The 54,984-nt window shown below is 59.1% G+C and carries 60 protein-coding genes and 1 tRNA gene (2 of these 61 only partly in view); 26 read left to right on the top strand and 35 right to left on the bottom strand.

Annotated features, from left to right (window positions below; genetic code table 11):
* On the top strand, window positions 1–374 hold the 3' end of the coding sequence (trpE, locus tag ABD815_RS12090) for an anthranilate synthase component I (RefSeq protein WP_344847429.1). Its footprint begins 1,141 nt before the window's first position; 374 of the gene's 1,515 nt are visible here — the last part of the coding sequence; its start codon lies off the left edge, out of view; it ends in the stop codon at window positions 372–374.
* Between the two features lie 9 nt (window positions 375–383).
* Here trpE and ABD815_RS12085 read toward each other — a convergent pair whose 3' ends face one another.
* Complete coding sequence (locus tag ABD815_RS12085) at window positions 384–797, bottom strand: SufE family protein (protein ID WP_344848634.1); 414 nt, start codon at window positions 795–797, stop codon at window positions 384–386.
* Window positions 798–919: 122 nt separating this feature from the next.
* Here ABD815_RS12085 and ABD815_RS12080 point away from each other — a divergent pair, with 122 nt between their 5' ends.
* From ABD815_RS12080 to ABD815_RS12060, 5 genes are all read left to right on the top strand, one after another.
* A complete protein-coding gene (locus ABD815_RS12080) occupies window positions 920–1,426 on the top strand; it encodes a hypothetical protein (RefSeq protein WP_344847428.1) in 507 nt (168 codons plus the stop codon).
* Complete coding sequence (locus ABD815_RS12075; RefSeq protein WP_344847427.1) at window positions 1,423–2,367, top strand: nucleoside hydrolase; 945 nt, start codon at window positions 1,423–1,425, stop codon at window positions 2,365–2,367. The genes ABD815_RS12080 and ABD815_RS12075 overlap by 4 nt, the downstream gene beginning before the upstream one ends.
* A gap of 55 nt (window positions 2,368–2,422) precedes the next feature.
* Window positions 2,423–3,832, top strand: coding sequence for a protein adenylyltransferase SelO (locus ABD815_RS12070; RefSeq protein ID WP_344847426.1), 1,410 nt, complete (start codon window positions 2,423–2,425; stop codon window positions 3,830–3,832).
* Between the two features lie 84 nt (window positions 3,833–3,916).
* On the top strand, window positions 3,917–5,188 hold the full coding sequence (locus ABD815_RS12065; protein WP_344847424.1) for a cation:proton antiporter: 1,272 nt from the start codon (window positions 3,917–3,919) through the stop codon (window positions 5,186–5,188).
* Between the two features lie 141 nt (window positions 5,189–5,329).
* Window positions 5,330–5,740 (top strand): Fur family transcriptional regulator, encoded by a 411-nt coding sequence (locus ABD815_RS12060; RefSeq protein ID WP_344847423.1) that lies wholly within the window; start codon window positions 5,330–5,332, stop codon window positions 5,738–5,740.
* Window positions 5,741–5,747: 7 nt separating this feature from the next.
* Here the strand turns inward: ABD815_RS12060 and ABD815_RS12055 are convergent, their stop codons facing one another.
* The gene (locus ABD815_RS12055) at window positions 5,748–6,794 is read right to left on the bottom strand and encodes a Hint domain-containing protein (RefSeq protein WP_344847422.1); all 1,047 of its coding nucleotides are present in this window, start codon (window positions 6,792–6,794) and stop codon (window positions 5,748–5,750) included.
* Window positions 6,795–7,139: 345 nt separating this feature from the next.
* On the opposite strand from ABD815_RS12055, the gene eno reads away from it, so the two are divergent.
* Both eno and ABD815_RS12045 read left to right on the top strand, forming a co-directional pair.
* Window positions 7,140–8,417 (top strand): phosphopyruvate hydratase, encoded by a 1,278-nt coding sequence (gene eno / locus ABD815_RS12050; protein WP_344847421.1) that lies wholly within the window; start codon window positions 7,140–7,142, stop codon window positions 8,415–8,417.
* Between the two features lie 685 nt (window positions 8,418–9,102).
* Window positions 9,103–9,528 (top strand): cupin domain-containing protein, encoded by a 426-nt coding sequence (locus ABD815_RS12045; protein WP_344847420.1) that lies wholly within the window; start codon window positions 9,103–9,105, stop codon window positions 9,526–9,528.
* A 22-nt stretch (window positions 9,529–9,550) separates the two neighbouring features.
* Here the strand turns inward: ABD815_RS12045 and ABD815_RS12040 are convergent, their stop codons facing one another.
* Window positions 9,551–10,633, bottom strand: a complete 1,083-nt coding sequence (locus ABD815_RS12040; protein WP_344847419.1) for an anhydro-N-acetylmuramic acid kinase — start codon at window positions 10,631–10,633, stop codon at window positions 9,551–9,553.
* 71 nt (window positions 10,634–10,704) lie between these two features.
* Between ABD815_RS12040 and tyrS the strand changes: the two genes are divergently transcribed.
* A complete protein-coding gene (gene tyrS / locus ABD815_RS12035) occupies window positions 10,705–11,958 on the top strand; it encodes a tyrosine--tRNA ligase (protein WP_344847418.1) in 1,254 nt (417 codons plus the stop codon).
* An 8-nt stretch (window positions 11,959–11,966) separates the two neighbouring features.
* Here tyrS and ABD815_RS12030 read toward each other — a convergent pair whose 3' ends face one another.
* From ABD815_RS12030 to ABD815_RS12020, 3 genes are all read right to left on the bottom strand, one after another.
* Window positions 11,967–12,800: a universal stress protein gene (locus ABD815_RS12030; protein WP_344847417.1), complete on the bottom strand. Its 834-nt coding sequence runs from the start codon at window positions 12,798–12,800 to the stop codon at window positions 11,967–11,969.
* Between the two features lie 61 nt (window positions 12,801–12,861).
* Window positions 12,862–13,419 (bottom strand): peptidylprolyl isomerase, encoded by a 558-nt coding sequence (locus ABD815_RS12025; RefSeq protein WP_344847416.1) that lies wholly within the window; start codon window positions 13,417–13,419, stop codon window positions 12,862–12,864.
* Window positions 13,412–13,918 (bottom strand): peptidylprolyl isomerase, encoded by a 507-nt coding sequence (locus ABD815_RS12020; protein ID WP_344847415.1) that lies wholly within the window; start codon window positions 13,916–13,918, stop codon window positions 13,412–13,414. Before ABD815_RS12020 ends, ABD815_RS12025 begins: the two co-directional genes overlap by 8 nt.
* A gap of 145 nt (window positions 13,919–14,063) precedes the next feature.
* Here ABD815_RS12020 and ABD815_RS12015 point away from each other — a divergent pair, with 145 nt between their 5' ends.
* A complete protein-coding gene (locus ABD815_RS12015) occupies window positions 14,064–15,251 on the top strand; it encodes a phosphoglycerate kinase (protein ID WP_344847414.1) in 1,188 nt (395 codons plus the stop codon).
* 56 nt (window positions 15,252–15,307) lie between these two features.
* On the opposite strand, the gene ABD815_RS12010 is transcribed toward ABD815_RS12015, so the two are convergent.
* Complete coding sequence (locus tag ABD815_RS12010; RefSeq protein WP_344847413.1) at window positions 15,308–16,048, bottom strand: SDR family oxidoreductase; 741 nt, start codon at window positions 16,046–16,048, stop codon at window positions 15,308–15,310.
* 95 nt (window positions 16,049–16,143) lie between these two features.
* Between ABD815_RS12010 and ABD815_RS12005 the strand changes: the two genes are divergently transcribed.
* The 3 genes from ABD815_RS12005 to ABD815_RS11995 all read left to right on the top strand — a co-directional run bounded on the left by ABD815_RS12005 (window position 16,144) and on the right by ABD815_RS11995 (window position 18,710).
* Window positions 16,144–17,037: a LysR family transcriptional regulator gene (locus tag ABD815_RS12005; RefSeq protein ID WP_344847412.1), complete on the top strand. Its 894-nt coding sequence runs from the start codon at window positions 16,144–16,146 to the stop codon at window positions 17,035–17,037.
* A 271-nt stretch (window positions 17,038–17,308) separates the two neighbouring features.
* The gene (locus ABD815_RS12000; protein WP_344847411.1) at window positions 17,309–18,202 is read left to right on the top strand and encodes a fructose bisphosphate aldolase; all 894 of its coding nucleotides are present in this window, start codon (window positions 17,309–17,311) and stop codon (window positions 18,200–18,202) included.
* 205 nt (window positions 18,203–18,407) lie between these two features.
* Window positions 18,408–18,710, top strand: a complete 303-nt coding sequence (locus tag ABD815_RS11995; RefSeq protein ID WP_344847410.1) for an FtsB family cell division protein — start codon at window positions 18,408–18,410, stop codon at window positions 18,708–18,710.
* 51 nt (window positions 18,711–18,761) lie between these two features.
* Here the strand turns inward: ABD815_RS11995 and ABD815_RS11990 are convergent, their stop codons facing one another.
* Window positions 18,762–19,253, bottom strand: a complete 492-nt coding sequence (locus ABD815_RS11990; protein WP_344847409.1) for an SRPBCC family protein — start codon at window positions 19,251–19,253, stop codon at window positions 18,762–18,764.
* Entirely contained in the window at window positions 19,246–19,626 is a 381-nt protein-coding gene (locus ABD815_RS11985; RefSeq protein ID WP_344847408.1) for an ArsR/SmtB family transcription factor, read from the bottom strand. Before ABD815_RS11985 ends, ABD815_RS11990 begins: the two co-directional genes overlap by 8 nt.
* A 175-nt stretch (window positions 19,627–19,801) precedes the next feature.
* Here ABD815_RS11985 and pdhA point away from each other — a divergent pair, with 175 nt between their 5' ends.
* The 4 genes from pdhA to ABD815_RS11965 are packed head-to-tail and all read left to right on the top strand — an operon-like array spanning window position 19,802 to window position 24,342.
* Window positions 19,802–20,803, top strand: a complete 1,002-nt coding sequence (gene pdhA / locus ABD815_RS11980) for a pyruvate dehydrogenase (acetyl-transferring) E1 component subunit alpha (RefSeq protein ID WP_344847407.1) — start codon at window positions 19,802–19,804, stop codon at window positions 20,801–20,803.
* A gap of 22 nt (window positions 20,804–20,825) precedes the next feature.
* Window positions 20,826–22,193, top strand: a complete 1,368-nt coding sequence (locus tag ABD815_RS11975; protein WP_344847406.1) for a pyruvate dehydrogenase complex E1 component subunit beta — start codon at window positions 20,826–20,828, stop codon at window positions 22,191–22,193.
* Window positions 22,194–22,205: 12 nt separating this feature from the next.
* Window positions 22,206–23,051, top strand: coding sequence for a sulfotransferase family 2 domain-containing protein (locus ABD815_RS11970; RefSeq protein ID WP_344847405.1), 846 nt, complete (start codon window positions 22,206–22,208; stop codon window positions 23,049–23,051).
* Window positions 23,041–24,342: a pyruvate dehydrogenase complex dihydrolipoamide acetyltransferase gene (locus ABD815_RS11965; protein WP_344847404.1), complete on the top strand. Its 1,302-nt coding sequence runs from the start codon at window positions 23,041–23,043 to the stop codon at window positions 24,340–24,342. The genes ABD815_RS11970 and ABD815_RS11965 overlap by 11 nt, the downstream gene beginning before the upstream one ends.
* 96 nt (window positions 24,343–24,438) lie before the next feature.
* On the opposite strand, the gene cysE is transcribed toward ABD815_RS11965, so the two are convergent.
* The 18 genes from cysE to ABD815_RS11875 all read right to left on the bottom strand — a co-directional run bounded on the left by cysE (window position 24,439) and on the right by ABD815_RS11875 (window position 40,164).
* Window positions 24,439–25,263, bottom strand: a complete 825-nt coding sequence (gene cysE / locus ABD815_RS11960; protein WP_344847403.1) for a serine O-acetyltransferase — start codon at window positions 25,261–25,263, stop codon at window positions 24,439–24,441.
* A gap of 189 nt (window positions 25,264–25,452) precedes the next feature.
* Complete coding sequence (locus tag ABD815_RS11955; RefSeq protein WP_344847402.1) at window positions 25,453–26,163, bottom strand: DUF2793 domain-containing protein; 711 nt, start codon at window positions 26,161–26,163, stop codon at window positions 25,453–25,455.
* Complete coding sequence (locus ABD815_RS11950; protein ID WP_344847401.1) at window positions 26,156–30,055, bottom strand: baseplate multidomain protein megatron; 3,900 nt, start codon at window positions 30,053–30,055, stop codon at window positions 26,156–26,158. Before ABD815_RS11950 ends, ABD815_RS11955 begins: the two co-directional genes overlap by 8 nt.
* A 1-nt stretch (window position 30,056) precedes the next feature.
* Window positions 30,057–30,497: a C40 family peptidase gene (locus ABD815_RS11945; RefSeq protein ID WP_344847400.1), complete on the bottom strand. Its 441-nt coding sequence runs from the start codon at window positions 30,495–30,497 to the stop codon at window positions 30,057–30,059.
* Window positions 30,494–31,402, bottom strand: coding sequence for a DUF2163 domain-containing protein (locus ABD815_RS11940; protein WP_425549858.1), 909 nt, complete (start codon window positions 31,400–31,402; stop codon window positions 30,494–30,496). The genes ABD815_RS11945 and ABD815_RS11940 overlap by 4 nt, the downstream gene beginning before the upstream one ends.
* Window positions 31,402–32,034: a phage distal tail protein, Rcc01695 family gene (locus tag ABD815_RS11935; protein ID WP_344847399.1), complete on the bottom strand. Its 633-nt coding sequence runs from the start codon at window positions 32,032–32,034 to the stop codon at window positions 31,402–31,404. The genes ABD815_RS11940 and ABD815_RS11935 overlap by 1 nt, the downstream gene beginning before the upstream one ends.
* 22 nt (window positions 32,035–32,056) lie before the next feature.
* A complete protein-coding gene (locus ABD815_RS11930; protein ID WP_344847398.1) occupies window positions 32,057–32,734 on the bottom strand; it encodes a phage tail tape measure protein in 678 nt (225 codons plus the stop codon).
* Window positions 32,721–32,954, bottom strand: coding sequence for a rcc01693 family protein (locus ABD815_RS11925; RefSeq protein WP_344847397.1), 234 nt, complete (start codon window positions 32,952–32,954; stop codon window positions 32,721–32,723). Before ABD815_RS11925 ends, ABD815_RS11930 begins: the two co-directional genes overlap by 14 nt.
* A 10-nt stretch (window positions 32,955–32,964) precedes the next feature.
* Window positions 32,965–33,279, bottom strand: coding sequence for a gene transfer agent family protein (locus tag ABD815_RS11920; protein WP_344847396.1), 315 nt, complete (start codon window positions 33,277–33,279; stop codon window positions 32,965–32,967).
* Window positions 33,280–33,289: 10 nt separating this feature from the next.
* Window positions 33,290–33,703, bottom strand: coding sequence for a phage major tail protein, TP901-1 family (locus tag ABD815_RS11915; protein ID WP_344847395.1), 414 nt, complete (start codon window positions 33,701–33,703; stop codon window positions 33,290–33,292).
* Between the two features lie 22 nt (window positions 33,704–33,725).
* Window positions 33,726–34,136 (bottom strand): DUF3168 domain-containing protein, encoded by a 411-nt coding sequence (locus ABD815_RS11910; RefSeq protein WP_344847394.1) that lies wholly within the window; start codon window positions 34,134–34,136, stop codon window positions 33,726–33,728.
* A complete protein-coding gene (locus ABD815_RS11905; protein WP_344847393.1) occupies window positions 34,133–34,471 on the bottom strand; it encodes a head-tail adaptor protein in 339 nt (112 codons plus the stop codon). Before ABD815_RS11905 ends, ABD815_RS11910 begins: the two co-directional genes overlap by 4 nt.
* A complete protein-coding gene (locus ABD815_RS11900; protein WP_344847392.1) occupies window positions 34,468–35,067 on the bottom strand; it encodes a head-tail connector protein in 600 nt (199 codons plus the stop codon). Before ABD815_RS11900 ends, ABD815_RS11905 begins: the two co-directional genes overlap by 4 nt.
* Before the next feature lie 159 nt (window positions 35,068–35,226).
* Window positions 35,227–36,432 (bottom strand): phage major capsid protein, encoded by a 1,206-nt coding sequence (locus tag ABD815_RS11895; protein WP_344847391.1) that lies wholly within the window; start codon window positions 36,430–36,432, stop codon window positions 35,227–35,229.
* Window positions 36,433–36,474: 42 nt separating this feature from the next.
* The gene (locus ABD815_RS11890) at window positions 36,475–37,050 is read right to left on the bottom strand and encodes an HK97 family phage prohead protease (RefSeq protein ID WP_344847390.1); all 576 of its coding nucleotides are present in this window, start codon (window positions 37,048–37,050) and stop codon (window positions 36,475–36,477) included.
* Entirely contained in the window at window positions 37,043–38,254 is a 1,212-nt protein-coding gene (locus tag ABD815_RS11885; protein WP_344847389.1) for a phage portal protein, read from the bottom strand. The genes ABD815_RS11890 and ABD815_RS11885 overlap by 8 nt, the downstream gene beginning before the upstream one ends.
* Window positions 38,255–38,543: 289 nt before the next feature.
* Window positions 38,544–39,905, bottom strand: coding sequence for a DNA-packaging protein (locus tag ABD815_RS11880; protein ID WP_486303640.1), 1,362 nt, complete (start codon window positions 39,903–39,905; stop codon window positions 38,544–38,546).
* Entirely contained in the window at window positions 39,829–40,164 is a 336-nt protein-coding gene (locus ABD815_RS11875) for a hypothetical protein (protein WP_344847387.1), read from the bottom strand. Before ABD815_RS11875 ends, ABD815_RS11880 begins: the two co-directional genes overlap by 77 nt.
* A gap of 331 nt (window positions 40,165–40,495) precedes the next feature.
* Between ABD815_RS11875 and ABD815_RS11870 the strand changes: the two genes are divergently transcribed.
* Window positions 40,496–41,269 carry an ion transporter gene (locus ABD815_RS11870; RefSeq protein WP_344847386.1) on the top strand — a complete coding sequence of 258 codons (774 nt, stop codon included), beginning with the start codon at window positions 40,496–40,498 and terminating at the stop codon, window positions 41,267–41,269.
* Between the two features lie 47 nt (window positions 41,270–41,316).
* Here ABD815_RS11870 and mltG read toward each other — a convergent pair whose 3' ends face one another.
* Together mltG and fabF are read right to left on the bottom strand one after the other, a co-directional pair.
* Window positions 41,317–42,483 (bottom strand): endolytic transglycosylase MltG, encoded by a 1,167-nt coding sequence (gene mltG, locus ABD815_RS11865; RefSeq protein WP_344847385.1) that lies wholly within the window; start codon window positions 42,481–42,483, stop codon window positions 41,317–41,319.
* Window positions 42,483–43,745, bottom strand: coding sequence for a beta-ketoacyl-ACP synthase II (gene fabF / locus ABD815_RS11860; protein ID WP_344847384.1), 1,263 nt, complete (start codon window positions 43,743–43,745; stop codon window positions 42,483–42,485). The genes mltG and fabF overlap by 1 nt, the downstream gene beginning before the upstream one ends.
* Window positions 43,746–43,895: 150 nt before the next feature.
* Here fabF and ABD815_RS11855 point away from each other — a divergent pair, with 150 nt between their 5' ends.
* The gene (locus ABD815_RS11855) at window positions 43,896–44,891 is read left to right on the top strand and encodes a PilZ domain-containing protein (protein WP_344847383.1); all 996 of its coding nucleotides are present in this window, start codon (window positions 43,896–43,898) and stop codon (window positions 44,889–44,891) included.
* Between the two features lie 112 nt (window positions 44,892–45,003).
* Here ABD815_RS11855 and ABD815_RS11850 read toward each other — a convergent pair whose 3' ends face one another.
* From ABD815_RS11850 to fabD, 3 genes are all read right to left on the bottom strand, one after another.
* The gene (locus ABD815_RS11850; protein ID WP_344847382.1) at window positions 45,004–45,237 is read right to left on the bottom strand and encodes an acyl carrier protein; all 234 of its coding nucleotides are present in this window, start codon (window positions 45,235–45,237) and stop codon (window positions 45,004–45,006) included.
* Between the two features lie 204 nt (window positions 45,238–45,441).
* Window positions 45,442–46,179: a 3-oxoacyl-ACP reductase FabG gene (gene fabG, locus ABD815_RS11845; RefSeq protein WP_344847381.1), complete on the bottom strand. Its 738-nt coding sequence runs from the start codon at window positions 46,177–46,179 to the stop codon at window positions 45,442–45,444.
* 64 nt (window positions 46,180–46,243) lie between these two features.
* Window positions 46,244–47,173, bottom strand: a complete 930-nt coding sequence (fabD, locus tag ABD815_RS11840) for an ACP S-malonyltransferase (protein ID WP_344847380.1) — start codon at window positions 47,171–47,173, stop codon at window positions 46,244–46,246.
* Between the two features lie 249 nt (window positions 47,174–47,422).
* On the opposite strand from fabD, the gene rpsF reads away from it, so the two are divergent.
* From rpsF to ABD815_RS11820, 4 genes are all read left to right on the top strand, one after another.
* The gene (rpsF, locus tag ABD815_RS11835; protein WP_344847379.1) at window positions 47,423–47,779 is read left to right on the top strand and encodes a 30S ribosomal protein S6; all 357 of its coding nucleotides are present in this window, start codon (window positions 47,423–47,425) and stop codon (window positions 47,777–47,779) included.
* Window positions 47,780–47,802: 23 nt separating this feature from the next.
* Complete coding sequence (gene rpsR / locus ABD815_RS11830) at window positions 47,803–48,030, top strand: 30S ribosomal protein S18 (protein WP_025061827.1); 228 nt, start codon at window positions 47,803–47,805, stop codon at window positions 48,028–48,030.
* An 11-nt stretch (window positions 48,031–48,041) separates the two neighbouring features.
* Window positions 48,042–48,665: a 50S ribosomal protein L9 gene (gene rplI / locus ABD815_RS11825; protein ID WP_344847373.1), complete on the top strand. Its 624-nt coding sequence runs from the start codon at window positions 48,042–48,044 to the stop codon at window positions 48,663–48,665.
* A 172-nt stretch (window positions 48,666–48,837) separates the two neighbouring features.
* Window positions 48,838–49,311, top strand: coding sequence for a transglycosylase SLT domain-containing protein (locus ABD815_RS11820; RefSeq protein WP_344847371.1), 474 nt, complete (start codon window positions 48,838–48,840; stop codon window positions 49,309–49,311).
* A 75-nt stretch (window positions 49,312–49,386) separates the two neighbouring features.
* Here ABD815_RS11820 and tig read toward each other — a convergent pair whose 3' ends face one another.
* Window positions 49,387–50,715 carry a trigger factor gene (gene tig, locus ABD815_RS11815; RefSeq protein WP_344847370.1) on the bottom strand — a complete coding sequence of 443 codons (1,329 nt, stop codon included), beginning with the start codon at window positions 50,713–50,715 and terminating at the stop codon, window positions 49,387–49,389.
* Between the two features lie 432 nt (window positions 50,716–51,147).
* Here tig and ABD815_RS11810 point away from each other — a divergent pair, with 432 nt between their 5' ends.
* Both ABD815_RS11810 and ABD815_RS11805 read left to right on the top strand, forming a co-directional pair.
* Window positions 51,148–51,741, top strand: coding sequence for a hypothetical protein (locus ABD815_RS11810; protein WP_344847368.1), 594 nt, complete (start codon window positions 51,148–51,150; stop codon window positions 51,739–51,741).
* An 89-nt stretch (window positions 51,742–51,830) separates the two neighbouring features.
* The gene (locus tag ABD815_RS11805) at window positions 51,831–52,976 is read left to right on the top strand and encodes a surface lipoprotein assembly modifier (protein WP_344847366.1); all 1,146 of its coding nucleotides are present in this window, start codon (window positions 51,831–51,833) and stop codon (window positions 52,974–52,976) included.
* Between the two features lie 29 nt (window positions 52,977–53,005).
* Here the strand turns inward: ABD815_RS11805 and ABD815_RS11800 are convergent.
* Window positions 53,006–53,089 (bottom strand) — tRNA-Leu (locus ABD815_RS11800).
* A 153-nt stretch (window positions 53,090–53,242) separates the two neighbouring features.
* On the opposite strand from ABD815_RS11800, the gene ABD815_RS11795 reads away from it, so the two are divergent.
* Complete coding sequence (locus ABD815_RS11795; RefSeq protein ID WP_344847364.1) at window positions 53,243–53,545, top strand: Hint domain-containing protein; 303 nt, start codon at window positions 53,243–53,245, stop codon at window positions 53,543–53,545.
* A gap of 109 nt (window positions 53,546–53,654) precedes the next feature.
* Here the strand turns inward: ABD815_RS11795 and ABD815_RS11790 are convergent, their stop codons facing one another.
* Window positions 53,655–54,984, bottom strand: partial view of an NAD(P)H-hydrate dehydratase gene (locus tag ABD815_RS11790; RefSeq protein WP_344847363.1) — the 3' portion only. It continues 221 nt past the right edge of the window; the window shows 1,330 of its 1,551 coding nt (coding positions 222–1,551); its start codon lies beyond the right edge, outside the window; its stop codon occupies window positions 53,655–53,657.

Here is a 54,984-nt window from a genome sequence, read left to right as displayed (position 1 = left end):
TCGTGTCCAACGTGGTGGGTGAGTTGTCAGACAACGAAGACGCGCTCTCTGCCCTGCTCGCAGGCCTGCCTGCGGGAACCGTGTCGGGCGCGCCGAAAGTGCGGGCGATGGAAATCATCGACGAGTTGGAGCCCGAAAAACGCGGGGTCTATGGCGGTGGTGTCGGGTATTTTTCGGCAAATGGCGACATGGATATGTGCATCGCATTGCGCACCGGTGTGATCAAGGACGAGAAACTCTACATTCAGGCCGGTGGCGGCGTGGTTTATGACAGCGATCCTGAATTCGAATTTCAGGAAACCGTCAACAAAGCCAGCGCCCTGCGCGCCGCAGCGCGCGAAGCGGGTCGTTTCACCAAATCCGGCAATAGCTAAGGGGACGGCCTAACCGGCCGCTCTCTCTGCCGTGTCGCGGATCCGCGCGACCATAGCGCGCAACCCGTTGGATCGTTGGGATGACAGGTGCTCATCCAGACCCAGACGGGCCAGTTGCGCAGGCGCATCAACCGCGCGCACTTGCGATATTTCGAGGCCTGCGTAGAGCGCGTGCAAAATTGCGATCAGCCCTTGCACGATCATTGCATCCGAGGCGCCGGCGAATTCGAATTTGCCATCCTCGATGGTCGGCACGAGCCAGACCTGCGAGGCGCAGCCCTCTACCTTGGTCGCGGGAACCTTGAACGCGTCATCAAGTGGCGGAAAGGCTTTGCCCAACTCGATCACATGACGATAGCGATCTTCCCAGTCGTCCAGAAACTCGAAGGTTTCGGCGATATCTTCAAAGGCTTGTGTGGCCATATCGAACCCCATTTTTCTCTCCTCCCACATAATCGCGCCGCGCACAAAGGTCCAGCGGGCGGGTCTTTTCAAGGGGTCGGAATTGCGGTAGCCCTTTGAGCAAGCAAAACAAGGGGCGGTCGATGCGGCAGCAAATAGTGGTTTCCGGTCTCATTCTCACGCTCCTGTCGGGCTGTGGCGGTGATTTTCGCAACAGCAAAGTCAATCCGCTCAACTGGTTTGGCCAACGTGAGCAGACACAGACATTGGACGCAGAGGGGCGCGTTGTTCGGGTGCTGCCAACATTGGCCCCGCGCAAAGGCTATCCCGCCTTTGTGGATACGCGCGCATTTGCCCCGTCGATCACCGCCTTGGATTTTTTGCGCACCGCGACGGGTTCAGTCCTTAGCGTGACGACGGTGGTCCCCACGCTTGGCTATGCGGATGCGGCCCTCGTGCCGGTAGAACACGACGATGGTTCCATTCTGATCCTTGAGTTCCGCCTGCGCGCGCCAAAAGACGTGCCGGGCATTGGCAGCGTCAGCCAGCGTGAGATCACCGTGGCCCGCGCGATTTCCAACCAAGAACTCGCACAACTCACCCAGATCCAGATCCGCAGCGCCAGCGGTGTGCGGACATTGCGACCATGAGTGCCCCGCGCAAGATCATCATCGACACAGACCCCGGTCAGGACGACGCGGTCGCTATCCTTCTCGCACTTGGCTCGCCCGATGAAATCGACCTGCTCGGGATCACAGCCGTGGCAGGAAATGTGCCGGTCACGCGCACGAGTGAGAATGCACGCAAGGTATGCGAAGTGGCGGGACGCCCCGATGTCAAAGTCTTCGCCGGCTGCGACCGCCCCTTGGCGCATGACCTCGTCACGGCAGAGCATGTGCACGGCAAAACGGGGCTCGACGGGATCGAATTGCCCGCCCCGCGCATGCCACTGCAGGTTCAGCACGGGGTCGATTTCATCATCGACACGCTGCGCGGCGAACCGGCTGGTACGGTCACGCTGTGCCCCATGGGGCCGCTGACGAACATTGCCACCGCGTTTCAAAAAGCCCCCGACATTATCGAGCGGGTTCAGGAAATTGTGCTGATGGGCGGGGCCTATTTCGAGGTGGGCAACATCACACCCGCGGCGGAGTTCAACATTTACGTCGACCCCGAAGCCGCTGAAATCGTTTTTAAATCCGGCGCTCAAATTACGGTCATGCCGCTCGATGTGACGCATAAGGTTCTGGTGACCAAACCGCGCCTCGAAGCCTTCGCAGCGTTCGGCACCCACCTCGGGGACGTTGTTGCAGGCTGGCTCGACTTCTTTGAACGCTTTGACATCGAAAAATACGGATCCGCCGGTGGACCGCTGCACGACCCCACGGTGATCGCCTATCTGATTCAGCCCGATCTCTTTTCGGGCCGCTACATCAACGTGGAGATCGAGACGCAGTCAGAGCTGACCCGCGGCATGACCGTGGCTGACTGGTGGGGCGTGTCGGGACGAAAACCCAATGCGCTCTTTATCGGGGACGCGGATGCGGAGGGTTTTTTCGCCCTATTGACGGAGCGGCTGCGCGCGCTTTGAAGGCCCACAGGCTTCGACCGGTATCATTTTTGACAAAAGGCCCTATATCGCCGGTATGACCCGTTTTGATAATTCATACGCACGCCTGCCCGATCGGCTGTTCACGCGGCTCACACCAGAGCCCGTGCGCGACCCGCAATTGATCCTTAAAAACGACGCCCTTGCACAAACGCTTGGCGTGGCGGATTGGGACGCGGCACATTTTTCGGGGAATGTGATCCCGGAAGGCGCCGCCCCCCTCGCCCAGGCCTATGCAGGCCATCAATTTGCCGGCTGGGTGCCCCGACTGGGGGACGGGCGCGCCGTTTTGTTGGGCGAGGTGGTCACCGATGCGGGGCGTTTCGACATCCAGCTAAAAGGCGCGGGCCGCACCCCCTACTCGCGCAATGGCGACGGGCGTGCATGGCTCGGGCCTGTGCTACGCGAATATCTGATCTCGGAATTCATGGCCGCCTGCGGCGTGCCCACCACGCGCGCCTTGGCCGCGGTCACGACGGGCGAACGGGTGCAACGCGGGCTCGCCTATCCCGGTGCCATTCTGACGCGCGTCGCAGCGAGCCATATTCGTGTCGGCACTTTTCAATACCTGTTCGCACGCGGTGATCACGAGGGGCTGCGTGCGTTGGCCGACCACACGCGGGCACGCCACTATCCGCAGTCTAAATCGACCCTCGACATGTTCGCGGCCATGGTGCGCCGTCAGGCGGAGTTGATCGCCCGCTGGATGGGCCTAGGCTTTGTCCACGGGGTGATGAACACCGATAACATGGCGGTGAGCGGTGAAACAATCGACTACGGCCCCTGCGCGTTCATCGACCGGTTTTCACGCGGCGCGGTCTATTCGTCAATCGACCGCTACGGCCGCTATGCCTATGACCAACAGGCCTCGATTGCGGCATGGAACCTTTCGGTTCTCGCGCAGAGCCTCTGGCCGCTGATCGAAGAGGAAAGCGAGGATCCCAATGCGGCGCTCGAGCGCCTTAAGGCGCAGATTGAAGGTTTCGACGATATCTACGCGCCCCTCGCGCTGCGTGAAATGCTGCGCAAGATCGGGGTTTCGGACATCGGCGACGCGCAGGGCGATCAGAAGCTCGTCGATGGGCTCCTCGATATGATGGAGGCCCAGGAGGTGGATTTCACCAATGCCTTCTGCGCGCTTATGGATGGCACCGGTAGTGATCTTTTCTCGGGCGCGGCATGGGCCGACTGGGAGGCGCAATGGCAGCTCCGCCTGAGGGGTGAAGACGGTGTCAAAGCCCGCATGGCCGGCGCGAACCCGCGCGTCATCCCGCGCACCCATCAGATCGAGAAAGCCATCGAGGCGGCGGTAACTGGCGACTACGGCCCTGCCCGGCGCCTCGCGCGGGTCCTTGTAACGCCGTTCGATCTGGCAGAGGCGGATCGCGATCTCGCCGCCCCGCCCGCCGCGGGAGAAGAGGTCTTGCAGACTTTCTGCGGCACCTGAGGCGAATTGGCGCGAAACAGACGGTGCTGAGCGGCGCAATTCGCGCTACAGAGGGGTAGCAACTTTCACAAAGCGCCGGGTCCCATGACACTTTTGCAAATCGCCTCCCTCCTCATTGTCCTCGCTGGTGCTTTCGGCGCGATCAACTATCTCTTTTTGAAACTGCCCAGCGCGATCGGCATTCTCGTCGTGTCTTTGGCGGCCTCGTTGATGATCATCGGGCTGGATGCGATTTGGCCTGCGATGAGCGTTGAGGAAACGATCCGCGCGCAGGTGACATCAATCGATTTCTCGGACGCTCTTCTGGAAGGGATGTTGGGGTTGTTGCTCTTTGCAGGCGCGCTGCATGTGAAGATTTCGGACCTGCGTGCCCAGTGGCGGGTCGTGTTCCTGATGGCGACCATGGGCGTGGCTTTGTCCACGACCATCGTGGGTGTCGGCTTTTCATGGCTCACGGGGATGCCGTTCCTGATCGCCCTCACCTTTGGCGCGTTGATTTCCCCCACTGATCCGGTAGCGGTCTTGGGCGTTCTGCGGCAGGCGAACCTGCAAAAATCGCTCGAAACCAAAATCGCAGGCGAAAGCCTGTTCAACGATGGTGTTGGCTATGTCGTCTTTCTCGTTCTCACGGGGCTCGCATTCGGGGCGACGGGGCATGGCGCGGACGGCGGGGCCGATCACGGGACACAGAGCGCGCTTGCCGGTGCGGTCGTTCTTTTCCTCCAGGAAGCTGTGGGCGGGGCCGTTCTCGGGCTGGTGCTGGGCTGGCTCACGTTCCGGGTGATGCGCCGGATTGACGATTATGCGCTGGAGGTGTTGCTCACGCTCGGGTTGGCATTCGGGGGTTACGAACTGGCAGTCGCGCTACATGTGTCCGCCCCCATCATGGCGGTCTGCGCGGGTCTTCTGATCGGTGATGTTGGCGCCAAATTCGGCATGTCCGAGGAAACCCGCGAGTATGTCGACTCGTTTTGGAAAATGATCGACGAAATTCTAAACGCCGTCCTGTTTCTGATGATCGGGTTCGAAGTCTTTGCCGTCGCCTTTGACGGTGCCTCGATCAAGGCCGGTCTGGCCGCTATCGTTCTCGCCCTGTTTGCGCGTTTTGTAGCCGTTGCTGTGCCGGTCGCCCTGCTCAGACCGTTCCGAGGCTTTGCGCGGGGCACCGTGCCCATCATGACATGGGGTGGGCTAAAGGGCGGGATATCTGTCGCGCTGGCACTGTCGCTGCCTGAAGGGGAATGGAAACCCATCATCCTGACGGCGACCTACATTGTGGTGATCTTCTCCATCATCGTTCAGGGGCTCACCGTGACCCGCCTCGCAGAAAAGGTTGGGCGCGAACCCGAACTCTAGGGCGTTTGGTCGCCCTTGCAGGTTTCCCAACTCTCACGACCCCGCGCCCATGGTAGCAAATGCATTTCGGGCCGGGGCAAATCCGGCTGGACCTTCGTCGCGCCTATTCGATACACTCGCGCCATATCGACCGGAGCGAGCATGACCGACACAATACTGTCCCGTTGCGAAGAAAAGGGCCTACGCCTGACCGAACAGCGGCGCGTTATTGCCAGTGTTCTGGAGCAATCGCGCGATCATCCCGATGTCGACGAATTGCACGCCCGCGCCATGGCGCGTGATCCCAAGATTTCATTGGCCACTGTTTACCGCACGGTGAAGCTGTTTGAAGAAGAGGGTATTCTGGAGCGCCATGACTTTGGCTATGGGCGCGCGCGCTACGAAGACGCGGACCGCGCCCATCACGACCACCTGATCGATATCGAATCCGGAAAAGTCATCGAGTTCATTGATCCCGAAATCGAAGAACTGCAAGAACGGATCGCCGCCAAACTCGGCTACGACCTAAAGGGGCACAGGCTGGAACTCTACGGGGTCCGCAAAAAGACGTGACGACCCGTCAGAGTGCGTCCTGCAGCAACGCGATACGTTTATCACCCACACAAGGCCGCGCGGCACGCATGTCACCAACATGATCGGGCAAGTCGCCTAGCAACGCCCGTGTTTCGCGGTAGCTATCCCCCGCCTCACCGGCAATATCCGCGGTCAGAAGGCTCTCGGTCGGGATACCATCGCAGAACAGGACTTCATGGCGGTCCAGCAGCAAGTGGACGTATTCGACATCCGCCAATTCGGGATCGGTGATGATTGTCCGGTCGTTCGTCAGTTTTTTCACCGGCACCAACACCTCGTCCTCGCCGAACAACAATTGAGCCCGCCATCCGTTTACGAGCAGCCGGTGCTGGGGCGAGAACCGCGTGTCGCGATAGGGCTTACCCGTGCCGAAGCTGTGGCGCTTCACGATCACGGGACGAAACTCCGGGTGATGTTCAAGGACCGTGGCGGGCAGTCGGGTACGTCCGATCCACCGGATCGGCTGGGCACCATGGTCAAGTGTCTGCACCATATCGCCGACCTCTAGCGCCTCTACCGGTCGCGCGCCATCGGGCGTCGCGATAAGGCACCCACGTGTAAAACAGGGCGGCGTCGCAAGGTCGGTGTACAGGTATGAGGGGCCTTCATAGTTCCCGATCACTTTGAGCGGGGTGTCAGTGGGAGGGAAGCCGGCCACATCTCCGACAAAGGCCAGACCTTCCACCGTGCTATAGCTCGAGACCCCCGGTTCGTTGACGTTGAAGGCGAGCAGATAATAGGTATTGCCCAGCGGGTCTTCTACCAACAGGCCAAACTCGGCTTCGACACGGAGTCCGTCGGCATAGGCTACACCATCAAATGTCTGCGCGCCGTTCAGAACCTGACTGTCGTCGGAATCGCCAAAGTCACCTTCATTGTCGGTAATATTCGCGATCTGCCATGAATTGGAATTGAGCGTGATGTTTCGCCCAACCAAATGGGATCCGTCGCCCTGCGTAATCCCGGAGAGCTGGGCACCATCGGAAATGGAAATCTGGGACGCGCCCAGCATGAAAATCTCTTCGTCGGCCAAAGGATACTTGTCTTTCCTTAGAAATATGCAGTCATGAGTTCCTGATCCAGATCCGATTAGGCTGTGTCGCTACTTGGTTCGGTATCTGGTGGTGACTCGCGGGGTCCGCATCCGTTTGGCAGATAAAGGTGACAATTTCAGGGTGAAACTTTGCCCGAAATTTCCCCCCAACCGGTTTTCACAGGCAAAACAGGCGGCCACGCGCAGGCGTATTGACCCAAATCAGTTACCGCTAACGGAGATCGTGGGATGATGTTAGCGTGTCGGCAGTTGACCCGACGGGCGGGAGTGCTATCACCGATGCCATTGGCCCGTTACTAGTGAGCGAAACGAGAGGGACACCTTATGAGCACCATCATCGACATCACCGGCCGCGAGATTCTCGACAGCCGCGGCAATCCGACCGTAGAGGTCGACGTCCTGCTTGAAGACGGCACCATGGGCCGCGCTGCAGTCCCATCGGGGGCATCAACCGGCATGCACGAAGCGCACGAACGCCGTGACGGCGACAAAAACCGCTATAAAGGCAAAGGTGTTCTGGACGCCGTTGCTGCGGTGAACGGCGAAATCGCCGAAGCCCTCGTCGGCATGGACTCCACCGAACAAGAAGCGCTCGATGCCATGATGATCGAGCTTGATGGCACCGCGAACAAAGCGCGCCTTGGCGCCAACGCGATCCTTGGTGTGTCACTGGCTGCTGCCAAGGCTGCTGCGGATTACTCCGCCCTGCCCCTCTACCGCTATGTTGGCGGCTCCTCTGCGCGCATTTTGCCTGTGCCGATGATGAACATCATCAATGGCGGCGAACATGCCGACAACCCGATCGACGTTCAGGAATTCATGATCATGCCGGTCAGCGCGGAAAACATCCGTGAAGCTGTGCGCATGGGCGCGGAAGTTTTCCACACCCTGAAAAAAGAACTCTCTGATGCGGGCTACAACACCGGCATTGGTGACGAGGGCGGGTTCGCGCCGAATATTTCCTCGACCCGCGATGCGCTCGATTTCGTGCTCAAGGCGATTGAGAAGGCCGGCTACAAACCCGGCGACGACATGTATCTCGCGCTCGATGCCGCATCGACCGAGTATTACAAAAACGGCAAATACGAGATGAAGGGCGAAGGCCTCTCGCTCAGCTCCGAGGAAAACGTCGACTACCTCGCCAAACTTTGTGGCGACTATCCGATCATCTCCATCGAGGACGGCATGGCCGAGGACGATTGGGACGGATGGAAACTGCTGACCGACAAGCTCGGCGATAAGGTGCAGCTGGTGGGTGACGATCTCTTTGTGACCAACCCCGTTCGTCTCGCAGACGGGATCAAGCGCGGGGTTGCGAACTCCATGCTCGTGAAGGTCAACCAGATCGGGTCGCTTTCGGAAACGCTCAAGGCCGTCGATATGGCCCACCGCGCGCGCTACACCAACGTGATGTCGCACCGCTCCGGCGAAACCGAAGACGCCACGATTGCCGATCTCGCGGTAGCCACCAATTGTGGCCAGATCAAAACAGGCTCTCTTTCGCGCTCCGACCGTTTGGCAAAATACAACCAACTGATCCGGATCGAAGAACAACTCGGCGCGAGTGCCGAATACGCAGGCCGCTCTATCCTCAAAGGATAACGAGAGACCCCAACGACCTTGGAAAGCCCCGCCCGTTTTGGCGGGGCTTTTTCGTAGCCCGGTCTTCGCCTCCCTCGCAGGCACCCACTACAGGAGCAATGGGGTTTCCCCGAATCTCCAGACAGTGACAAAGCGCTTTGGCAAAAACCGCACTCCAGTTGGTAGAAACTTAAGTTGCGATTTTGCACCAACTTCGACGCGAAACCAAACCAAAGGTGGGTGAATCCGGAGGGTATGGATTTGCACACTTTAGTATCTGGCCCCAGCAGAATAACGTTACGTCAAGCGCTCGTTAGACGCGGTTGTCGAAGGTAAATTTGGTTGAAGCGACATGCGTGAGCTTAATCACGCGACTGTTGTGGGGTTGCTTCCTCCGAACCTGAAAGCCGAACTGATCCTGACAGTTCGAGACATCCGGCTGGCGAATTCCATCGCACCTCTCCGTCGCGATGGGTGTGCGGTTTCCCATGGTGGGTTTTGTGCCGGTGTCCCCCGACGCACAACACACTATGAGGATTACGCCGCACATTTGCGCTTTTGCGGTTGCGTGGCCTGTGTTGGACTTGTGAGGGGTGCCAACACTTTCCATGCAACCGCCTTTTTATCCTTGCCGCGCCGAATCCCGCGTGATGCACGGATGGACAGAGCGGTTGTTTCGCGCAAACGGCCCTAAAGGAGACATCAAATGACCACAGCAGCGGACCTGATCCAACGGATGAACCTCGCCCCCCATCCCGAGGGCGGATGGTATCGGCAGACTTGGGAGGACGATGGCACCCCGCGTTCCAGCGGGACCAGTATCTATTTCCTGTTGGGCAGAGGGGAGCGCAGCCATTGGCACCGCGTCGATGCAGTCGAAATCTGGCACTACTACGCAGGCGCGCCGCTGATCCTGTCGATTGCGCAAACGGATACCGGACCGGCGCAGGACCACCGACTAGGACCTGACGTGATGGGGGGCGAGGCACCTCAAGTGATTGTGCCAAAGGACAATTGGCAGGCGGCCGAAACCACGGGGGACTGGACGCTGGTGGGCTGTACTGTATCGCCGGGTTTCCGGTTCGAAGGTTTTGAATTGGCGCCAGACGGTTTTGACATTCCCCGTGGATGACGGGCGTATTGCGCGCGCCAATCTAGGTTGGACGCGACACCCGTCCCCCGCCGATGGCGGCGGACACGCCGGTCGTTGATGGCGCAGATGTCGCGAGGCCGTTCAAAACGCGCGCTGCGAGAAATGCGAACGCCTGCGCCTCCAACATATCCCCGTCGAAACCCAGATCCTCGATAGGTGCCACGTGCAGACCGGTATCCCGCGTCAGCATCGCCATAAGCGTGTCATTGTGACGACCCCCGCCAGTGACATAGAGCGCGCTCGGCTTATGCGGGCAATGATTCAGGCTCGCGGCGACGCTCGCTGACACACAGGCCGTCAACGTGGCAATCGCCCCTGCGTCATCCAACTCCGCGACCGACGCCAAAAGGGCGTGAAAGTCATTTCGATCCAATGACTTGGGCGGCATCTTTGCAAAGAAGGGTGCGGTCAGAAAATCCGCCACAATGTCGGCATTCACCGCGCCCAAGGCGGCGACCGCGCCCCCTTCGTCAAAGGCGCGCCCCATGCGGTCGCGCATCAGGTCGTTGATCGGCGCATTGGCCGGACCGGTATCAAAGGCGAGCAAGGCCGCAGGGTTCACCGGATCAGCGATGCGCGGATCGACATAGGTCATATTACCAACACCGCCGAGGTTCACGATCACGACCGGCGCATCCAACCCCGCAACACGAGCCAGCGCATGGTGGTAAAACGGTGCCAATGGTGCACCCTGCCCGCCCATCTGTACATCAGCGGTGCGAAAGTCCCACACCACCGGCGCGCCGAGCACCTCGGCGAGAATCGAGCCATCCCCGGCCTGATAGGTGCGCCGGTTTGCGGGGTCGTGGGCCAGTGTCTGCCCATGAAACCCGATGAGTTCGTATCCGTCGAGATGGGACAGAGCCTCGGCGTGGGCGGTCTCGATCAGTTCGGTGACTTCAGAGGGCGCGTCCCATGAACCGAGGGCTGCGCGCAGCACGGCCTGTTCTGCCTCGCTATAGGGGCGAAAAACGTGATCTCCCGCTTCGAAAAGCGACACGCCATCGGTGCGGATCATCGCGACATCCACGCCATCCAGCGATGTGCCCGACATGCAGCCCGCAACCCAGATCCCTGCCCCCATAACGCTCTTTCCCTTTGGTGTCCTGACCGATATATCAGGCCGCGCGAAAGCATGGAAAGGATAATGCGTCGATGACCTACCACCCCAAGTCGGACTTTATGTCTGTGATGATCGAGCGTGGCTTCCTTTCCGATTGCACGGATTATCAAGGCCTCGATGAAGCGCTCGCGAAAGGTGTCGTGCCCGCCTACATCGGGTTTGATGCAACCGCCAAATCGCTTCATGTCGGGTCTCTTATCCAGATCATGATGTTGCGCTGGCTGCAAAAGACCGGCCACCAGCCGATCACCCTTATGGGCGGCGGCACCACGAAGGTGGGCGATCCCAGTTTCCGCGCCGACGAACGTCCTTTGCTCACCGGCGACCAGATCGACGACAATATCGCGGGGATCAAAAAGGTCTTTGCCGCCTATATTGACTACGACACCGACGCGCCAAACCGCGCGCTTATGCTCAACAACGCCGAATGGCTTGACGGGTTGAACTACCTCGATTTCCTGCGCGACATCGGGCGGCATTTTTCGGTCAACCGGATGCTGTCGTTCGAGAGTGTGAAGTCGCGCCTTGACCGTGAGCAGTCGCTGTCATTCCTCGAATTCAACTACATGATCCTGCAGGCCTATGATTTCCTCGAGTTGAACCGCCGCTATGGCTGCCTTCTACAGATGGGCGGCTCTGACCAGTGGGGCAATATCGTCAACGGGATCGACCTGACACGGCGGGTGCTCGACCATGAAATCTACGGCCTGACTTCGCCTCTCTTGACGACGTCGGACGGCAAAAAGATGGGCAAATCGCAACAGGGCGCAATCTGGCTCAATGCGGAAATGCTGAGCCCCTATGAGTTCTGGCAATTCTGGCGCAATACAACGGACGCGGACGTGGGGCGGTTCCTGAAGCTCTACACAGAGCTTCCCATCGAGGAATGCGACCGTCTAGGTGCCTTGGAAGGGTCGCAGATCAACGGCGCAAAGATCACTCTCGCCAACGAGGTCACCACGCTCCTGCACGGTGCAGAAGCGGCCGCAGCGGCAGAGGCCACGGCGCGCGAAGTGTTCGAAAAGGGTGGTATGGGGGACGATCTCCCCACGCTCGAACTGACGGCTGCCGAGATCGGCGACGGGATTTCCATCGTCCAACTCTTTGTGCGCTCGGGCCTCGCCGGATCGGGTAAAGACGCCAAGCGCCTCTTCGCCGAGGGGGGTGCCAAGGTGAACGATGCGGCGCATACCGATGCGGGCACTTTGATCAAAGCGAGCGACCTTTCGAGCCCGCTAAAACTGTCCGCGGGCAAGAAACGACACGCCCTCGTCACCTTGGGTTAGGCGCGAGATTACAGCGGGGTCACCAAAATATCGGTGGCGCCGCTTGCCATCAGGTCCACAGCCGTGCTGCCCAATAGAGCACCCGCAAGCCATGAGCGCGCGTGCGATCCGACGCAGACGAGATCGGCATCCCGTTTCTCCGCCACGGCTGCGATCAAAACCGCGCCACCGCCCTCTTTGACAACAGTGTCGACCTTACCGAGGTCATGATCGATCCCGTCAAGGAACTGACCCAAGGCATCGCGCGCCTCGGATTGGTATTTTTCGGTGTCACGTTTGCTCATTTGGCCATGCGCATCAGTGCGCTCGGTGAGGCCTTTGAACGGCACGTGATACCCGTTCACGATCGTGAGTGTGGCGTCAGGCACGAGATCACGCGCAACTTGCAGGGCGCGCGCAGAGCATTTCGAGTAATCCACACCCACCAAAGGACGCGCGTAAGGGCCCATCACAGGGTCCTTGACCATGAGAACGGGGACGTTGCTCTGTTTGGTGATCCGCTCGACCGTGGTGCCGCGAAACAGTTCCGCAAAACCGCGGTGACGGTGGGTTCCGAGCACCAGCAGATCAGCTTTCATCGCGGCAAGCACCTCGCTTATGGTGAGCCAGGCATCGCCAAATTCCACCAAGACCTCGGCCTTAATGTTATCTTTCGCGAGCAAAGAGGTGATCTGTTCCTTCGCACCTTCGGCGATTTCATCCGCCATGGCACTCGGCAAATCGGCGTCCACGACGTGCAGCACACATAGGCTCGCACCGCTCTGGGACGCGAGTTGTGCGGCCCTCTCTATCGCCCGGTCCGATCGTTCTGAAAGATCCGTTGCAACCAGAATAGATTTCATGTCGCCCTCCCTGAAAAAGCTGTTCAGCTCATCTTTAATGTAGGGACGGCGACATGAAAAGTCATGGTGTGACAGTCACATGCGACATCATATCCGGCACGCCGATCACGGCACCGTTTGGCCCGGTCCCGCGTTTGATGGCGTGCACGATGTCCATGCCGGAGGTCACTTTTCCAACGACTGTGTATTGCCCGTCGAGGTGCGGTGCAGGCGCGAACATGATGAAAAACTGGCTGTTCGCGCTATCCGGGCTCTGGCTGCGTGCCATGCCGACTGTGCCCTCGACGAAGGGTGCGTCAGAGAATTCGGCCTTTAGGTCAGGATAGGATGACCCGCCCCGCCCTGCCATCTGCATCGAAAACCCGTCCGCGCCGGACTTGCCAAACTCGACATCGCCGGTTTGCGCCATGAAGCCGTCGATCACGCGATGAAACACCACGCCTTCATAGGCGCCTTCTTCGACGAGTTTGGTGATATGCGCGACATGACCGGGGGCGACATCTTCGAACAAATCGATGTGCACGGTGCCGTTCGCCTCGCCTTCGACCTCAATATCGAGACCGGTGGCGAAAGCGGGCGATGCGGCCAGCGCCGCGATCAGGATGAGAGATTTACGCATCTGCGGCAACCTTCACCGACACCATTTCATCGGGGTACATCGGCGGCTCACCGCGGGTGATCGCATCGACATGTTCCATACCGGAAATCACGCGGCCATAGACCGTGTACTGGCGGTTGAGGAAGTGGTTGTCCGAGAAATTGATGAAGAACTGCGAATTGGCGGAGTTCGGGTTTTGCGAACGTGCCGCACCGATTGTGCCGCGATCGTGGGGGATGCCGGAGAATTCAGCCGCCAGATCAGGCAGCTCAGAGGCACCCGTTCCCGCGCGACGCAGTTCGAACTCTTTGGATTGGTTGCCGAATTGCACGTCGCCTGTCTGCGCCATGAAACCATCGATCACGCGGTGGAAAATCACGTGGTCATAGGCACCTGCGCGGGCAAGCTCTTTCATCCGTGCGCAGTGCTCGGGCGCAATCTCTGGCATAAGCTCGATGACAACCGTGCCATCTTTGAGTTCCAACAGGATCGTGTTTTCGGGGTCTTTGATCTCGGCCATCTCGGGCTCCATTTTTGCAATTTCGCCGCAAGATAGTGCGCGCGCGCGGCAAGGGAAAGGCCCGATCCCCCACGCCATGTTGACGCCGGGGCTGCGGAGGGGCAAACAGGGTGCAACCGCCGCCAGTGATCAAAGGATGTGACCCATGGCCTGGAAAACCCTCGACGATATGGACCTGAACGCAAAGACCGTGTTGACGCGCGTGGATATCAACGTGCCCATGGATGGCGGTCGCGTGACCGATGCCACGCGCATCGAAAGGATCAAACCCACCATCGACGACATCCTCGCCATGGGCGGCAGGCCTGTTCTGATGGCCCACTTTGGCCGCCCGAAAGGTCAGGTCGTGCCCGAGATGTCGCTGTCCCATATCCGCGAAGCGGTTCAGGACGTGCTCGGTGTTCGTGTGAATTTTGCCACCGATTGCATCGGTCTGGCGGCGAAAGAAGCGGTCGCGGCCCTGCCCGATGGCGAGGTTCTCTTGCTAGAGAACACACGTTTTCACGCCGAAGAGGAAAAGAACGACCCTCAATTCGCGGCGGCGCTGGCGGCCCTCGGTGATGTCTACGTCAACGATGCGTTTTCTGCGGCCCACCGCGCGCATGGATCGACCGAGGGCGTGGCGAAACTGCTGCCGAGCTGCGCGGGCCGGCTGATGCAGGCGGAGTTGTCGGCGCTCGAAAAAGCGCTCGCGACGCCCGAGCGTCCGGTGGTCGCCGTTGTGGGGGGCGCGAAAGTGTCCACGAAACTCGACCTGCTCGGCAATCTGGTGCGCAAGGTCGACTACCTCATCATCGGTGGCGGGATGGCCAATACTTTCCTCGCAGCCGAAGGTGTGGATGTCGGCAAATCGCTGTGTGAACACGATCTGGCCGAGACCGCCCGCGAAATCACAAAGAAGGCGGGCGAAGTCGGGTGTGAAATCGTCCTGCCCGTAGATGTCGTGGTTGCACGTGAGTTCAAAGCGGGCGCGGCGAACGAAACCGTGCCGACAACCGAATGCCCCGCAGATGCGATGATCCTTGATGCGGGTCCGAAATCGGTCGTAAAGATTTCGGAAATCTTTGAAAACGCCAAGACATTGATTTGGAATGGTCCGCTCGGGGCATTTGAAATCGAACCCTTCGACATGGCGACCAATGCCGCCGCACGCAAAGCGGCCGAACTCTCGGCCGCAGGGGAACTGATTTCTGTTGCAGGTGGCGGTGACACGGTTTCCGCGCTCAACAAAGCGGGTGCTGCCGATGATTTCACCTATATTTCGACCGCGGGTGGCGCCTTCCTCGAATGGATGGAAGGCAAAGAACTTCCCGGAGTTGCGGCGCTCGGCTGATCTTCACGATCTCTGAAAATTCTGACCCGCGCCCGTTTCAGGCGCGGGTCTTTTATTTACGCAAGCCCGCCATTTGCGCGCAGAATTTGACCGTTTACCCAAGAGGCATCAGGCGAGACGATCATTGCGACAGTGTTGGCGATATCGTCAGGTTCGCCAATGCGCCCTGCGGGGATCATGGACGCCACGCGGTCGAGATCGGCCTGTGATTTACCGGTCAAATAGAGCTCGGTCGCGACCGGCCCCGGGGCGATGCCGTTTACGGTGATACCGCGTGGCCCCAGCTCTTTGGCGAAGATCGGCGTCATGGCATCGACGCCAGCTTTTGCGGCGCAATAGGCCGCGTAGCCGGGAAAATTGACCGCCAGCGCCGTGGTCGAAATGTTCACGATCCGCGCACCGTCCGGCATATGGCGTCCACCCGCACGCAGGCAGTTGAATACGCCTTTGAGGTTGATCGCCACCATCGCATCAAAGGACGCGTCATCTGTGTCGATCAATGGCGCCAGCGACATGATGCCTGCGTTGTTCACCAAGACTTCAGGTGCACCAAAGGCCTGCGCACAGGCATCAAAGAGCGCCTCCACCGCTGAAGGGACACTGACGTCTGCTTGGACGGCAATTGCTTTGCCTCCTGCTTTGACGATTTGCGCGACGAGTGTTTCAGCGGCTCCTTCACTGCCAGCGTAGTTGACGACGACGCCGTAGCCATCGGCGGCCAGCCGGCGCGCGATCGCGGCCCCGATGCCTTTGGAAGCGCCTGTGACGATTGCGGGTTTAAGGGCGGGTGTAGGCATTGAAATCTCCATTCTTGAGGTGCCCCAGAAATAGAGATTTGCGAAATTCGGACAATCCGCCCATATTTGGTTTCAGAATTCGAAATGAGCGAACAATGGACCGATTTGACGAGATGAGGATTTTTGCCCGCGTCGTAGAAGCGCGCAGTTTTCGGGCGGCCGCGCGCGATCTGGGACTGGCGCCTTCGACCGTCACGGATGCGGTCAAGAAAACCGAGGCGCGTCTTGGCACTCGATTGCTTGACCGGACAACGCGGATGGTCGCGCCGACACCGGATGGCGAGGCATGGTATCGCCGCTGCCTCGACATTGTTGCGGCGACGGAGGATGCGGAGGCGGCCTTTACCGGCGCCGCCGTGTCGGGGCGCGTGCGTCTGGATGCCGTGGGTTCGTTGGCGCGCGCCTGCCTCGTACCTGCTCTGCCGCGCCTTCTGGAAATGCATCCAAACCTCGATTTGATGTTGTCCGAAGGAGAACGGTTGGTGGATTTGATGCGCGAAGGCGTTGATATTGCCCTGCGTACGGGGCCTGCCGCCGATAGTGATCTTTTTCGACGCCCGCTCGGCACGTTGAGCGAGGCAACGGTTGCCGCACCGTCCTATCTGCGCGCGCATGGCACACCGCGCGACCTCAAAGACCTCGCGGGACATCGGATGGTCGGGTTTTTCTCCACCCGTACACAGTCGATCCTGCCGCTCGATTTTCAAGCTCCGTCGAAAGTGGTCGAGGTCACGCTCCCAACGACACTGGTTGTGACCGGGACCGAGACGCTCATCGAGGCGGCGCGCGCGGGTTTGGGGATCGTACAGCTGCCCCGTTATCGTGTTGAAGGGGACATTCAGGCGGGTGTTTTGGTCGAACTTCTGCCGGAGTTTCCCCCGACCCCTTCCCCGCTCGCCGCCTATTATGCGCGGGATCGACAGCTGAGCCCGCGTATTCGCGCGGTTCTCGATTGGCTGTCCGGCATCGAATTCCCGAACACCGAATGAGTGCAAACCGGAATTGGGTCGCGCCAATCGCCCGACGTGTAGCACACGGTATTGATGCTCGACCGTTGCGACCCGCGCATAACCGTCATTCCGCAATATATTGCGCCAAATCAAATCGGTGCACACATTCCTCGCATAGCGTGCAAGTGACGCAAAACCGTGAGCGCTACCATTTTCTGTTAGCGTCACCATGGTTTGCGAGGCAGCGCACAACGCGTTATGCCATGGGCGAGCGGACCCTTTCGGGCCCTAACGAGATGAGAGGATTGACATGTCTATCGCAGAAATGACGGCTAAAATCGACGCAGGCCAAGGCTTTATCGCAGCACTGGACCAGTCGGGCGGCTCCACGCCAAAAGCATTGGCCCTCTACGGTGTCGAAGAAAGCGAATATGCCGGCGACGCAGAGATGTTCGACAAAATCCACGAAATGCGGTCGCGGATCATGACCTCCTCTTCTTTCACGGGCGATAAGATCGTAGGCGCCATCCTCTTTGAAATGACCATGGACCGCGATGTCGAAGGCAAGCCGACATCCCATTACCTCTGGGAAGAGAAAGGCGTGGTTCCTTTCCTCAAAATCGACAAGGGCCTCGAAGCAGAAGCCAATGGCGTGCAGTTGATGAAACCCATGCCGGGGCTCGACGCCCTCCTGGCGCGCGCGGCCAAACTCCACGTCTTTGGCACCAAAGAGCGCTCTGTCATTCATGCGGCAAATGCGGCGGGGATCAAAGCGATCGTTGACCAGCAGTTCGACGTGGGCATGCAGGTGATCAAGGCTGGTCTAATGCCGATCCTCGAACCCGAAGTTACAATCACCATCGCTGACAAGGCCGAGGCGGAAGCAATTCTGATGGCGGAAATCCTCAAACATCTCGATGCGATGGATCCGTCCCTCAAGGTGATGTTGAAGCTGTCGCTGCCAACCGTGGCCAATTTCTACAAACCGCTCGTCGACCACCCGCGTGTGTTGAAGGTGGTTGCCTTGTCCGGCGGCTACGGGCGCGACGAAGCCAATGCGCTTCTGAGCCAGAACACCGGCATGATCGCATCCTTCTCGCGCGCCCTTTCCGAAGGGTTGAACGCGAAACAGTCGGACGCCGATTTTGATAAAACGCTCGCCACCGCCGTGGACAGCATCTATCGCGCTTCCATCGCCGGATAACGCCGGAAACAGATCTGCAAAGGGCGCCCTACGGGGCGCTTTTTCGCATTTGTGATCCAAACCCCCTGAAAGGGGATTCACTTCGCGAATCAGATGTGACATGATTCGGGGACGGAGCGACCCGATAGAGGTGGCCCGTGAGGCAGAGTAATCATTCCCCTATCGTGCGTGCGCGATCGGGTGGTTTCATACAGGGCAACCTATCATGACGGTGCAGCGCAGACGCCCATCCATTACTGTTCTGGTCTACACCGCCGTCATCGTCACGCTCGGCGGCTATTTCACCTTTGCATCCGTGCAGGGTGAATTCGGTCTGTTCCGCCGCATCCAGATCGAAGCGGAACGCAATGCGCTGCGCAAAGAGACGGCTATGCTGGACGAAGAGCTGGCAAAAATGCGCAACAAGACGCTTCGCCTCTCAGACAGCTATCTCGACCTCGACCTGCTTGACGAGCAGGCGCGCGACGTGTTGGGGTATCTGCGCGCAGACGAGGTCGTCATTCGTTAAATCAGCATAGCCATGTGGCCCGCAGGTTGAATGCGGGCCGGTAGCTGCGTCCTAGGAGAGGTCCGCGAGCATCGTTTCGAGGACATCGAACCCTTTGCCCCACCCGCCTGCGGATTGCTCAGCTGTTTTCGCGAAGAATGCGAGCTCGGCCTCCGATGCATCCTGAGGGGTCCACACCAGCCGCAGATCAGTGCCACCATCAGCCGCGCGCATGGTGACTTCGGTTTGCAGGATACGAGGCCAGTCGGGGACCATCGGGTTGGCGATAATTGACCACTGTGCATCGGTGGTCGACATCGAGCACACCAATCTTTCGCCATCTGTCACATGTGTGAAATCGGCGCGCTGAAACATCGAGTTCTCGCCCATTTTCATCTCGGTGAGCCACCGCCCGCCTTCGCGCAGGTCGAGTTCATGAATGACTGTGGTCACGCCGGGGCCATACCAGTGACTGAGAAGTGACGGATCGGCCCATGCGCGCCACACCAGTTCGGGTGGCGCGGAAAAGTGGCGTTCGATCACGAAGGTCGGCGTGTCAGTCATCTTGGGTATCTCCTTTTTGCAGCGTGGTCAGCAGCGCGTCGAGCGCGTCGAGATTGCCCTCCCAATACGCCGCAAAGTCGTGGATAAAATTCGCGCCCGCTTTCATCGGCGTGGCGTTGAGATTGGCGAGCCGGCGTTGCCGGTCGGCGGTTCGGGTAATGAGCCCTGCCCCCTCAAGAACCTTGAGGTGTTTTGAAACTGCGGGCTGGCTCATTTCAAAGGGCTCGGCGAGCTCTCCCACAGCCGCCGCGCCCTTTGCGAGCCGTCTGAGAATCGCGCGGCGCGTAGGATCGGCCAGGGCCGAGAAGAGTAGATCGAGGGAATGATCCGATTCCGAATAGCTGCGCTGCTCCATAACCATTTGGTTACACATGCGGTCTTTCTTGTCAATTCCCGCTCCGACGGGTGATGTGAGCGCTAGCCATTCCTAAAATGCATGGCAGGTTCACAGGTCTGAACAAAATTTATGCGTGCATTCGTGACGTCACGTCGCTAAAGTATAGTTTAACGTTAAACTACTTAATCGCGACTTTGGAGGAGGAGGCCGCATGGCAACCCGTAAACCCGCGTCCAAAAGCGCGAGCGCGCCTAATGTGTCGAAAGACGAGCTGCTCGCCCACTACAAGGACATGCTACTGATCCGCCGCTTTGAAGAGAAAGCGGGCCAATTGTACGGCATGGGTTTGATTGGCGGTTTCTGCCACCTCTACATCGGTCAGGAAGCGGTCGTTGTCGGCCTCGAGGCTGCGACGAAAGAGGGCGACAAGCGCGTCACCTCCTATCGCGACCACGGTCACATGCTCGCCTGCGGGATGGACCCGAAAGGCGTGATGGCCGAATTGACAGGACGCGAAGGCGGCTATTCAAAGGGCAAAGGCGGCTCCATGCATATGTTCTCGAAAGAGAAGCATTTCTATGGCGGCCACGGCATCGTCGGTGCGCAGGTGCCCATTGGTGCGGGTCTCGCCTTTTCTGACAAATATAAAGGCAATGACAATGTGACCTTCGCCTACTTCGGCGATGGCGCAGCCAACCAGGGTCAGGTCTACGAGACCTACAACATGGCCGAGCTTTGGGATTTGCCGGTGATTTTCGTCATTGAAAACAACCAATACGCCATGGGCACATCCGTGGCCCGCTCGACCAAATCCCCGAGCCTATGGAAACGCGGTGCCGCCTATGGCATCGAGGGCGAAGAAGTCGACGGTATGGACGTTCTCAAGGTCAAAGAGGCCGGGCAAAAGGCCGTTGCGCACTGCCGCGCCGGCAAAGGTCCCTATATCCTTGAGGTGAAAACCTATCGCTACCGCGGGCACTCGATGTCGGATCCTGCGAAATACCGCACGCGTGAAGAAGTGCAGAAAATGCGCGAAGAACGCGACCCCATCGAAGGGGTTCGCGCGCTGCTTCTGACCGGCAATCACGCGTCCGAAGACGAACTCAAAGCGATCGACAAAGAGATCAAAGAGATCGTCAACGAAAGTGCCGAGTTCGCCAAAGAGAGCCCCGAACCGGCTCTCGACGAACTCTGGACCGATATTTACGCCTGATCTTCCGGGAGGAGACCTAACCATGGCAACCGAACTATTGATGCCCGCCCTCTCCCCGACGATGGAAGAAGGCACACTCGCGAAATGGCTCGTCAAGGAAGGCGACACAGTCGCCTCCGGTGACATCCTCGCCGAGATTGAAACCGACAAGGCGACGATGGAATTCGAGGCCGTTGACGAAGGCATCGTTGGGAAGATCCTCGTCGCCGAGGGCACCGAGGGTGTGAAAGTGAACACGCCAATCGCCGTCATCATTGAGGAAGGCGAAGACGCCTCTGCCGTTCCCGCGCCGAGTGCCCCCGCGCCAGCAGCCGAGGCCGAGCCTGCACCCGCAGCGGCGCCTGCCGCCGTTGCTGCAGCGCCGGTTGAGAGCAAAGTCGTCGAGCCCGATTATCCGGCCGGCACGGAAATGAAGCAGCAAACAGTGCGCGAAGCGCTGCGTGATGCCATGGCCGAAGAAATGCGCCGCGACGAGACCGTATATCTGATGGGCGAAGAAGTCGCCGAATATCAGGGCGCGTATAAGATTTCTCAGGGCATGCTGGACGAATTCGGTCCCAAGCGCGTGATCGACACCCCGATCACCGAGCACGGCTTTGCGGGTATCGCCGTTGGCGCCTCCTTTGGTGGTTTGCGCCCGATTGTCGAGTTCATGACCTTCAACTTCGCGATGCAGGCGATCGACCAGATCATCAACTCGGCGGCCAAGACGCTCTACATGTCCGGCGGTCAAATGGGAGCTCCCATGGTGTTCCGCGGCCCGAATGGCGCCGCAGCACGCGTTGGCGCACAGCACTCTCAGGACTACGCGGCATGGTATTCGGCCATTCCGGGCCTGAAGGTTGTCATGCCCTACTCCGCAGCTGACGCGAAGGGCCTGATGAAGACCGCGATCCGCGACCCGAACCCGGTCATCTTCCTCGAAAACGAAATCCTATACGGCAAATCGTTTGATGTCCCCGTGCTCGATGATTTCACCATTCCTTTCGGGAAGGCGAAGATTTGGCGCGAGGGCACCGATGTGACCATCGTCAGCTTTGGCATTGGCATGACCTACGCCTTGGCCGCCGCCGATAAGCTCGCCGAAGAAGGGATTTCCGCAGAAGTCATCGACCTGCGCACGCTGCGCCCGCTCGATTACGACACGGTGCTCACTTCGGTAATGAAGACCAATCGCTGTGTGACGGTCGAGGAAGGTTTCCCTGTCGGATCCATCGGCAACCATCTGTCGGCCACGATCATGGAGCGCGCCTTTGACTATCTCGACGCGCCTGTGATCAACTGCGCGGGCAAAGACGTTCCGATGCCTTATGCCGCCAACCTCGAACGCCATGCTCTCATCACGGTCGACGAGGTTGTCGCGGCGGTTAAGCAAGTCACCTACCGGTAAAAGGTAACGGCAATGGCCACCATCGTCTGTGACAGCAAGCGTTTCGTTTTCGTCCACATTCCAAAATGTGCGGGGATGTCGATCTCCGTGCAGCTCAAGGAACTTGTGGATTGGGACGAACGTTTCACAGGCTCGGTTCTGTATGAGCACTCCGCGCTCGGCAGGGTCATGGCGGCGCATTTGCCGTTGCCGGTACTGGACGAATTCTACCCGAAGACATTCGCGAAATACCGCGACTATGCGACCTACGCCGTTTTGCGTGACCCGCATGCGCGGTTTGTTTCCGCGGTAGCGCAGCATTTGCGCGAGTTCCGTGGGAAGGACATGTATGACCTTCGCGCCGGTGATTTGAATGCGACCATGGATGACATCATGGCGCAAATGGCCCAGACACCGGTCAAAGTGCCGGTTGAGTATGTCCATTTCACGCGCCAGCACGACTACGTCTGCCTTGGTGAAGAACGCATCGTTCAAGAACTCTACACAACAGAAACGCTTGGTGATTTTGCAAACACGCTGGCCGAGCGCCATGACGTTCATCTGAATGCGAACGAAAGCCGAAACAGAACGGTGGGCTACCGCTCGAGAGGCGTAAAACGCGTCATGCATGCAGGTGGCTTTGTGATCCGTAACCTTCTGCCGGAAAAGGCCTACCAAGCGATCCGATCGCAAGCCCGCGGCAAGGCGATGGTGACCACGAAACATCAACAGCCCGCACTATTCAACTCAGACACAGTTCGCGACTTCGTCGAGACCTTCTACGAAGACGACTTTGTCCTTTGGAACGCGCAGGCCAAAAATGCCGCCGCTCCAAATCCAGTGATACACCCAAAGGGAGAGACCCGAGATGCCCATTGAAATCCTGATGCCTGCCCTGTCACCGACTATGGAAGAAGGCACCTTGGCAAAGTGGATGGTCAAGGAGGGTGACACGGTCTCTTCCGGCGACATCATTGCAGAAATTGAAACCGACAAGGCGACGATGGAATTCGAAGCGGTCGACGAAGGCGTGGTTGGAAAGCTAACCGTCGCCGAAGGGACCGAAGGCGTTAAGGTCAATCAATTGATCGCGATCCTTTTGGAAGAGGGCGAAGACGCCTCTGCCGCTGAAGCAGCCCCAGCGCCTGCGCCGGCCGCTGCAGCCGCTCCAAAAGAAACCCCGCCAGAGGCAACCACCGAGGCGCCGAAAGCAGCAGCCGCGCCTGCAGCACCGGTTGCCGCAGACGGTGCCCGCGTTTTCGCCTCACCCCTCGCCCGCCGCATTGCGGCCCAGAAAGGTATCGATCTGGCGGCAATCAAGGGGTCGGGTCCGAAGGGACGCATTGTGAAAGCCGACGTTGAGGGCGCTCAGGCGCAGCCCGCTGCGACGTCCGCGGCCGCCGCGAGCACAGCCCCTGCCGCAGCCCCTGCTCCAACTGGCGCCAGTGCCGAAATGGTCGCGAAAATGTATGCCGACCGCGAGTACGAAGAGATCAAGCTCGACGGGATGCGCAAAGTCATTGCTGCGCGCCTGAGCGAAGCAAAGCAGACGATCCCGCACTTCTATCTGCGCCGCGACATTCAGCTCGACGCGCTTTTGAAATTCCGTGGCGAACTGAACAAAAAGCTGGAATCCAAGGGCATCAAGCTCTCGGTGAATGATTTCATCATCAAGGCCGTGGCGAACGCCCTTCAGGAAGTGCCGGATGCGAATGCGGTATGGGCCGGTGACCGTGTCCTGCGATTGAAGCCGTCCGATGTCGCCGTTGCGGTGGCTGTAGAAGGCGGTCTGTTCACGCCGGTCCTTCAGGATGCCGATACAAAATCGCTGTCTGCCCTGTCCAAGGAAATGAAAGATCTCGCAGCACGGGCCCGTGACCGCAAACTTGCGCCCCACGAATATCAGGGCGGGACTTTTGCCATTTCCAACCTCGGCATGTTCGGCATCGACAATTTCGACGCAATTGTGAACCCGCCCCATGCAGGTATCCTCGCAGTCGGCTCCGGTGTTAAAAAGCCGGTCGTCGGTGCGGATGGTGAATTGAAGGTCGCAACCGTCATGAGCGTCACGATGTCTGTGGATCACCGGGTGATCGATGGCGCGTTGGGCGCTGACCTATTGAAATCCGTCGTCGAAAACCTTGAAAATCCGATGATGATGCTCGCCTGAAGCGCCCCAATACCCAAATAGTAAAGCCCCGCGGAGTTGCGGGGCTTTTTTTGATCTGGGGTTACCGATAGCCGCCGTGTCGTCGGGACCGCTATCTTAGTTCATGTCATCGAAGGGACGAGCACCAATCAGCTGGTTCATGGACACAGAGGGCTGTTTGCATCCGGCTTCGCCAACGACTTTTGCCGGAACACCTGCAACAGTTGAGGAATCGGGCACATCGCTCAGGACCACAGATCCGGCGGCAATGCGAGAGCAGCAGCCAACGCGGATATTGCCGAGTACTTTGGCCCCCGCCCCGATCATAACGCCGTGGCCGATTTTCGGGTGACGGTCTTCATCTTCCTTGCCTGTGCCGCCCAATGTCACGGAGTGAAGGATCGACACATTGTCGCCAATCACAGCCGTCTCGCCAAAGACGAGGCTATGTGCGTGGTCTAGGAAAATTCCTTTGCCAACTTGGCAATTCGGGTGGATGTCGATCGAGAACTTCTCGGAATTGCGCATTTGGATGAAATACGCGAGATCGCGACGATCATCTTTCCAGAGCCAATTCGCAATGCGGTGCGCCTGAATTGCCTGAAACCCTTTGAAATAGAGCAACGGCTGAATGTAGCGGTGGCAGGCGGGATCGCGTTCGTAGACGGCAGCAATATCGGCCCGTGCAGCGTCCGCCAGTGACGGATCATCCGCATAGGCGGCATCGGCAATCTCACGGATCAACTGCTCGGGCATTTCGGGCGATGCGAGTTTCTGCGCGATGCGGTAGGCCAAGGCCGCTTCGAGAGTCTCGTGATGCAAAATGCAGCCATGCACCAAGCCGCCCAGGAGCGGTTCATCTGCGACGGCAGCACGTGCTTCGGAGACGATTTGGGACCAAACGGGATCGAGTTTGGTCGGACGTGGTTGTGTAAATGCCATGCGAATGTCCTCTTATCCCGCAGGGGTCTACACTAGAACCGACTGCGAACCAAAGCGCAAGACTGTGAACCTGATCGAATTTGGGGAAACCTGGCGATGAAAAAGCACATTGGAAGCAATCAAGTGACGAAGCAGAACCACTTCGTCGCTTGATCGTCGCGTATAGTGCCCCCGACTGCTTGAGTGCGCTTACTCGGATGGCAGAGAAAACTGTGCCGCGTGAATGACGAGACGAATTGTGCCGCCGGCAAAGTCACCGCCTTCCGCCGTGAGGACCAGATCCTCGGGCGCATAATAGGTAATGGGCGTTCCGGTCAGGCCCCGCAGCCAAGCCCCCTGCGCCCCCGAAAGGCCGGACCCATAGCGATTTGTGGACGACGCGACGCCTATGGAAAATCCGCTCAAAGTTCCGGAGATGGCAGAAATGACCCGACCCGTCACGCCATAGACGACCGATTGTCCGGGTAGCGCATAGGAAACCGCTGACGTCGTGCCGGCAGAAATCACGTGATCGATTTCAATCGCGCGGGCCTGCATGCCAGCGCCGTTCGGTGTGAGCGTTTGCAGCCCGATCGTCCATTGAGAGCCGTCGAAACCCGCCCAGCCATTTTCATCGGCGATATAGGCGCGCATGCCAAGGGTTGCAGGAACAAACGCCCAACCACCATTGGCGAAGATGGCAATGGAGCCCTCCTGCCCTGCCCATTCATTCACCGCGCCACTTGCCACACCGTAGGCGTCCCCCTCTTGCGGGGTCGTCGGTGGTGTCGATGTCGTCGCTGAGACCAATCGAAGCTGCATGAGCGCATCAACGCGCGACAGAGCATCGTTCACGGTCACATGTTTTTGAGCCTGTGATGGCGAGATGAGCGGCAAGTCAAAATGCGGCGTATTAACCATTGATATCGATCCTTCTGAATGGGCCCGGACCGTAGGTGTCGGACAATTGGGCAATGTCGATGCTAAAGGGCGCTACGGCACCATCGGTGGCTTGTAGGGCCGCCGAATAGGTCCAGTTTGCGGATGTAGCGACGTCTTCACGAAGGATGACGCCGTTCTTGAAAACGCGGATGACATAGGCTTCACGTGCCTCGCCGAGCGGGACTTCGACCGACTGCCAGCTATCGCCGTCAATGCGCGTTCGACGCACCCAGGAAACTTCAAGGTTTCCGCCGGATTGCCGCGCGCTGAGATGGACCGGCGCATAGGGCCGTAGGCCCACGCCGTCAAAAGCCTCGACCGCGTGTGTGTAACTCTCGTCGTCGTAGCTGCGTCCCGACGGCCCGATCCTGTAGTGGCGCGCGAGCCCACGTGCGGAAGTCGCGATGTCCAGTTGGCGCAGCGTATCGTCAATCAGGACAAACCGTGATCCGATTGGCCATTCCGTTCCAATGGCGTCCGTTCCGGCCTGCCCGCGCAATCTGAGCCGCAGGTCATAGGTACGTGGCCCGACAAGCTCCGCATCTGCGAACTGGAAGACTTCCCAGTTTCCACTCGATCCGTCACCGATTGCGGCAACGTTGGCTCCATTGAGGACGTCCTCAGGTTGCACCGAGGCGAGTTCCCCTTGGGTGAGCCGGACGCGCAATGCCGGACCGCGATCCCAAACACCCGCTTGCGCCGTCGGCAATGTGGCCTGGGTGACACCCATTGTGGCAGGTGCCGTAACAAGTTTGTTCAATGCATAGCCGTCGTCCGTTGGAGATGCATAGACCGCCGCCGACCCGGGCCAAGGCCGCGCGGCGACAGCAATATGTGGCGCATGTGGAACCTCATCCCCACTCAGCAACGGCAGGTCCAAAAACACCGCACTTACTGGAGTGGGCGCAACAAAGGGTTGCGCGCGGACGATTTCCTCAACTGCATCAGAGGGTTCGTAGATGTTTTCTTCGACACGAACAGCTTCGAGTTGGCGGATCGCGCCCATCGTGGCGTGGTCGATCCGGTATTTCGCTAACCTTTTCCCTTCGTCGAGCTCAATGACATCGCCGGCACCAATCGACGCGTTCGACGGCGGGAGAGAAAAGGTCACAGTGTCACGCGCAACTCGCGACTCCGCGAGCCACCTTTCGACGATTTGACGGCCCTCGCTGCGCGTCAATGCAATCGGGATTTCGGACTGGGACACTAGGCGGATTTCCTCGTCCGGAAACACAGCTTCTTCTGCCCGTGCCGCAAAGTCAGAATCTGCATCCACAAAGGTGAGTCTTACTTTGCCGGCGATCTCTGCACTTGGCGCACGTACCTTAACGAGAACACCGTCTTGTTCGTCGTTTATTGCAAAGCTTTCCTCGGACACTGGCGTTGCAGTTTGTGCGTCTCTGGACCGGAAGATCAACCGTCCTTCCCGCTCGATTGCTTCAAAACCGAACGCAATCATCAGAGGTTGAAGAGCCGCTCGTGCACCATCGATGTCGCTAACCTGGTACCCGCGAAGCACGCCCCATAGCTCGTCGGTATCGACCGATGTCACGCCGGATCGGTTACAGATTTCCTCTACCACGTCCGACAGTGATCGGGACGTGCTTCGCCCGTTTAGCCAATGTCCCTTGGCATAGTTGCCTCCATCGCTCCAAACGCTCGTCACACGCGGAAACGCCGGGAACGGCCGCGCATCCCATGCCCACACAAAGGCGCGTGACATATCGACCATCGGTCCGTCATAGACATCTGATGGCGGGTTATTGAGCGGATCGGACCAGTGGCCCGTCATCGCCCTAAGGTATTGCATTTGGATAAAGTCATCACGACGCCCGCTGGAGAAGTGTGGCAAACTGCTCTCTGACGACTTTTCATCGATAAATTTGTTGGGCTGATTGGTGCCTTTGTCGATTGCTGCGCACCCCAGCTCTGTGAACCAAATCGGCTTGGACCGCGGTTGCCATGCCGTTGGTGTTGCAAGCCTTTCGCCATTCACACGCTCGTGGTGTTCATTCTCCCACCATCCGCGAATGTCCTTGTAGCGCCAGACCCAAGGTTCACCATATGCGCCATCGGTAATTGGCGTGCGCTTTTGGGAAATACGATGCTCGCTATGCGCGTAATACCAATCATAGCCCTCGCCACCTTCGACGCCCGCCTTGAGGTAATCGAGGTTATAAATGGAACCCGCTGCCGCATCGGCATGGTCGGTTCCTTCGCGCCAATCGGACAGAGGCATGTAGTTATCGATGCCAACGAAATCGATATCAGGGTCCGCCCAAAGCGGATCAAGTGGAAAAAACATGTCCCCATTTGACTGATAGCCCGAATATTCGGACCAATCAGCCGCGTAGCCGATCTTGCACGATGGGCCAAGGATGGTTCGTACGTCCCTTGCGAGACGACGCAATTCGTCGACCGCCGGAAATCCCGACGCGCCGCGAATGCGCGTGAGGCTGCGCATTTCGGAACCGATGCAGAACGAGTCAACGCCACCCGCAGCCGCGCACAGATGTGCATAGTGCAGGATCATGCGGCGAAACGAATTCTCATGTGCGCCAATAAAGTTGACCGTCTTACCATCGACGACAAAGTCATTCACAGACGCCTTGCCAAAGAATGCGGCAACTTCCATGTCTGCTGCTGCCGTTCCATCGGTCGACCCGACGACGTCAGGGCCGAGGGACGTGGTTATTCGTCCGCGCCAAGGCAGGGCCGGCTGTCCTGACTGACCGGTCCAAGGATCGATCAAGTCATTGCCCGCCAGCTGTTCCATCAGGATGAAAGGATAGAACATCACTTCCTGACCTGAATCCTTAAGCCTCTCGATGGCCTGAAAAACGGACTGGTCGGTCGGCGTGCCACCGTAGACAGACCGGTCATCCGCGTCGCGTGGAACCAAGCCAGCGGTTGTGCGCGAATACCCGGACACACTCCACGGCATGTTCTGGCCATCAATCGCGGATTGTTCCACTTTTGGCGCGATCTCGCATTGACCGCACCGCAGATCAGTGCCGAACCAGGACACCACCAATGATGTTGCCTTACAGGCGCCGAGTTCACCTTGGAGCGCTTCTGTAGATGCAACAATGTCGGGAACGCCCGCTGCAGAATTCACGTTCGCCGCGACGGATACACCGGGTTCGCTTTCAAGAAATACAGGTTCGGTTGCCAATGCATATTCGCCCGTACCCGGGATAAGCGCGACAGCTTCTACAATGCGCCCCAGATCACTCTTGCTCGCAACGCCTTGTTCAGGTCGGACCACTTCAAAGCTGAACTGCGGTACACGATTGCCAAATGGTGCGAGATCCAGATCCTCCAACACCACATAGGCAACCCCGCGATAGGCCGGCGCGTACCCTGCCCCTTCAGTCGCTTCGATTTTCGGATCCGGCAGTTGGGTTTCTGTGCCGGGGTAGAGACGCAGATTTAGGTCGCGGACAGTGATTTCTTGTCCGTCCGCCCAAATGCGACCAACGCGTGAAACTTCACCTTCACACAGCGCAATTGCCAAAGAAACCGTGTAACTAAAGGCCGTGACTTTTGGCGAAGTCGCCGCACCTTTGCCGCCACCCGATGTCTTCTGATGCTCTTTAAACTGGGTTGCCCATATGACCTGCCCGCCAACGCGCATGCGGCCATAAATCTGGGGAATTGGAGCGCCTTCAGAGGCGCCATTCAACCGGAATCTGTCGACCCTGCCGGTTTCCACCGCACGGCTCCCAGACCCCATAATCCGTTGGTCGATCACACGACCAACCGTCGCCCCGATCGCACGACCGAGGACTACGGAGGACAGTCCGAGCATACCTCCGCCAACGGATGCGCCAGCTGCCGCGCCAACGGCGGAGAGAACTATCGTAGCCATTTCAACCTCTCAGTAAGTCGAAGGAAAAGCACGCGACGATGCGTCGGCGCCATGGAGCGCTAAGCGCATTCTCGATTACGCCATGGCCGCTATAGGCATGGATGAAGCGCGGGTTGGGATCGGATTGGGAAAGTATTCCCAGGTGCTTGGCCACCGAGCCTTCTCTCATGCGAAAGAGAATGACGTCTGCAACGTCCAGTTCAACGACCGGTTTTTCGTGGAGCAATCGGCTGGCTGCAGACCAGAGTAATTCCTCACGCCGCGGCTCACTCCAATCGGGCGTATAGGCTGGGACGTCCTCAGGTTCTTCACCAAATAGGTCGCGCCAAACCCCGCGAACGAGGCCCAAACAATCCGTCCCCGCGCCACGGCAGGATGCCTGATGAAGGTACGGCGTGCCGATCCATGAGCGCGCGGCCTCTATAATTTCCGCGCGGTTCATAGCGTGTCATCCGGATTGTTGCCTTTGAGCGACCCGCCATCCATCGTCCCGTCCGATGCCGGATAGGCGGCGAGCCAGTCGTCGCCAGGAATGTGTGGGAACCCTCGAAAGTTCAGGAAATTGTCGAATTTGAGCCTGCAGGTCTCGTGTCTTCGATCACATCCTGCCTCAATTCGGACGGAGTCTCCGAGCACTACTGTGTCCCCAAGGCTCTCCCATAGTTCGACTGTGCGTTGTTGTGCGTCCAAACGGTCATTTTTGACCATTCCGGTCATACCCGCGGCGTGTCCCGTTAAGACGACAAGCTTGCCACGCTCAAACCACCGATCGTCAAAACCTGAGAGGTCCGAAAACATGAATAGCCTTCCGCCTTCGACCTTTTCGACTTCGATTTCACATGAGTACCCAGGCAGGTCGAGGTCGAAACCACAGCCCACACCGCCGAGGACCGCCGTGCAGGCAGGTTGGTAAATGCGGCCTTGCGGCTGATTTAGGGCCTCGGTGAGCGAGCGCAGTTCCGCGCGAAAGGCACCCCCACTACGGGTGATTTCGCCGAATGTTCCATGAAACTCCAAAACGCGCTGTTCAACGTCCGCCCAGTTCACGAACCACGCGCGCACCACGGCTCCGTCGAAACGGCCGGCTATCAGATCCCCCTCGTCCACCGATGCCGATGACAAGGCTCCCAAGGCTTCGGTGTTGTCGACTGACAACCCTGTGGACTGCTCCAGCGCGCCGGCACTCAATCCCGTGTCCGCCTTAAAGACAATGCCTTCAAAATTGAGGTCCCGATCATGATCAGTGAACCCAAAGACCCCACCATCGCGGCGCGTAACGGCCCAGCAGCGGCACATTTTGGTAGTTCCTGTGGAGAGGTGTTCCTTTAGTTCAGCTGTCATCGGCATCACACGCGCACCTCCACAATCGGCACATTCGGCACTTCGCCTGCTTGGAAGGACGCGACGGACGTTGCGATACGATCCGTGTCAAATCGCACTGGCACATCGAATTCAAACCCAGCCGAGATGACGACCCCTTGAGCAGGCGCGGTCTCGAAACTTACCAAGCCGGTTGTGTAGTCCAATTCCCATTCCAGGCTTTCCTGAAGGGGTTGACCTTGAACGCCGATTTGGACTGTGCCTGCCACTGGTTTCGCAATTGGGCGGACGTAGGATGCTTCACCGGAGACGTATGATTTCGACAGACCAAAGACCGTAGTCTCACCATTCCCGACGCCGATCTGCTGGTCTTCAAACCCGATAGTGCCAGAAGCGCGCGAAGTTTTGAAATCCGACCAATCTTTCCACCGAAATCCGTACAGTTGGCCCTGGCGGGCCTCGAAAAAGGCGATGAGCGTTTCGATGTCATCTAAGGAACGCATCCCAAGGCCAGCGTCATAGCGACGACGGGAATGCGCCCATGGCGTGTTGCGCTCTTCGAACCCGTTTGCAAGAGTGACAACCTCGGTCCGTCTTTGGGGTCCACCGACCGAGCCAAAGCTGAGGTTCGCCGGGAATCTGACGTCATGAAAACCCATCTGCATCGCTCCGTTCGATAATTTACTGGTTTCGATTGCCACGGCCGAGAGCGCGCGAAAGCTGCGCTGCGATCTGGCTTTGTGAGCGGCGGAATCCTTCGACATCTGGGGTCGAAATATTCATTGTGACATTCACGGATCGGCTGGATCCTTGTGCCTGAACACCCAGTTTTCCATTTGCGCCGCGCGTAAGCGGCATGATGGCCTCTGGTCCTGCCTCACCCATCAGCCCTGTGCCGCCACGCATTGGGAAATAGGTCGGGTTGGACACCACGCCGCCATTCGCAAATGGCTGAACGCGACCTTGCGCAAAAGCGCCCCCTTTTTCGAACGGGAGAACCCCCTGTATCAGGCTCTCCAAGGAGGTTCCCAGCGCCGATCCGACATGGCCGGTAACAGGCTTAAGTGCCGCGTTATAAGCAGCGTCTAGCATCGACTTTCCGAGACCACGAAGGGCGTCGGCCAGCGTGTCTCCGTCAAACACGAGACCATCAATGGCCCGCTTCAACCCTTTGGAGATACCGCGCTCGAGACCTGAGACTTCGCGTTGGGTTTCTGCGACGGTTGCCTGGAGGCGAGACATCTCTTGATTGAATGCGGACGCCATGGACTCTGCTCCTCCAATGGCGGTCTCCATTTGCGCGACCTTGTTCTCGAAACTGTCGAGGCGAGATCCGTCGATGCTATTAATGTCCGCCATGTATCTGTTCCTTATTCAAATTCCCGTCCGGATAGGCCTGTGACAGCTCTTCGAGACGCGCTCGGCCCATTGGTGACGATCCCGCGCCCGCACCGAGGAGAAACAAAAGCTCCGCTGGTGTGAGGGACCAGAATTCCGCCGGTCGCAATCCAAGGCCTCGCATGCCGGCGCGCATCAGTGCGGGCCAATCGAACCCGCCTTTGTCCGAGATCATCGCCATCGTGTCGTCCTCAACTTGGGACCGTGAATGCGCGGGCGATGAGTTCCGCACCGACGCGTGCCGCTTCTAATGGACCGCCCGAAATCTCGGCGGTCAGGATGTCGTCATAGCCGCCCTTCCACCCCCCACCGCGCAGGCCCGCCACGACGACGCGCAACACATCCGCAGACGAGAATTTCCCCGCTTCGTATCGTTCGACGAGACTCACCAAAGTGTCCGCGTCCAGCGCATGCTCAAGCTCAGCCAAAGCGCCTAACGTCAGTTTCAGGACATGCCGTTCACCGTTCAGGCTGAGCGCGACTTCTCCTCGAAATGGATTGGCCATCGATCAGGCCTCACACAGGCGTAAAGACAAGGGCACCGGCCGACGCCATCGAAAGCTCGTAGGTCGCCTCGCCATTGTAGCTGCCGGCGTATTCGATCGAGGTCAGTTGGAATGCCCCCGCAACTGTCCCGAAATCCGGAATGATGACTTGAAAGTCGGGCACTTCGCCGTTGAAAAAAATCTGCCGTGCGCGTTCATCCGTGGCTTCGTCTTTGAAGACACCGGACCCGGAGATTGTCGCGCTTTTGACGCCCGCGCCGCCGAGAAGTTCACGCCACCCACCTGAGCTCTCCAGCGAAGTTACATCCACGCTTTCCGCGTTGAACGAAATGCGCGTGGCTCTGAGGCCCGCAACAGTCTGGAACTGTCCGTCACCGGTCATGTCCAGCTTGATAAGTAGATCTTTGCCATTTTGGGCTGCCATGGTTTTGCTCCGTTCGCTGAAATCAATTGTCTTCGACACGTGCGCGGAACCGGAGATCGATCCTGCGCACATCACTATCTTGAACCCGTCGCGCCTTGGCTGAGACAAAGGACAGCCCGACCAAGCGTCCCCGCGTGAGTATCAGGTCCGCGTCCACGAGGTTGTCCGACACCGCCGTTGCGACGTGTTTTGCGGTCATAAAACCGGCGGCGTCAGCGACGATGCTGACAACAAATTCATGGCGCGCGCCGTACCCCGACTGGTCTGACGCATCTGTGACATCTTCCGGACCAAGGCTGACATAGAGTTGGGGAAGAGTGCCTGCAGGTGCAGCATCGTAAATCGCGCTGCCGACCAGTCCGGACAAAATCTCATCGCCAACCAGTGATTGGTAAACGGCGGTTTGAAGTGCCGCTGCAACTCCGTAGCTCATGATGCCACCTCTTCGCGCGACTGGCAGGCGAGGTAGTGACCTTGCGGGTCCATCTCACTGACTGCCAGTATACGGAACATGCGCCCCCCCTCGACGAAGCGCTGGTCTGGCTTCGGCCTACGCGGTGATCCCACCGGCGCCCCGCGCACGACAATGCGCATCGGAACCTGGGACACGGTCAAAAAGTCTTCGGATTTCTCGCTGCCGGCACCTGACCTAATCGCAGCCCACAGTGTACCCACCACAGCCCAGTTCTCGACGTAGCCACCTGCCCCGTCGGATACGCGTTGCGCCTCTTCGAGAACGAGCTTCCGGTTAAGGTTGAAACCGCTCATTGTACGCGCCCTCCAAACAACCGCATCACACGGTAGCGTTCCAGCAGACTGGAAACGCCAAATGGCATGGTTGCTTCGCCGACAGAGGTTTCGTGACGATGCTCGTAGTAATGTGCGGCCAGAAGCATGACGGCATGTGCGATGTCTGCGGGCAGCTCAGCCCATGTCGCACCGAAGCCTGCAGTGAAATCGATGCGCGCCTTCCCACCGACGGGAATGCTCGGCAAAACGAACCCTGTTGAGACCAACCGTGGTGCCTGCATATCCTCCTCCAGCATGTATTTGCTGGACGCGATCACCGTGGTTTGGCCAAAACGGTCAATGATTGACACTGCCGAGATCGCCGAGACGGGGGCAATTGGCAAAACCTGTGCACCGAGATCACGCCATGCACTTACAGTGTACGAATAATCGCGTTCAATCAGCGCCTTACCCGTGCGTGCCTCGATTGCGGCCATCGCGGCACGCAGATAGGTTTCGAGAACCCCGTCTTGAATTCCTTCGTCACTAAACCCGGTTCCGAGCCGCAAATGGTCCTTGAATTGTGCGACCGGTAGCGCCGCTACTGGCACCTGCGTCTGCTCAACTAACATCATCGGTCTTTCTCCGCTTGCCGGCCCCCTGACATATGGGTGATGGATGCGCGCCCCTCGTGCTGGTCGGACGGAGGGGGAGCAGCTAGACAACACTTCCACGGGAAGCGCATCCACCGCCCGTGCCTGCACAATGTGCGCAAGCACGGGCTTCGTTTCATTTTAGGAAAGCGAGAACTTCAGCAGCTTGATTGCCGCGAAATCGGACACGTCTCCGCCAACACGTTTGGTCGCGTAGAAAAGGACGTGTGGCTTGGCCGAGAATGGATCACGCAGGATGCGAAGGTCAGGACGCTCGGCGACCGTGTAACCAGAAGCGAAGTCACCAAAAGCGATCGCGGCCGCATCGGATGCCACATCGGGCATATCCTCGGCAATCAGCACCGGATAACCTAGAAGGCGCGCGGGTTCGCCGGCGGCGAGACCGTCGGACCAAAGGAAACGACCATCCGCATCCTTGATCTTGCGCACTTGGCCGGCGGTCTTCGAGTTCATCACGAAGGTGCCGTTGGCGCGGTATTGGGCGCCCAGTGCATAGACCAGATCGACGATCGCATCCGCTGGGCTGGTGGTGTCAAAGCCACCATCAGCACCTGTTGCGACATAGCCAAGCGTGTCCCATGTCCATGCGTCGTTTGGAACCTGCGTATGGTTCAGGATGCCCACGGGTTTGTCGACGCCATCACCATTAATGAACGCGGACGCTTCCGCCGAGGCAAATTTGTCCGCAATCCGACCGGCGAGCCAACCTTCGATATCAAAGGCCGCATCGTCGAGGAGACGCTGCGAAGCACGTGGCATGGCAGACAGTTCGAACAGTTTGATCGAAATACGGTCAATGGTCGGCGTGCCGGTTTCGGCCGCGGTGCCGGACTCAGACGCCCAACCGGAACCGACCTCCGTCGTGTCAACCAGAACATCGAAAGAGCTGGCCTCGACATTCACGACGTTCGCAATCGAACGGATCGATGCCGTGGATTTCAGCACCGATTTAACGGTATCCGCAGTCTGGGGATCAACGAGGTAGCCACCATCGCCCTGAACGGCGCTGGACATCGCTTTGCCTTCGAGATCGAGACCACGCAGCGCATCGTCATCGCCATTGCGTACATAGGTTTCCATCGCGGATTTGTGGGAGAGATCTGTCTCCACCACGGCGGCGAGGGCCGGACGGCCAAAAGTGTGTGATTTACGATCAAGCATGGTCAGTCGCTCTTCCTGTTCTTGAAGCTTCGATTTGATTTCGTGTTGAAAGGTCTTGAGATCGCTCATGAAACCGGCCAGCGCGGTCTTCACCTCCTGGGCCGGTCCGGACGCGGGTTCCGGCATAGCGGCCCCGGCCCGAGCCTTAGTCTCGGTCTTGCTCATCCAATCATCCTTTGGTTGGTTCGCGGGTGAGTGCACCGGCATTCAGTCACCTTCAGCCAGCATCTTGCGACCGGCAGTGAACGCCGCCGCAATGTCGCGCATCATCGCTTCGGCTTCAGAGGGATCGGCCCCCTTTGCCTCCGCCACGAGCCGCGCTTCGGGAAGCATCGGAAAGGTCACCAATGACACCTCCCAAAGCTCCAACTCGGAAAGGAGCCGCGCTCCCTTTTGATCTTTTTGGGCACGCAAAGTGCGATACCCGATCGACAGTCCGTCAATGGCACCCGCCTCAATAAGGGCCACGGCCTCACGTCCTTGCTGCAACTCGGTCAAAAGCCGCCCCTTGACGAAGAGCCCTTTGGCGTCTTCGTGCACCTCGTCCCAGATGCCGATGGGCTGGGCAGGATCATGCTGCCAGAGCATTTTCACACGCCGCCCTTTTTGTGAAAGGGTCGATAAAGAGCGGGCATAAGCGCCCTTTTGAACCACATCGCCGCCGGTATCCTTGATCCCGAACAGGGATGCATAGCCTTCGATCTTCACACCTTCAGTGACGGTGATGTCCGTGCCCAACCGGCAGAATTTATGCTCCAAAGCACCTGCAAATTCCTTATGCATCGCCTTCACCCTCCTCTGTGGAAACCACGTCATCTTCGGCCAATTGCGGCAGGCCCAACATGGCCCGCTTTTCCGCCTGTGTGAGGAACTCGGCCCCCGCTACGCGGCTCCATTGGGCATCGCGCTCGGCCGCCAATGCAGGCACCTGATCGAGATCGGGTTTGAGCGTGACCGCCTCCCCCGTGATCTCCGATAACCAGTGCCCCAGCGCTCCCGTGACCTTTGAAACCAATGGCAAAACGGTCAGCCGGTAAAAGGCACGGTTGGCTTCCTGATAATTCGCGTAAGTCGCGTCACCCGGAATGCCGAGCAACATCGGCGGCACGCCAAAGGCCAATGCGATCTCGCGCGCGGCGGATTCCTTGGTTTTCTGAAACTCCATATCCGAAGGGCTGAACCCCATCGGTTTCCAGTCGAGCCCGCCTTCGAGCAACATCGGCCGTCCCGCATTGCGCGCACCTTGATGATGGCTTTCCATTTCGGTCAGCAAACGATCGTATTGATCCGCACTCATTTGCCCAACACCATCAGAGCCGCGATACACAATCGCACCGGATGGCCGCGCGGCATTGTCCAAGAGACCCTTGGACCAACGCGACGCGCTGTTGTGCACATCAATTGCCGTCGCAGCCGCCTGGATAGGCGAGAGACCGTAGTGATCATCGCTGGGGTGAAACGACTTGATATGGCAGATCGGAGAAATGCCGTCCGTGACGTGAAACCGGTGCTTGCGCCCACCGACCGCATATTCATAGGCCACAGGCCATCCATCTGCGCCGGGAATGAGGCTCATCCGCTCGGAGCGCAGCACATGCAACTCAACAGGCGCGCTGTTGCCATCCCCCACGGCTTCCACATACCCGTTGCCGGACAAAAGGATCTGCGCGTAGAGCGCTTCCATCAGATCCGCCTGACCCTGAACGGGATTGGGACGGGACAGAACCTGTAGCAAGGGATGGACGTCAAACCGCTCCGTTGCGTTCTGCAGTATCATCGGCAAAGCCGACGCAGCTTCCGCGATCAATTTGACCGACCGGAACCCGACCGGATTATTGGTGAAACCAACGCGCGTCAGCGTCCCTGTATCGCGCGGGCTCCATGCCACGCGACCCGCGCCAGACATGGCCGCAACGACCGGCCCCGTCGCCGAGGCTTTTGCCTCCGGCACCGTACCTGCGTTCCGTTTTAGAAAGTCCAACACCATATCCGGTCTCTCCTTGTCTACTGTTTGGTCGCGTCTGCGACCCACCGCCTCTATGTCGCCCCGACCCTGCTGCCTCACAGGGCCAGAGCGCGAAAGGACACTGGAAAGGTCCCTCCCTTTCCGCGCCATGTCCGGCGCCGTGTCCCCTCAAAACCTGGCCGTCTGAGGCGCTGCCCCATCGACAAAAACCGTTCTAAAGGAGAGGGTGAAAGAAGTTGTGAGGCGTCCGCGCGCTGCTCCGCGCGCCGCGCAACACGAAAAAATGGGCGCTCGAAGCGCCCATGTTTTCCTAGCCCAATGTTCGAATGCGCGGCCTCTGATGGCCTGCCGCCGGCGCAATAAGGACTTCATGTATGGCCCAGACCAACGCATCAACCCGGTCAGGGGACCCACTTGCCTGATACCCTTGCGGCGTCATCTTCACCATTTGGTCTTCGAGTTCTGCAAGTCCACGCGTGTGAACAACGCGGCCTTGATCATAAAGGGCCGCTACCGGCTCAGCGCGCGCGACTTTGCCCCTTGTCGCGCGGACCGCTTTATAAGGAACAAACTGATCAAACTGGCGCACGACTTCCTCGACCATGTCGCCGCCCTGGTTCACTTCGGCCACCAACTTGTCCGCATCCCAACGCGCCATCGCATCCAGCGCCGCCTTGGCCCAGACTTGGGGCTTGGCCCCTCCGACGCTCGCGTCCTCCAACACATAGGCGCGCCATCCCAATGGTTGCCCCTGCGTCACAGCTCCAACCACAATGATCCCGCACTCATCGGCCGTCTTAGAACCCGTTGCGGGCGGATCGACCGCCACAACAATCCGGTCAAACTCGGGCAAGGCTTCGACACGGTTCGCCTCGAGACGCGCCAGAGACCACAATGCGCCCTCCTCCTCCTCGAGAAGCACACCATCCAATTCCTGACGCCCCAAACGCGTGCCCGCATAGCGCGCCTTTACCTCATCAAGGAACGACTTGGCCAGGTTAGCTGCGTTCGCCTCGGTCTTTGCCTGCGTCATCACCGAGGAAGGCGATGCAATAATGTCTTTGAGCACCTGAACATTGCGAGGCGTTGTCGTCACGACCTGACGCGGGTCATCGCCCAGACGCAGCCCGAACTGCAACATGTCCCACGCCTCGCGTGGCTTTTTCCACTTCGCAAGCTCATCGACCCAAGCCGCATCGAACTGCGGCCCGCGTAACGCTTCGGGATCATTGCCCGAAAAAACCATCGCCTCCGCCCCGTTTGGCCAAACCAGAGCGCGCCTGCCACTAACCCAGACAGGACGACGGTCCGGCGGCGAACAGGCCAGAATGCCGCTGTCGCCAAAGACCATCACCTCACGCGCCTGATCATAGGTCTCGCCGACCAAGGCAACCCGCGAAGCCTGACCTTTGTCCAACGGCCTCGACCCTTCGACCATGCCACGAACCCACTCGGAGCCCGCGCGCGTTTTGCCCGCGCCGCGTCCCCCCACAATGACCCAGGTGCGCCAATCGCCCCCCGGCGGCATCTGGTGATCGAGCGCCCATGCGTCAAACATATAGGGGAGCGCCATAAGCGCCCCCCCATTCCCCAACTCACTCAGGAACTGAACCTGCGCCTCGCGAGGTTCGGACGCGATCCAGGCAATCAAGGATCTCAGATCGCGCGGCATCGAAATCGATGTCTCCGGCGGCAAGGCCCCCTTGCTTTCTGCTTTGCTCATCGAGCTTCTTCCTTTCGGTAAAGGCATTGTCGATCGCCTTGTTCAATTCACTCAAACGTTTCGCAACGCCCGCGCCATCGTCCTTTTGGTCCCTCATTGCCCTTATGGCTTCATCGACATCCATAATGGCGCCGCGAACCCGTTCGCTGGCGACCTGCAGCAGGTCGTCCAACATATTTCCATCCCCCACAGATGAAATCTGTTCCATAGCAATTGCCTCACGTTTGGTTCCTGAAAACCTCCGCTCGACGACACGTGACCCCTGCCCGCGTCACACCCCTGTGACGCGGCCAATAAAAAAGCGGCCCTCAGATCACACCCCCTCAGGTGCACTCAAGACCGCCGACCCACGTTTCCTAGCATGCCCTAAACGTGCCCGAGGACCGTTCGAAAGTCAAGTTATTTAATACTTTCAGATACTTATAAGATCGTGCGCCACCCACCCCACGCCGTTAACCTTTCGAAGACGCCACCAACAGCCCCTTGATTAACCGTGATTTTTTACCCAGAAGCGCGGGGAAACCGTTAACGAGGCCCCGATGGCATCCCGTTTTTCTGACCTTTTGAGAGAAGTCTACGAGGCCGACACCACGCGCGCCCATCGCTTTCGCTACGCTCTGCTCGCCTTCGATCTCGTCACAATCGTGTTCGTCATCGTGACATCCTTTTTCGCGCATACGCCGACCATAGAAGCCATTGACCTGATCTTCGGTGCCCTGATCCTGCTCGACTTTTCGGCACGGGTTTATGTGACCAAGAAACGGGCTCGCTATTTCACTCACTTCTCAACCTGGGCGGATATCGCAGCCATGATTTCCTTCCTCGCCCCTCTCGCGGGCGAGGGGCTGGGGTTCCTTCGCGTTTTGCGAACCCTGCGCCTGCTGCACACCTACCAGTTGATGAACCGCCTGCGCCAGGATTTCAAAACCTTCCGCCGCCACGAGGAAATCGTCGTCGCAGCCATAAACCTGCTGGTCTTCATCTTCGTGACGACAGGCCTCATCTACGCTCTCGAACACGTCCACAACGACCAAATCCGCAACTATGCCGACGCTCTTTACTTCACGATCACCACTCTCACGACGACGGGTTTCGGGGACATCACGCTCGAAGGCACCACAGGGCGGCTGCTCTCGATCGGGGTGATGTTCTTTGGCGTGACACTCTTCCTGCGGCTCGCGCAGGTTCTGTTTCGCCCCTCAAAGGTACGCCATGAGTGCCAGACATGCGGGCTCAGGCTCCACGACGCAGACGCGGTGCATTGCAAACACTGCGGCGCTGTCGTTCACATCGATACCGAAGGCCTTAGCTGAGGCCTCCGGTCCCGATCTTGGATCACGTTACTGATTTGATGGCGCCGTCAGTTGCCGTTTCTCTGCGCTTCGATTTCACGCCATTTGACGACATTGGCGTTGTGCTCGGACAGGGTCTCGGCAAAGGCGTGCCCCCCCGTTCCGTCAGCCACAAAGAAGATGTAGGGCGTCTCGTCAGGATCCACGGCCGCTTCCATTGACGCAAGGCCGGGGTTGGCGATCGGCCCGGGTGGGAGACCTCCAATGACATAGGTGTTATAGGGGCTGTCTGACTGCAACTCGCTCTGGCGCAATCCGCGGCCCAAAACGCCGACACCATTGGTGACGCCGTAGATCACCGTCGGGTCCGTCTGCAAACGCATCCCCTGGTTCAGGCGGTTCACAAACACGCTGGCCACCTGCCGGCGCTCTGCGGCGATGCCGGTTTCCTTTTCGATGATCGACGCAAGTGTCAGCATCTCTTCAGGACTCTCGATCGGCAAACCATCTGTGCGCTCGGCCCAGACCTTGGCAATCCGCGCTTCCTGCGCGGCAGTCATGCGTGCAATCAGGTCATCGACGTCAGAGCCCGCCCTCACTTCGTAGCTGTCGGGCGCCAACATGCCCTCTTGGGGCATTTCATCGGCCTCAACCGATCCGTCGATAAAGTCCGCCAATTTGAGGCTCTCGACCACCCGCCAAACCGTCGTGCCTTCGGCAACCAAAACCCGATAGCGGGCATCACTGGTCGCGCGCACTTCGGTGTATTTCTCCGGCACCACAAGATCTTCTGCATCGGGCGCGAACTCGGCGACTTCAACATAAGCCTGCGTGACCGGATCCAGTTCGCGCACCTGCACCTCGGTGGCATTCACACCGATCCGGAACACCACTTCGGTCCCGCAGGTGCTCGCACCGCCCCGTGTCACGATGTCAACGATCTCTTCCATCGACGACCCTTCGGGAATCAAAAACGCACCCGCTTTCAACTGGCTCGTCTTCTCGGTGTAATCCGCCCCGATCCGGAAAACCTGTGCCGCAGAAATCGCACCCTGCTCGGCAAGGTCCTGGGACACAGAGCGCATATTTGTGCCCGATGGCACCCGAAGGCATATCGCGGATTCGAGCGGACCTTCGGCGGTATACTGTGCCTTACCCCATGCCACAGCACCCGCCGCAAGGACGAGCGCCACGATCAATAGGGTAAGGGCATTCGAAGCGATTGATCGCCACATCAGCCATCGACCTTTTTGAAGACCAAGGACGCATTGGTGCCGCCAAAGCCAAAGCTGTTGGACAGGGCGACATCAATCTTACGCTCGCGCTTCTTGTTCGGGGCCAGATCGAGCTTGGACTCAACGGCCGGATTTTCGAGATTGATGGTCGGCGGCGCGACCTGATCGCGAATCGCGAGGATTGAGAAAATGGCCTCCACGGCCCCTGCAGCCCCCAAAAGATGCCCGATCGACGACTTGGTGGACGACATCGTTGCCGTGGCCGCCGCATCGCCCATAAGACGCTCGACCGCACCCAACTCGATGGTGTCGGCCATCGTCGAGGTACCATGCGCGTTGATGTAATCGATGTCGTCGGGCGTCAAGCCTGCGCGCTCGATTGCCGCTTTCATGGACCGGTAGCCGCCGTTGCCATCTTCTGCAGGCGCAGTGATGTGATAGGCGTCACCGGACAGGCCATAGCCCACAACCTCGGCATAAATCTTCGCGCCACGCGCTTTGGCGTGCTCGTATTCTTCGAGGATCACAACGCCCGCGCCCTCGCCCATCACAAACCCGTCCCGATCTGCGTCGTAGGGGCGGCTCGCGTGTTGGGGATCGTCTTTGTGTTTTGTCGACAGTGCCTTACAGGCGTTGAAGCCCGCGATGCCCAGTTCACAGATCGCGCTTTCCGCGCCCCCTGCAACCATCACATCCGCATCGCCCAGCATGATCAAACGGGACGCATCACCAATCGCATGCGCACCCGTGGAACAGGCGGTGACCACAGCGTGGTTCGGCCCCTTAAACCCATAGCGGATCGACACCTGACCGGAAATCAGGTTGATCAACGAACCGGGAATAAAGAACGGCGAAATCCGGCGCGGACCTTTTTCTTTGAGAACGATGGCAGCATCTGCGATCGACGACAGACCGCCGATGCCAGAGCCGATCATCACGCCCGTGCGCAGCAAATCTTCTTCACCTTCCGGCATCCAGTCCGCGTCACGAAGCGCCTGCGTTGCAGCGGCCATCCCGAACAGAATGAAGTCATCGACTTTGCGACGCTCTTTGGGCTCCATCCAATCATCGGGATTGAAGGTTCCGTTCGTGCCATCGCCGATTTTTACCTCACAGGCATAATCGGTCGCCAGATGGCTCGCGTCAAAGCGTTGGATCGTCCCCGCAGCAGATTCGCCTGCCAAAAGCCGGCTCCACGTTTCATCCACACCGCATGCCAGCGGTGACACCATTCCTAGACCTGTGACGACTACTCGGCGCATGGCTGCCCCCCTTTTCGTTTCTTCGACTTATCTACACGCCCTTGCCACACGATGGAAGTCCGCGGCAACCCGATCCAGCTTGATCGGCGGCATCTTGGTAACCAGTTCTTCAGGCCGACGTGACTAGTGTCGCAGAAAAGTACGGTTACCATGTTGCGAGTTGCTCTTCTTATCGGGGCTTTATGTCTGCCCATTGTCTTTTCCGCCACGCCGGCGCGGGCTGCGCTGTCGTGCGATATGGAAGATTGGCTCGTGTCGCTCGATCAGGCGGCGAATGCTTTGACGAGGGCTCTGGGAACGCCGGACGAGGCACGCGCCGCGCAGGTGTTGCGCCATAGCCTTAGCAGTTTCACAAACGAAAGCGTGCAACGTGAAATCCTCGCCTCCGGTTTTGTCGACAACGGGGGTGCGCTTTCCAACTATGTCGAAACGCGTCGGAGGTTTCTCAACCTGCAGGCAGAGAATTGGACCCACGCGGCCAAAGACTTTGCGAGCGACCCGCGTTTCCTTCGCCAATCCGAAAATTTGCAGTTTTTCCTGATCTCGGCTCAATGCGATATCGTCAGGTCCAGCCATCTCGTTCGCGCGGACCCAACCGCGACGCCGACAAAACGACTCATGGACGGCCTGCGTAAAGTCATCGAGGCGCCCACCACGCCCCCTCCCGAACGGGTGACTTTTGACCCCGACGATTTTTCGAATCTACGCGATGCAAATGAAATCCCGGGCGCATCGCCGGTCGGCGCCTTTAACATTCAGCCCCGCCAAATCGCCTTGGCATGCGGCGTTTTTACGTTTCTGGCATCCATGACTTTATGGACATGGATGCGGCTGTCGACGTCGCACCGCCGCTCCGAGCGTCACACCTGCGTCCTGCCTGCCAGTGTCGCCGCGGGAGACACCACGCATTCGTGCGAAATACTCGATATCTCTCAGCTCGGTGCAAAACTCGACTGGACGCATCCATTGGCTCCGAATTCTCGGCTCTTGCTCCGCGTGGGGGCATTGGAAATGCCGTGCCGCGTTGCCTGGCAAAATTCACATTTCATGGGCGTTCAATTCGACCGCCACATTTCGATGTCGCAACTGAGCGATATTTTGAACCTGAACACGGTTCTCTCAGCCGCTCAAAAAGACGCCGCATAGCGCGTCGGGGCAAAACTCACGGGCACCGCAAAAAGGGCGCGCCGTTTCCGGTCGCGCCCTTAAATGCCGTATCGATCCTGAATGCGGGAGACCTATAGGCCTCCCCTCGCGATCAGGAAGCTTCCGTGATGAATTTCACTGCATCGCCGAAGGTTTGGATGGTTTCTGCAGCGTCATCAGGAATTTCGATCCCGAATTCTTCTTCAAAAGCCATGACCAGCTCGACTGTGTCGAGGCTGTCTGCGCCAAGATCGTCGATGAAGGACGCGGACTCGGTCACCTTGTCTTCTTCTACGTCAAGATGCTCGACTACGATTTTTTTCACGCGATCTGCGATGTCGCTCATTTTCATTCCTCACAGTTCAGGGGCGCTGGCCCCAATTTCCGGCCCGCGGGCCACTCTCACCATGTCGTGAAGCTCGGGACAATTTCAACCCCTTACCCCCGACATGACCACGGCCGCATTCGCGTTCCTGTGGATCACATCTGCGGCTGCCTATAGCATAAACATAGCAGAGGGCAAATCTTTTGTCCCGCCGCCAAAAACCGCTTAAAGCATGGCCATTCCGCCATTTACGTGCAGAACCGTGCCCGTTGTATATCCGGCTTCCTGCGAGGCCAGATAAAGCACGGCTGCAGCAATCTCTTCAGGTGTGCCCATGCGCTGGCACGGGATTTGCTGATTGATTTTGTCTTTCTGGTCATCTGTCAGTTTCGACGTCATCGGGGTTTCGATGAAACCGGGGGCCACGCAGTTGACCGTGATGCCGCGAGTCGCCACTTCGTAGGCGAGCGATTTTGACATGCCGACCATGCCTGCCTTGGAGGCCGCATAGTTGCCCTGACCGGGGTTACCGGTCGCGCCGACGATGGACGAGATATTCACGATCCGCCCCCACCGCGCCTTCATCATGCCGCGCAGCACACCTTTGCACAGGCGCATCGTGGAGGTCAGGTTCACGTTGATCACCGAATCCCAGTCATCATCGGACATCCGCATGAAGAGCTGGTCGCGCGTGATGCCTGCGTTGTTCACCAGAACATCGACAGAGCCCATGACCTCTGCGGCCTGTTTGGGCAGCGCCTCGACCGCTTCCTTGTCGGAAAGGTTGCAGGTTAGAACATGGGTCCGCTCGCCGAGCTCAGCGGCGAGCTCCTGCAATGGCTCAATGCGCGTTCCTGAAAGCGCCACCGTCGCACCCGCAGAATGGAGCGCTGTTGCAATCGCACCGCCTATACCGCCGGACGCGCCGGTGATGAGTGCATTTTTTCCTGTAAGATCAAACATCTCAATCCCTTCTCTAAGGTCTTTTCCGCGCAGGCGAGGCGACGCCATAGGCCGCCCGATCCGCTTATGCTTTGAGTTTCGCGATATCGTCGGGTGACCCGATGGCGGTGCACTCGATAGACCGTTCAATCCGGCGCACCATACCGCAGAGCGCTTTGCCCGCGCCGATTTCCCAGATTTCGCTGACGCCTTCGGACGCCATATAGGCCACGCTTTCGCGCCACCGCACGGACCCCGTCACCTGCTCGACCAACAATGAACGGATGGTCGTGGGATCGGTGATCGCGCTGGCGCGCACGTTGGCCACCAAAGGCACACTCGGCTCAAGGATGTCTACATCATCGAGCGCCTCTGCCATGACCTTTGCCGCAGGCTCCATCAGGGCGCAGTGGAACGGGGCGCTCACAGGCAGAAGAAGCGCACGTTTCGCCCCTTTTTCCTTGGCAATCTCTACGGCGCGTTCAACGGCCGCCTTGTGACCGGACACCACCACCTGAGCGGGGTCGTTGTCATTTGCCGCCTGACAAATGTCGCCCTGTGCGGCCTCTTTGGCAACTTCAGTTACCGCGTCGAAATCGAGCCCGAGGATGGCGGCCATCGCCCCGACCCCTACAGGCACGGCCTCCTGCATCGCGCGACCACGAATGCGCAAAAGGCGCGCCGTATCAGCCACGGAAATTGCACCAGCCGCAGCAAGTGCGGAATATTCACCGAGCGAATGACCCGCCACAAAGGCCGCGTCCGCCACAGAGAACCCTTCCGCCTCAAGCGCGCGCAGGGCGGCAATCGAGGTGGCCATCAACGCAGGTTGGGCGTTTTGCGTGAGGGTCAGGGAGTCACTGTCCCCTTCCCAGATCAGCGCCGAGAGTTTTTCGCCCAAGGCCTCATCGACCTCTTCGAAAACCGCGCGGGCCTGCGGGTATTGGTCGGCCAGATCGCGGCCCATTCCGATGGTTTGTGCACCCTGTCCCGGGAATACGAATGCGCGTGACATGAGCCCTCCGTCCTTTGCTTTCCTTTACGTTGGCTATGGGGTCTAACGATGCATCCCCGACACGGCAAGGGAACTCTGGACGGATGCGTCCTTCGAGGCGGGCAAAGGCCCTTGAAACTCACGCCACGACGCGTATAAGGGCCCATCTTTTCCGCATGTCTTTTGAACAGCGCAGCCTCTCGTGGACGGGTCGCGGAAAAGCTCATCGCCCGCCCTATGAAATGCGCTTATAAAATGAATGGAGTGACCATGCCCCTATATGAGCATGTGTTCATCGCGCGTCAGGATCTTTCCAACACGCAGGCCGAAGGCCTCATCGAACATTTTGGTACCGTCCTTTCGGACAACGGCGGCAAAGTCGTTGATTCCGAGTACTGGGGTGTCAAAACGATGGCATACAAGATCAACAAGAACCGCAAGGGCCACTATGCCTACGTGCGCTCCGACGCTCCGTCGGTAGCCGTGCAGGAAATGGAACGCCTGATGCGCCTGCATGACGACGTTATGCGCGTCCTGACCATCAAGGTCGACGAGCACGCCGAGGGCCCATCCGCCCAGATGCAGAAACGTGACGAGCGCGAAGAGCGCCGCCCACGTCGCCCCTGATCTTCTTGGAAAGGACCTAACCTATGGCTACCAAACCATTTTTCCGCCGTCGCAAAGTCTGCCCGTTCTCCGGCGACAACGCGCCCGCGATTGACTACAAAGACACCCGCCTTCTTCAGCGCTACATCTCTGAGCGTGGCAAGATCGTGCCGTCCCGTATCACCGCAGTCTCCGCGAAGAAGCAACGTGAGTTGGCCCGCGCCATCAAACGTGCCCGTTTCCTCGCCCTGCTGCCCTACGCCGTGAAGTAAGGAGAGAACTCATGCAAGTTATCCTTCTCCAACGTGTGGCCAAGCTCGGTCAGATGGGCGATGTCGTAAACGTCAAAGACGGCTACGCCCGCAACTTCCTGCTGCCGCAGGAAAAAGCACTGCGCGCGTCGGACGCCAACATCAAGGCATTCGAAGCCCGCAAGGCGCAGCTCGAAGCTGACAACCTCGAAACCAAAAAAGAAGCCGATGCTCTGGCTGAGAAACTCGACGGCCAGACCTTCGTCGTGATTCGCTCCGCATCCGACTCGGGTTCGCTTTATGGTTCCGTTACACCTCGTGATATCGAGGACGTGGCGAAAGAGAACGGCTTCATCGTCTCGCGCAAACAGGTTGTGATCGGGAACCCGATCAAGGACCTCGGCCTGCGTGATGTGACCGTTCTTCTGCACCCAGAAGTCGAAGCAACCGTGACTCTCAACATCGCACGCTCCCCAGAAGAAGCCGAACTTCAGGCCTCCGGTAAGTCCATTCAGGAACTCGCCGCCGAGGAAGAAGCACAGGCTGAATTCGAAATCGCCGAACTCTTCGACGATATCGGGTCTGCAGCAGCTGACGATGGTGATCTCGCAGAGGCAATCGAAGCCCCTGCCGAAGAGGCCGCTGACGACAAGTGATCTGAGATCACGACGAGACTTTGAAAGCCCCGCCTTGTGCGGGGCTTTTTCGCGGCACCCGGCTTCGGCAAGCTTTCGCCGTCCAGATCCGGCATCACTTGGCAAAGGTTCTCTGTGCGGTAAACCGGATGGGTGCCAGAAAGTCCCTTTCACATCTCTGCCGGAGATCACCATGCCATTGATGTCGCGCCGCCTCTTTATAATCGCGCCCTTTGCCCTTGCGGCCTGTGGTGACAAAACTGTCGCGACCTCCCGCGCGAGGGCTTTCAACCCCCCGCTCTACCCGAACGAAACACCGAAGCTACGCGCGCTCATCAACAAATGGGCAGACACTTACCGGATCCCGCGCGAGCTCGTTCATCGCCAAGCCATTCGCGAGAGCACACATCGCCCCGAAGCGCGCAATGGCCCCTATTGGGGGCTGTTGCAGATCCTGCCGCAAACCGCCCGCACCATGGGTCACAGTGGCGCGCCACAGGACCTTCTCGATCCGGATGTGAACCTAAAATACGCCGGGAAATACCTGCGCGGCGCTTATATCGTCTCCGGTGGTGATATCGACGGCGCGATGGGGTGGTATGCGCGGGGCTATTACTACGAAGCCAAACGGCTGGGGCTGCTCGAGGAAACCGGCCTGCGCGGCTGAGATCGCATGAAAAAGGCCGCCCCAGTGATGGAGCGGCCCCTGTCCCTCGTCTAAGCGAGGCGGTCGTTGTCGACCTTATTCGTCGTCGAGCGCTTCGACAGCTTTTTCGAGGTCCTCTTTGGAGACCTCTTTCACAGTCACCTTGGCATTCTCGGCGATCCAGTCGACGACTTTGTCCTCGAACAGGGGGGCCTGGATTTGCTGGCGCATCTGTGGGTTTTGCTGAACGAATTCAAAGAACTGACGTTCCTGACCCGGATACTGGCGCGCTTGGTTCATGACCGCTTGGGTGAACTCGGCGTCAGTGATCTGGATTTCCTGCTTCTGACCGATATCGGCGAGCAGCAGGCCCAGACGCACGCGGCGCTCGGCGAGCTTTGTGTGCTCTTCGGTGGTCTCGATTTCAGGGTGATCGTGACCTTCGACCTCGGGGTTATCCTCGTGCCACAGCTGGTGGGCGATCTGTTTTGCCTCGGCGTCGAGCAGCGACGGCGGCAGATCGAAGGACACAAGACCGTCGAGCTGGTCGAGAAGACCGCGCTTCATCACCTGACGTGCGGCGCCGGCGTATTCGGCTTCCAGACGCTCGGAGATTTGACCTTTGAGGGCTTCGAGATCTTCAGCGCCGTATTTTTTGGCCAGTTCGTCGTCGACCTCGGCCGCTTTCGGACCTTTTACAGCTTTGATTTTGCACTCGAAAGTCGCGTCTTTACCGGCAAGGTTCTCAGCACCGTACTCTTCGGGGAACTTCACCTCCACGAGCTTTTCTTCACCGGCTTTCACGCCGACGAGCTGCTCTTCGAAACCGGGGATGAAGGAACCGGAACCCAGCACCAGCGGGTAGTCTTCGGCAGCGCCGCCATCGAATGCTTCGCCGTCAACTTTGCCGAGGAAGTCAAAGACCACCTGGTCGCCGTCGGCAGCTTTGCCTTTTTTGTCTTCGAAGTTCTGAGCGGTTTCGGCGAGGTTTTTCAGGGCGTCCTGAACTTCCTTGTCGGAGGCTTTGACCACGAGTTTTTCGAGCTTCACACCGGACACATCCGTTTCGGGGATCTCGGGGAGGGCTTCGTAAGACATTGAAACGACGACATCATCGCCCTCTTTCCATGTCTCGCCTGCGTCCATTTTGACGTCGGGCTGAAGAGCGGGACGATCGCCGCTTTCTTCGAAATGCGTGTTCATCGCCGCATCGACGGCTTCCTGCATCGCTTCACCCAGAACGCGGGGACCGAATTGCTTTTTGAGGAGCGCCATAGGCACCTTGCCCTTGCGAAAACCCTTCATCTCGATGTCGGGCTGGGCTTCTACCAGTTTCGCTTTGACTTTATCGTCAAGCTCGGCGGCGGTGATGGTGATCTGATAGCCGCGCTTCAGACCTTCGTTGAGGGTCTCGGTGACCTGCATGTTGGCGTCCTTCTTAACATATCGCGTCGGGGTGCCGAGGGTGCGCCTAGGCACGTTCCCCCTAAATCAGACGCCGTTCTAGTTAGGCCCCGCTGTGCTTGCAAGCGCCAATCGGGTCCCGGAGGGGTGTGAAGCGCCAATTTAGCGGGGTTTTGCGCGTTTTCGGGGTTTATGGCGGGTTTTGGCGGTGGGTCGAGGTTCGCGGGCGTGCGGGGAATGGCGGATTTCGCCCCTCGCGCGCGCCGGATGCGCCCTGCCCGTTTTGCCCTCGGATCGGCGGTGGTCGTGGCTTCCTGTGGCGCGCCCGCAACGAGGCAGAACATTGCAGGGGGGTCTACAGGCGCGGGCGGGGAAGGTGGTTGACCACAGGGGGATTCCCCAATTTATTCGGACGCGTGAGTGAAAAGCTGGTCATAAGGTAGGGGTACCGGAATGAAATTTGAGAATGTAATCATTGGTTTGTGTGCTGCGTTCACGCTGAGCGCCTGTGGCGGAAGTGAAGGCGGGGCATCTTTTGACCAACTGATTAGCCGGTCTGGCCAAGCATTGGTTGATATTGAAGCGGGCGGATACAACTATCTGATCGCCGCACCTGCGCAGTCCAGAGCGTCGATGGATGGCATTGCCCTGATCGGCGTCAACGGGCACACGGCGAGCGACGAGATCATCCTCGGCAAAATGACCATGGACGTCAATTTCAGCGGCGGTAGCGCCAGTGGTACCATCAACGAATTCGCGCTGTACGATGTCGCCGCAACGCTCACGCACGAGCAGGATCTTGGTGGATCTGTCACGTACGCCGCAGATGTTGATATGGCGAATGCCATCTTCGCGGCCCCAATTGATGGCAGTGGGAGCGGCACTATGCAAATACCCGGTGGCAGCACGGCAAATGTCGAGTTCGGCATCGGGGGCGACTTCTACGAGGTGTCTTCCGGACTTTCGTCCTATGGCGGAATCGAGGGCGTCGCCACTGTGGGCGGCTCCGGAAACGTGCTCGTCGGGCAATATGTCGTATCCGAGTAAGGCACTGATTTAAAACTGTTTTAGCCCCTTCGCCGACCTCGTTTGGCGGAGGGGTATCTGTATGAGGGACCTTTGATTTGGGCAGGGCTATGAACCGGTTACGACGCCTTTATCGGGGGGGACTGCGCGGCTGTGCTGCCATGGTTGCGATGGCGTTTTGCGCCCCAGCTGAGGCGCAGAATGCCTCGACCGGCGAGATCGTGGCGGTGTTCAATCAGGCCCAGCAGTTTGCCGCACAGGGTGAAGATGAAAAGGCCGGAGCACGTTTCCGGTGGCTGTTGGAAAACGACCGCACCAGCGCGGAACGCAGTGCCTTTTACCTCCAAGCGATCCGCGAATCCACGCGGCGGGCGCCGTTGTCGTTTTCGCTGCGCGCGGGGATTTTGCCCTCCACGAATGTGCGCCGTGATGCGGCCAGCACGACGTTTGTGATCGGCGATCAGGTGTGGACCATCGACAATGGCGGGGTTGAGGCCAGCGGGATCGGGTTCCAGATCGGTGCGACGGGTCGGATGACCTTTGCGCCGGCGGTGGGGCGTGAGGTTTCTGTGGCGGTCGATCTGGACCATCTGGCCTATTCGCTCGACGAGTTGAGCCACACGCGGGGGCAGGTTTCGGCGTCCCATGCGTGGTTCAAGGCGGGGCAGCGTATCGAGGTGGGTGCCTATTCCAACCGGTTGAAATATAAGGATATTGAAGAGGGTGATGCCTCTTCTGACAGGCGTGGCGAGGGGGTGAGTGCCTCCTATGTGCGCCGTTTGGACACGGGAGCGCAGGTGGCGGCGGGGCTGCGTCGGGAATGGGCGACCTATGATGAAAAGCCGGAAAATGACAGCGTCACGACCTCGCTTTCAGGCACCTATGCCCTGCCCGTGGGGCCACGTGATGCGGTGATTTTTCGCGGAGGGATTGCGCGGTCCGATACGCGCCAACCCTTTCTTTCTTATGACGAAATTCGGGCTGGGGTGCGGTTTTCGCGGCGCGCCAAAAACGGCTATGACTGGTTTGCGGGATATGATGTCACGCTGCGCGATTTTGACGGGAATTACTCCACGCTCGGTGTGTCGCGCGAGGATGTCGTGCATGACCTGAGCGTCGGGGTCACGAACCGGAACTGGCGGGTGTTTGATGCGGTGCCGCGGATGGCCTGCACGCTGCGTCGGCACCAGTCGAACGTGGCGCTTTTTGATTACCGCTCGACCGATTGCGCGCTGACGTGGCAGCGGTCGTTTTAGGGGTAAGCCTCTGATTTTAGGGGGATAAGTGGTGCGGGTGAAGGGACTCGAACCCCCACGCCATAGGCGCCAGAACCTAAATCTGGTGCGTCTACCAATTCCGCCACACCCGCATCGGCGCGGTATGTAGCAAAGAGCGGCGCGGCGCGCCAGCGGGTATTTTCGCTTTCTTGGTAAACAGAATTGCTGCGGCTTGCCATATTGTTGCCAGATTGGGCGGCAATTTTGGGTCACAGCCCCCTTCCTGCATGGCGTAAGGATGCCAAATGAAACAAGAATCCGCGATATCCCCTGCCCTGTCCGATTGCACTTCAGGCGCGCTGTTTTCGGCGCGGGATGCGGGCGGGACGGGCATTGCGCGGGGCACGTTGATCATGACGGCGGATGGCATGTTGCCGGTGGAATTCCTGTGCCCCGGGGACCGGATTGTGACGCACTCGGGGATGTGCGTTCTGGAAGATATCGACACCCCTGCGCCGCATCGTTTCGCGCTGTCGTTTGCGCGCGCGCAGGCGGTTTATGCCGATGGGGTTCTGGTGCAGGCCAGCACGGGCGCGCCGCTGTTTTAGTCGTGTTTTAACGACATTGTGGCGCGGGTTTGCAGGGTTTTACATCCCGCAAAAACGCCGTTTTACATCTTTTACATGTTTTAAAACACCGATTTGCGTCACCGCGCGCTCACGGGTCGAGGGCGCGCAGCACTTTTGGCAGTTCTTCGGGCAGGTCCTCGGCGATGAGGCCGGGGCCGAAGGACAGGGCCGCCTCGGTGTGCAGCCATGCGGCGGTTTTGGCGGCCTGCATCGGGGCGAAGCCGCGCGCCAAGAGGCCGGTGATGAAACCGGCAAGCACATCGCCCGATCCGGCGGTGGCCAGCCATGGCGCGGCGCGATCATAGGTGGCGGCGTTGATCGCGGCGCGCCCGTCGGGGGCGGCGATCACGGTGTCGGGGCCTTTGAAGAGCACGGTGCAGCCTGCGCGTTTGGCGGCGGCGCGGGTGGCGTCGAGTTTGCTATAGGCGGGGCCTATGGTCGGGGGTTCTGCGAGGCGGTCGGCGATATCCGGGAAGAGGCGTTTGAATTCGCCTTCGTGTGGGGTGAGCACGCAGGTTTCATGGAGTTTTGAGAAGGTCGATGTATCGCGCGCCAGCGCGGTGAGCGCGTCGGCGTCGAGCACCGTGGGGCGTTTGGCGGCGAGCACGGTGGGGAGCATGTCGTCTGCGCGATCCACGCCGAAACCGGGGCCGATGCAAAGCGCGTTGATGCGGGCGTCTTTGAGGGTTTCGGCGAGCGCCTCGGGCGTGTCGATCTCGGTCAGCATCACGGCGGTGAGATGGGCGGCGTTTTCGGCCAGTGCGGCGTGCGGAGTGGCCAGTGTGACGAGGCCCGCGCCGATCCTGAGCGCGCCGCGCGCGGCGAGGCGGGCGGCACCGGTTTTGCCCGCGGGGCCCGACAGGATCAGGGCGTGGCCGTGGGTGTATTTTTGGGCACCGCGCGATTTGCGCAGGTTGGATGGCTGCGACGGAGCGGTGCAGAGCGTGGCGGTGCTCAAGGTGGCGGTGTCGGTGGATGGCGGGGTGGTCAGGCCGATGTCGGCGATCACGGTTTTGCCGCAGGTTCGCGGGCCCTCTGCGAGGGTATGGCCGAGCTTGAGACTATGGAAGGTGACGGTCAGATCCGCCGTGACGTATTCGCGGCCGATCGCGCGGCCGGAATCGGCACACAGGCCTGTCGGCATATCGACCGCGACGATGCGGTGGTCCGCGCCGACTTCGGGGTGGGGGTCGAGCGCGAAGAGCGGCAGATCGACGGGGCGGGTCAGGCCGGTGCCAAAGAGCGCATCAATCAGCAGGTCTTTGCGGGTGTGGAAGCTGTCCTGCGTGAGGCTTTGCGCGGTCAGGGGCGAGACCGTGCCCATGTCAGCCCAGCGGTCGTGGTTGGTGCGCGCATCGGGGGGGAGGTTTTCGGGGTCTCCGTAGAGATAGAGTTCGATGTCCCAGCCGCGCTGTTTT

The sequence above is a fragment of the Celeribacter arenosi genome (assembly GCF_039539485.1).
GTDB classification, from domain to species: Bacteria; Pseudomonadota; Alphaproteobacteria; order Rhodobacterales; family Rhodobacteraceae; genus Celeribacter; species Celeribacter arenosi.
This window is presented reverse-complemented; position numbering and strand designations above follow the sequence as displayed.

Bases quoted from the DNA above. Each gene is read 5' to 3' on its own strand.
- ABD815_RS11920 (WP_344847396.1), bottom strand. From the start codon at position 33,279: ATGGCCAATCCATTTCGAGGAGAAGTCGCGCTCAGCCTGAACGGTGAA.
- ABD815_RS12000 (WP_344847411.1), top strand. From the start codon at position 17,309: ATGTCTATCGCAGAAATGACGGCTAAAATCGACGCAGGCCAAGGCTTT.
- ABD815_RS11945 (WP_344847400.1), bottom strand. From the start codon at position 30,497: ATGAACCGCGCGGAAATTATAGAGGCCGCGCGCTCATGGATCGGCACG.
- ABD815_RS12030 (WP_344847417.1), bottom strand. From the start codon at position 12,800: ATGAAATCTATTCTGGTTGCAACGGATCTTTCAGAACGATCGGACCGG.
- ABD815_RS12040 (WP_344847419.1), bottom strand. From the start codon at position 10,633: ATGGGGGCAGGGATCTGGGTTGCGGGCTGCATGTCGGGCACATCGCTG.
- ABD815_RS12005 (WP_344847412.1), top strand. From the start codon at position 16,144: ATGGACCGATTTGACGAGATGAGGATTTTTGCCCGCGTCGTAGAAGCG.
- ABD815_RS11970 (WP_344847405.1), top strand. From the start codon at position 22,206: ATGGCCACCATCGTCTGTGACAGCAAGCGTTTCGTTTTCGTCCACATT.
- tyrS (WP_344847418.1), top strand. From the start codon at position 10,705: ATGACCTACCACCCCAAGTCGGACTTTATGTCTGTGATGATCGAGCGT.
- rpsF (WP_344847379.1), top strand. From the start codon at position 47,423: ATGCCCCTATATGAGCATGTGTTCATCGCGCGTCAGGATCTTTCCAAC.
- ABD815_RS12085 (WP_344848634.1), bottom strand. From the start codon at position 797: ATGGCCACACAAGCCTTTGAAGATATCGCCGAAACCTTCGAGTTTCTG.
- ABD815_RS11930 (WP_344847398.1), bottom strand. From the start codon at position 32,734: ATGGCGGACATTAATAGCATCGACGGATCTCGCCTCGACAGTTTCGAG.
- ABD815_RS12075 (WP_344847427.1), top strand. From the start codon at position 1,423: ATGAGTGCCCCGCGCAAGATCATCATCGACACAGACCCCGGTCAGGAC.
- ABD815_RS11805 (WP_344847366.1), top strand. From the start codon at position 51,831: ATGAACCGGTTACGACGCCTTTATCGGGGGGGACTGCGCGGCTGTGCT.
- ABD815_RS12010 (WP_344847413.1), bottom strand. From the start codon at position 16,048: ATGCCTACACCCGCCCTTAAACCCGCAATCGTCACAGGCGCTTCCAAA.
- ABD815_RS11795 (WP_344847364.1), top strand. From the start codon at position 53,243: ATGAAACAAGAATCCGCGATATCCCCTGCCCTGTCCGATTGCACTTCA.
- ABD815_RS11985 (WP_344847408.1), bottom strand. From the start codon at position 19,626: ATGTGTAACCAAATGGTTATGGAGCAGCGCAGCTATTCGGAATCGGAT.
- ABD815_RS12020 (WP_344847415.1), bottom strand. From the start codon at position 13,918: ATGGCCGAGATCAAAGACCCCGAAAACACGATCCTGTTGGAACTCAAA.
- ABD815_RS12080 (WP_344847428.1), top strand. From the start codon at position 920: ATGCGGCAGCAAATAGTGGTTTCCGGTCTCATTCTCACGCTCCTGTCG.
- ABD815_RS11870 (WP_344847386.1), top strand. From the start codon at position 40,496: ATGGCATCCCGTTTTTCTGACCTTTTGAGAGAAGTCTACGAGGCCGAC.
- ABD815_RS11925 (WP_344847397.1), bottom strand. From the start codon at position 32,954: ATGGCGATGATCTCGGACAAAGGCGGGTTCGATTGGCCCGCACTGATG.
- fabF (WP_344847384.1), bottom strand. From the start codon at position 43,745: ATGCGCCGAGTAGTCGTCACAGGTCTAGGAATGGTGTCACCGCTGGCA.
- tig (WP_344847370.1), bottom strand. From the start codon at position 50,715: ATGCAGGTCACCGAGACCCTCAACGAAGGTCTGAAGCGCGGCTATCAG.
- ABD815_RS11910 (WP_344847394.1), bottom strand. From the start codon at position 34,136: ATGAGCTACGGAGTTGCAGCGGCACTTCAAACCGCCGTTTACCAATCA.
- ABD815_RS11875 (WP_344847387.1), bottom strand. From the start codon at position 40,164: ATGGAACAGATTTCATCTGTGGGGGATGGAAATATGTTGGACGACCTG.
- ABD815_RS12015 (WP_344847414.1), top strand. From the start codon at position 14,064: ATGGCCTGGAAAACCCTCGACGATATGGACCTGAACGCAAAGACCGTG.
- ABD815_RS11850 (WP_344847382.1), bottom strand. From the start codon at position 45,237: ATGAGCGACATCGCAGATCGCGTGAAAAAAATCGTAGTCGAGCATCTT.
- mltG (WP_344847385.1), bottom strand. From the start codon at position 42,483: ATGTGGCGATCAATCGCTTCGAATGCCCTTACCCTATTGATCGTGGCG.
- ABD815_RS11905 (WP_344847393.1), bottom strand. From the start codon at position 34,471: ATGAGCGGTTTCAACCTTAACCGGAAGCTCGTTCTCGAAGAGGCGCAA.
- ABD815_RS11810 (WP_344847368.1), top strand. From the start codon at position 51,148: ATGAAATTTGAGAATGTAATCATTGGTTTGTGTGCTGCGTTCACGCTG.
- ABD815_RS11935 (WP_344847399.1), bottom strand. From the start codon at position 32,034: ATGGGTTTTCATGACGTCAGATTCCCGGCGAACCTCAGCTTTGGCTCG.
- ABD815_RS11995 (WP_344847410.1), top strand. From the start codon at position 18,408: ATGACGGTGCAGCGCAGACGCCCATCCATTACTGTTCTGGTCTACACC.
- ABD815_RS11820 (WP_344847371.1), top strand. From the start codon at position 48,838: ATGCCATTGATGTCGCGCCGCCTCTTTATAATCGCGCCCTTTGCCCTT.
- rpsR (WP_025061827.1), top strand. From the start codon at position 47,803: ATGGCTACCAAACCATTTTTCCGCCGTCGCAAAGTCTGCCCGTTCTCC.
- cysE (WP_344847403.1), bottom strand. From the start codon at position 25,263: ATGGCATTTACACAACCACGTCCGACCAAACTCGATCCCGTTTGGTCC.
- pdhA (WP_344847407.1), top strand. From the start codon at position 19,802: ATGGCAACCCGTAAACCCGCGTCCAAAAGCGCGAGCGCGCCTAATGTG.
- ABD815_RS12025 (WP_344847416.1), bottom strand. From the start codon at position 13,419: ATGCGTAAATCTCTCATCCTGATCGCGGCGCTGGCCGCATCGCCCGCT.
- ABD815_RS12065 (WP_344847424.1), top strand. From the start codon at position 3,917: ATGACACTTTTGCAAATCGCCTCCCTCCTCATTGTCCTCGCTGGTGCT.
- ABD815_RS11890 (WP_344847390.1), bottom strand. From the start codon at position 37,050: ATGCATAAGGAATTTGCAGGTGCTTTGGAGCATAAATTCTGCCGGTTG.
- fabG (WP_344847381.1), bottom strand. From the start codon at position 46,179: ATGTTTGATCTTACAGGAAAAAATGCACTCATCACCGGCGCGTCCGGC.
- ABD815_RS11965 (WP_344847404.1), top strand. From the start codon at position 23,041: ATGCCCATTGAAATCCTGATGCCTGCCCTGTCACCGACTATGGAAGAA.
- ABD815_RS11990 (WP_344847409.1), bottom strand. From the start codon at position 19,253: ATGACTGACACGCCGACCTTCGTGATCGAACGCCACTTTTCCGCGCCA.
- ABD815_RS12060 (WP_344847423.1), top strand. From the start codon at position 5,330: ATGACCGACACAATACTGTCCCGTTGCGAAGAAAAGGGCCTACGCCTG.
- eno (WP_344847421.1), top strand. From the start codon at position 7,140: ATGAGCACCATCATCGACATCACCGGCCGCGAGATTCTCGACAGCCGC.
- fabD (WP_344847380.1), bottom strand. From the start codon at position 47,173: ATGTCACGCGCATTCGTATTCCCGGGACAGGGTGCACAAACCATCGGA.
- ABD815_RS11950 (WP_344847401.1), bottom strand. From the start codon at position 30,055: ATGGCTACGATAGTTCTCTCCGCCGTTGGCGCGGCAGCTGGCGCATCC.
- ABD815_RS11955 (WP_344847402.1), bottom strand. From the start codon at position 26,163: ATGGTTAATACGCCGCATTTTGACTTGCCGCTCATCTCGCCATCACAG.
- ABD815_RS11885 (WP_344847389.1), bottom strand. From the start codon at position 38,254: ATGGTGTTGGACTTTCTAAAACGGAACGCAGGTACGGTGCCGGAGGCA.
- ABD815_RS11895 (WP_344847391.1), bottom strand. From the start codon at position 36,432: ATGAGCAAGACCGAGACTAAGGCTCGGGCCGGGGCCGCTATGCCGGAA.
- ABD815_RS11975 (WP_344847406.1), top strand. From the start codon at position 20,826: ATGGCAACCGAACTATTGATGCCCGCCCTCTCCCCGACGATGGAAGAA.
- ABD815_RS11880 (WP_486303640.1), bottom strand. From the start codon at position 39,905: ATGCCGCGCGATCTGAGATCCTTGATTGCCTGGATCGCGTCCGAACCT.
- ABD815_RS11940 (WP_425549858.1), bottom strand. From the start codon at position 31,402: ATGCCGATGACAGCTGAACTAAAGGAACACCTCTCCACAGGAACTACC.
- ABD815_RS12070 (WP_344847426.1), top strand. From the start codon at position 2,423: ATGACCCGTTTTGATAATTCATACGCACGCCTGCCCGATCGGCTGTTC.
- ABD815_RS11855 (WP_344847383.1), top strand. From the start codon at position 43,896: ATGTTGCGAGTTGCTCTTCTTATCGGGGCTTTATGTCTGCCCATTGTC.
- ABD815_RS12045 (WP_344847420.1), top strand. From the start codon at position 9,103: ATGACCACAGCAGCGGACCTGATCCAACGGATGAACCTCGCCCCCCAT.
- ABD815_RS11900 (WP_344847392.1), bottom strand. From the start codon at position 35,067: ATGATGTTAGTTGAGCAGACGCAGGTGCCAGTAGCGGCGCTACCGGTC.
- rplI (WP_344847373.1), top strand. From the start codon at position 48,042: ATGCAAGTTATCCTTCTCCAACGTGTGGCCAAGCTCGGTCAGATGGGC.
- ABD815_RS11915 (WP_344847395.1), bottom strand. From the start codon at position 33,703: ATGGCAGCCCAAAATGGCAAAGATCTACTTATCAAGCTGGACATGACC.